51 protein-coding genes and 1 pseudogene (2 of these 52 only partly in view) are annotated in these 56,898 nt (G+C 61.2%); 24 read left to right on the forward strand and 28 right to left on the reverse strand.

Annotation, left to right across the window (positions count from 1 at the left end; all coding sequences use genetic code 11):
• On the forward strand, window positions 1-115 hold the final stretch of the coding sequence (locus J5Y06_RS06390; protein WP_209334184.1) for a response regulator. Its footprint begins 545 nt before the window's first position; the window shows 115 of its 660 coding nt (coding positions 546-660); the start codon falls outside the window, past its left edge; it ends in the stop codon at window positions 113-115.
• Between the two features lie 2 nt (window positions 116-117).
• Here J5Y06_RS06390 and J5Y06_RS06395 read toward each other — a convergent pair whose 3' ends face one another.
• Complete coding sequence (locus J5Y06_RS06395; protein WP_245247581.1) at window positions 118-702, reverse strand: hypothetical protein; 585 nt, start codon at window positions 700-702, stop codon at window positions 118-120.
• 320 nt (window positions 703-1,022) lie between these two features.
• Here J5Y06_RS06395 and J5Y06_RS06400 point away from each other — a divergent pair, with 320 nt between their 5' ends.
• The 6 genes from J5Y06_RS06400 (at window position 1,023) to J5Y06_RS06425 (ending at window position 5,905) form a co-directional block, all read left to right on the forward strand.
• Complete coding sequence (locus tag J5Y06_RS06400) at window positions 1,023-1,328, forward strand: DUF1236 domain-containing protein (protein WP_209334185.1); 306 nt, start codon at window positions 1,023-1,025, stop codon at window positions 1,326-1,328.
• Between the two features lie 96 nt (window positions 1,329-1,424).
• Window positions 1,425-2,042, forward strand: a complete 618-nt coding sequence (locus J5Y06_RS06405) for a hypothetical protein (RefSeq protein WP_209334186.1) — start codon at window positions 1,425-1,427, stop codon at window positions 2,040-2,042.
• Window positions 2,043-2,092: 50 nt separating this feature from the next.
• The gene (locus J5Y06_RS06410; protein WP_209334187.1) at window positions 2,093-2,503 is read left to right on the forward strand and encodes a hypothetical protein; all 411 of its coding nucleotides are present in this window, start codon (window positions 2,093-2,095) and stop codon (window positions 2,501-2,503) included.
• A 9-nt stretch (window positions 2,504-2,512) separates the two neighbouring features.
• Entirely contained in the window at window positions 2,513-2,947 is a 435-nt protein-coding gene (locus J5Y06_RS06415; RefSeq protein ID WP_209334188.1) for a hypothetical protein, read from the forward strand.
• Window positions 2,948-3,071: 124 nt separating this feature from the next.
• Window positions 3,072-3,545, forward strand: coding sequence for a BA14K family protein (locus J5Y06_RS06420; RefSeq protein ID WP_245247582.1), 474 nt, complete (start codon window positions 3,072-3,074; stop codon window positions 3,543-3,545).
• Between the two features lie 137 nt (window positions 3,546-3,682).
• Window positions 3,683-5,905 carry a bifunctional diguanylate cyclase/phosphodiesterase gene (locus tag J5Y06_RS06425; protein ID WP_209334189.1) on the forward strand — a complete coding sequence of 741 codons (2,223 nt, stop codon included), beginning with the start codon at window positions 3,683-3,685 and terminating at the stop codon, window positions 5,903-5,905.
• Window positions 5,906-6,437: 532 nt separating this feature from the next.
• On the opposite strand, the gene J5Y06_RS06430 is transcribed toward J5Y06_RS06425, so the two are convergent.
• From J5Y06_RS06430 to J5Y06_RS06455, 6 genes are all read right to left on the reverse strand, one after another.
• Window positions 6,438-7,397 (reverse strand): ABC transporter permease, encoded by a 960-nt coding sequence (locus J5Y06_RS06430; RefSeq protein WP_209334190.1) that lies wholly within the window; start codon window positions 7,395-7,397, stop codon window positions 6,438-6,440.
• On the reverse strand, window positions 7,390-9,846 hold the full coding sequence (locus J5Y06_RS06435) for an ATP-binding cassette domain-containing protein (RefSeq protein ID WP_209334191.1): 2,457 nt from the start codon (window positions 9,844-9,846) through the stop codon (window positions 7,390-7,392). Before J5Y06_RS06435 ends, J5Y06_RS06430 begins: the two co-directional genes overlap by 8 nt.
• A 73-nt stretch (window positions 9,847-9,919) precedes the next feature.
• Window positions 9,920-10,954, reverse strand: a complete 1,035-nt coding sequence (locus J5Y06_RS06440; RefSeq protein ID WP_209334192.1) for an ABC transporter substrate-binding protein — start codon at window positions 10,952-10,954, stop codon at window positions 9,920-9,922.
• Window positions 10,955-11,066: 112 nt separating this feature from the next.
• A complete protein-coding gene (locus J5Y06_RS06445) occupies window positions 11,067-12,371 on the reverse strand; it encodes a four-carbon acid sugar kinase family protein (RefSeq protein WP_209334193.1) in 1,305 nt (434 codons plus the stop codon).
• The gene (gene apnL, locus J5Y06_RS06450; RefSeq protein WP_209334194.1) at window positions 12,368-14,272 is read right to left on the reverse strand and encodes a D-apionate lactonase; all 1,905 of its coding nucleotides are present in this window, start codon (window positions 14,270-14,272) and stop codon (window positions 12,368-12,370) included. Before apnL ends, J5Y06_RS06445 begins: the two co-directional genes overlap by 4 nt.
• Window positions 14,273-14,356: 84 nt before the next feature.
• Entirely contained in the window at window positions 14,357-15,184 is an 828-nt protein-coding gene (locus J5Y06_RS06455; RefSeq protein ID WP_209334195.1) for a phosphogluconate dehydrogenase C-terminal domain-containing protein, read from the reverse strand.
• A gap of 211 nt (window positions 15,185-15,395) precedes the next feature.
• Here J5Y06_RS06455 and nanR point away from each other — a divergent pair, with 211 nt between their 5' ends.
• Both nanR and J5Y06_RS06465 read left to right on the forward strand, forming a co-directional pair.
• Window positions 15,396-16,118, forward strand: a complete 723-nt coding sequence (gene nanR / locus J5Y06_RS06460; protein WP_209334196.1) for a transcriptional regulator NanR — start codon at window positions 15,396-15,398, stop codon at window positions 16,116-16,118.
• A 62-nt stretch (window positions 16,119-16,180) separates the two neighbouring features.
• A complete protein-coding gene (locus J5Y06_RS06465; protein WP_209334197.1) occupies window positions 16,181-17,440 on the forward strand; it encodes a ribulose-bisphosphate carboxylase large subunit family protein in 1,260 nt (419 codons plus the stop codon).
• 48 nt (window positions 17,441-17,488) lie between these two features.
• Here the strand turns inward: J5Y06_RS06465 and J5Y06_RS06470 are convergent, their stop codons facing one another.
• The 3 genes from J5Y06_RS06470 to J5Y06_RS06480 all read right to left on the reverse strand — a co-directional run bounded on the left by J5Y06_RS06470 (window position 17,489) and on the right by J5Y06_RS06480 (window position 20,273).
• A complete protein-coding gene (locus tag J5Y06_RS06470) occupies window positions 17,489-18,757 on the reverse strand; it encodes a TRAP transporter large permease (RefSeq protein WP_209334198.1) in 1,269 nt (422 codons plus the stop codon).
• Between the two features lie 3 nt (window positions 18,758-18,760).
• Window positions 18,761-19,180 (reverse strand): TRAP transporter small permease, encoded by a 420-nt coding sequence (locus J5Y06_RS06475; RefSeq protein WP_245247583.1) that lies wholly within the window; start codon window positions 19,178-19,180, stop codon window positions 18,761-18,763.
• 130 nt (window positions 19,181-19,310) lie between these two features.
• A complete protein-coding gene (locus J5Y06_RS06480) occupies window positions 19,311-20,273 on the reverse strand; it encodes a TRAP transporter substrate-binding protein (protein WP_209334200.1) in 963 nt (320 codons plus the stop codon).
• A gap of 210 nt (window positions 20,274-20,483) precedes the next feature.
• Between J5Y06_RS06480 and J5Y06_RS06485 the strand changes: the two genes are divergently transcribed.
• Complete coding sequence (locus J5Y06_RS06485; protein WP_209334201.1) at window positions 20,484-21,329, forward strand: phosphogluconate dehydrogenase C-terminal domain-containing protein; 846 nt, start codon at window positions 20,484-20,486, stop codon at window positions 21,327-21,329.
• Complete coding sequence (locus tag J5Y06_RS06490) at window positions 21,313-22,155, forward strand: sugar phosphate isomerase/epimerase family protein (RefSeq protein WP_245247584.1); 843 nt, start codon at window positions 21,313-21,315, stop codon at window positions 22,153-22,155. Before J5Y06_RS06485 ends, J5Y06_RS06490 begins: the two co-directional genes overlap by 17 nt.
• 90 nt (window positions 22,156-22,245) lie before the next feature.
• Here J5Y06_RS06490 and J5Y06_RS06495 read toward each other — a convergent pair whose 3' ends face one another.
• The gene (locus J5Y06_RS06495) at window positions 22,246-23,199 is read right to left on the reverse strand and encodes a LysR family transcriptional regulator (protein ID WP_209334202.1); all 954 of its coding nucleotides are present in this window, start codon (window positions 23,197-23,199) and stop codon (window positions 22,246-22,248) included.
• 134 nt (window positions 23,200-23,333) lie between these two features.
• Here J5Y06_RS06495 and J5Y06_RS06500 point away from each other — a divergent pair, with 134 nt between their 5' ends.
• The 5 genes from J5Y06_RS06500 (at window position 23,334) to J5Y06_RS06520 (ending at window position 31,819) form a co-directional block, all read left to right on the forward strand.
• A complete protein-coding gene (locus J5Y06_RS06500) occupies window positions 23,334-24,122 on the forward strand; it encodes an alpha/beta hydrolase fold domain-containing protein (protein ID WP_209334203.1) in 789 nt (262 codons plus the stop codon).
• A 191-nt stretch (window positions 24,123-24,313) separates the two neighbouring features.
• The gene (locus tag J5Y06_RS06505; protein ID WP_209334204.1) at window positions 24,314-25,495 is read left to right on the forward strand and encodes an efflux RND transporter periplasmic adaptor subunit; all 1,182 of its coding nucleotides are present in this window, start codon (window positions 24,314-24,316) and stop codon (window positions 25,493-25,495) included.
• 108 nt (window positions 25,496-25,603) lie between these two features.
• Complete coding sequence (locus tag J5Y06_RS06510) at window positions 25,604-28,786, forward strand: efflux RND transporter permease subunit (RefSeq protein WP_209334205.1); 3,183 nt, start codon at window positions 25,604-25,606, stop codon at window positions 28,784-28,786.
• A 185-nt stretch (window positions 28,787-28,971) separates the two neighbouring features.
• Window positions 28,972-29,430, forward strand: coding sequence for a putative pterin-binding protein (locus J5Y06_RS06515; protein WP_209334425.1), 459 nt, complete (start codon window positions 28,972-28,974; stop codon window positions 29,428-29,430).
• Window positions 29,431-29,455: 25 nt separating this feature from the next.
• On the forward strand, window positions 29,456-31,819 hold the full coding sequence (locus J5Y06_RS06520; RefSeq protein ID WP_209334206.1) for a putative bifunctional diguanylate cyclase/phosphodiesterase: 2,364 nt from the start codon (window positions 29,456-29,458) through the stop codon (window positions 31,817-31,819).
• Here J5Y06_RS06520 and J5Y06_RS06525 read toward each other — a convergent pair.
• From J5Y06_RS06525 to J5Y06_RS06535, 3 genes are read right to left on the reverse strand one after another with little or no spacing between them, the layout of a single operon-like run.
• Complete coding sequence (locus tag J5Y06_RS06525) at window positions 31,816-32,292, reverse strand: GFA family protein (protein WP_209334207.1); 477 nt, start codon at window positions 32,290-32,292, stop codon at window positions 31,816-31,818. The genes J5Y06_RS06520 and J5Y06_RS06525 overlap by 4 nt on opposite strands.
• A complete protein-coding gene (locus tag J5Y06_RS06530) occupies window positions 32,292-32,765 on the reverse strand; it encodes a VOC family protein (RefSeq protein WP_209334426.1) in 474 nt (157 codons plus the stop codon). The genes J5Y06_RS06525 and J5Y06_RS06530 overlap by 1 nt, the downstream gene beginning before the upstream one ends.
• 40 nt (window positions 32,766-32,805) lie before the next feature.
• Window positions 32,806-33,582: a VOC family protein gene (locus tag J5Y06_RS06535; RefSeq protein WP_209334208.1), complete on the reverse strand. Its 777-nt coding sequence runs from the start codon at window positions 33,580-33,582 to the stop codon at window positions 32,806-32,808.
• A 167-nt stretch (window positions 33,583-33,749) separates the two neighbouring features.
• Between J5Y06_RS06535 and J5Y06_RS06540 the strand changes: the two genes are divergently transcribed.
• Entirely contained in the window at window positions 33,750-34,205 is a 456-nt protein-coding gene (locus tag J5Y06_RS06540) for a MarR family winged helix-turn-helix transcriptional regulator (protein WP_245247586.1), read from the forward strand.
• A 177-nt stretch (window positions 34,206-34,382) separates the two neighbouring features.
• Here J5Y06_RS06540 and J5Y06_RS06545 read toward each other — a convergent pair whose 3' ends face one another.
• The 13 genes and pseudogenes from J5Y06_RS06545 to J5Y06_RS06605 all read right to left on the reverse strand — a co-directional run bounded on the left by J5Y06_RS06545 (window position 34,383) and on the right by J5Y06_RS06605 (window position 48,769).
• A complete protein-coding gene (locus J5Y06_RS06545) occupies window positions 34,383-35,090 on the reverse strand; it encodes a TetR/AcrR family transcriptional regulator (RefSeq protein ID WP_209334209.1) in 708 nt (235 codons plus the stop codon).
• Window positions 35,091-35,169: 79 nt separating this feature from the next.
• Complete coding sequence (locus J5Y06_RS06550; RefSeq protein ID WP_209334210.1) at window positions 35,170-36,819, reverse strand: AMP-binding protein; 1,650 nt, start codon at window positions 36,817-36,819, stop codon at window positions 35,170-35,172.
• 23 nt (window positions 36,820-36,842) lie between these two features.
• Window positions 36,843-37,547: an ABC transporter ATP-binding protein gene (locus J5Y06_RS06555; protein ID WP_209334211.1), complete on the reverse strand. Its 705-nt coding sequence runs from the start codon at window positions 37,545-37,547 to the stop codon at window positions 36,843-36,845.
• A pseudogene (locus J5Y06_RS06560) lies at window positions 37,540-38,238 on the reverse strand (ABC transporter ATP-binding protein); the annotation flags it as partial. The gene J5Y06_RS06555 and the pseudogene J5Y06_RS06560, both read right to left, overlap by 8 nt.
• Before the next feature lie 125 nt (window positions 38,239-38,363).
• Complete coding sequence (locus J5Y06_RS06565) at window positions 38,364-39,380, reverse strand: branched-chain amino acid ABC transporter permease (RefSeq protein ID WP_209334213.1); 1,017 nt, start codon at window positions 39,378-39,380, stop codon at window positions 38,364-38,366.
• Window positions 39,377-40,264: a branched-chain amino acid ABC transporter permease gene (locus J5Y06_RS06570; protein WP_209334214.1), complete on the reverse strand. Its 888-nt coding sequence runs from the start codon at window positions 40,262-40,264 to the stop codon at window positions 39,377-39,379. Before J5Y06_RS06570 ends, J5Y06_RS06565 begins: the two co-directional genes overlap by 4 nt.
• Before the next feature lie 80 nt (window positions 40,265-40,344).
• Window positions 40,345-41,610 carry an ABC transporter substrate-binding protein gene (locus J5Y06_RS06575; protein WP_209334215.1) on the reverse strand — a complete coding sequence of 422 codons (1,266 nt, stop codon included), beginning with the start codon at window positions 41,608-41,610 and terminating at the stop codon, window positions 40,345-40,347.
• An 81-nt stretch (window positions 41,611-41,691) separates the two neighbouring features.
• Window positions 41,692-42,489 (reverse strand): enoyl-CoA hydratase/isomerase family protein, encoded by a 798-nt coding sequence (locus J5Y06_RS06580; RefSeq protein ID WP_209334216.1) that lies wholly within the window; start codon window positions 42,487-42,489, stop codon window positions 41,692-41,694.
• A gap of 43 nt (window positions 42,490-42,532) precedes the next feature.
• Window positions 42,533-43,639: an acyl-CoA dehydrogenase family protein gene (locus J5Y06_RS06585; RefSeq protein ID WP_209334217.1), complete on the reverse strand. Its 1,107-nt coding sequence runs from the start codon at window positions 43,637-43,639 to the stop codon at window positions 42,533-42,535.
• Window positions 43,639-44,832 (reverse strand): acyl-CoA dehydrogenase family protein, encoded by a 1,194-nt coding sequence (locus J5Y06_RS06590; RefSeq protein WP_209334218.1) that lies wholly within the window; start codon window positions 44,830-44,832, stop codon window positions 43,639-43,641. The genes J5Y06_RS06585 and J5Y06_RS06590 overlap by 1 nt, the downstream gene beginning before the upstream one ends.
• A 391-nt stretch (window positions 44,833-45,223) precedes the next feature.
• Entirely contained in the window at window positions 45,224-46,084 is an 861-nt protein-coding gene (locus tag J5Y06_RS06595) for an alpha/beta hydrolase (RefSeq protein WP_209334219.1), read from the reverse strand.
• 2 nt (window positions 46,085-46,086) lie between these two features.
• Window positions 46,087-47,550 carry an NAD-dependent succinate-semialdehyde dehydrogenase gene (locus J5Y06_RS06600; RefSeq protein WP_209334220.1) on the reverse strand — a complete coding sequence of 488 codons (1,464 nt, stop codon included), beginning with the start codon at window positions 47,548-47,550 and terminating at the stop codon, window positions 46,087-46,089.
• A 19-nt stretch (window positions 47,551-47,569) separates the two neighbouring features.
• Window positions 47,570-48,769: an iron-containing alcohol dehydrogenase gene (locus tag J5Y06_RS06605; protein WP_209334221.1), complete on the reverse strand. Its 1,200-nt coding sequence runs from the start codon at window positions 48,767-48,769 to the stop codon at window positions 47,570-47,572.
• Window positions 48,770-49,025: 256 nt separating this feature from the next.
• On the opposite strand from J5Y06_RS06605, the gene J5Y06_RS06610 reads away from it, so the two are divergent.
• The 5 genes from J5Y06_RS06610 (at window position 49,026) to J5Y06_RS06630 (ending at window position 53,816) form a co-directional block, all read left to right on the forward strand.
• Window positions 49,026-49,619, forward strand: coding sequence for a GntR family transcriptional regulator (locus J5Y06_RS06610; RefSeq protein WP_245247687.1), 594 nt, complete (start codon window positions 49,026-49,028; stop codon window positions 49,617-49,619).
• Entirely contained in the window at window positions 49,616-51,166 is a 1,551-nt protein-coding gene (locus J5Y06_RS06615; protein WP_209334222.1) for a sugar ABC transporter ATP-binding protein, read from the forward strand. The genes J5Y06_RS06610 and J5Y06_RS06615 overlap by 4 nt, the downstream gene beginning before the upstream one ends.
• A complete protein-coding gene (locus J5Y06_RS06620; RefSeq protein ID WP_209334223.1) occupies window positions 51,166-52,161 on the forward strand; it encodes an ABC transporter permease in 996 nt (331 codons plus the stop codon). The genes J5Y06_RS06615 and J5Y06_RS06620 overlap by 1 nt, the downstream gene beginning before the upstream one ends.
• Before the next feature lie 36 nt (window positions 52,162-52,197).
• Entirely contained in the window at window positions 52,198-53,166 is a 969-nt protein-coding gene (locus J5Y06_RS06625) for a substrate-binding domain-containing protein (RefSeq protein WP_209334224.1), read from the forward strand.
• Between the two features lie 62 nt (window positions 53,167-53,228).
• On the forward strand, window positions 53,229-53,816 hold the full coding sequence (locus J5Y06_RS06630; protein ID WP_209334225.1) for a DJ-1/PfpI family protein: 588 nt from the start codon (window positions 53,229-53,231) through the stop codon (window positions 53,814-53,816).
• Between the two features lie 520 nt (window positions 53,817-54,336).
• On the opposite strand, the gene J5Y06_RS06635 is transcribed toward J5Y06_RS06630, so the two are convergent.
• Window positions 54,337-54,645 (reverse strand): hypothetical protein, encoded by a 309-nt coding sequence (locus J5Y06_RS06635; RefSeq protein ID WP_209334226.1) that lies wholly within the window; start codon window positions 54,643-54,645, stop codon window positions 54,337-54,339.
• Between the two features lie 99 nt (window positions 54,646-54,744).
• On the opposite strand from J5Y06_RS06635, the gene J5Y06_RS06640 reads away from it, so the two are divergent.
• Both J5Y06_RS06640 and J5Y06_RS06645 read left to right on the forward strand, forming a co-directional pair.
• Window positions 54,745-55,635 carry an MBL fold metallo-hydrolase gene (locus tag J5Y06_RS06640; protein WP_209334227.1) on the forward strand — a complete coding sequence of 297 codons (891 nt, stop codon included), beginning with the start codon at window positions 54,745-54,747 and terminating at the stop codon, window positions 55,633-55,635.
• Between the two features lie 56 nt (window positions 55,636-55,691).
• A protein-coding gene (locus J5Y06_RS06645) for a 3-isopropylmalate dehydratase large subunit (RefSeq protein WP_209334228.1) crosses the window boundary here: on the forward strand, window positions 55,692-56,898 show its 5' portion. It continues 50 nt past the right edge of the window; the window shows 1,207 of its 1,257 coding nt (coding positions 1-1,207); the start codon lies at window positions 55,692-55,694; its stop codon lies beyond the right edge, outside the window.

The raw sequence follows: 56,898 nt of genomic DNA on the forward strand, positions 1-56,898 counted from the left end.
CAAGCATCACATGACCCGGATCCTGGCAAAGCTCGGGGTTGGCAATCGCACTGAAGCGGCCCTGGCGTTTCGCGATGCGCTTGATCGCCAGAACAGCGGATCACCACGCACGTAGGTTCAGCGGGCGTAGGATCGCATCCGCGCATTGTCGGAAGGCGTGGCAGCACGATCGACAATCGTACGGCCTTGCCTGTCGCGCATCGTGAAGCGACCATTGGCAAGTCGTTCAACCAGGCCATGGCGATGCGTGACCTGAACCGATCGGTCGTTCACCTGAACATCAACGACCCCACGCGTCCTTGAAGGTCCGGTTTGTCCGACGGCCTCGCTGCTCGAGCGTCCGAAGGGAGAGCCGCCTACTGCCGGTGCCGCAGAGCGCCCGCCACTGTTGCCAGCCCCGCCGGCGTTGCCATTGCCACCACCGGCGCCGCTGTTTCCGCCGCCGTTCCCAGCATCGTTTCCGTTGCCGTTTCCGCCCCCGCTGCCGTTGCCGCCCCCGCTGCCGTTGCCGCCACCATTGCCGCCGCCGCCACCGTTGCCGCCGCCGCCACCACCGTTGCCGCCCCCGTTTCCATTCCCGCCGCCGTTGCCTTGCGCAAACCCGTCTTTCACCAATGCAAGACTGCCCGCCTCAAGCGAGGTTTGCAGCGCCCAGGCGGCGAGAAAAGCAAGAATGACAAGTCGTTTGCGGTGGTGGGCCATGCTTACACCCGAGGATGCGTTTCTGTGTCCGAGCCATCGTGGCGGCGAAGCTTTTCTGTCTCCCCTATGACAAGGCATTGCCCCTGAACAGCTGAAATCCAACGCAACGCATGTTGGAGCGGTTCCTGACACGGGATGGACGACTCACCATTGCCGCAGCGCGTCAGACCAAAGTCCGAACATCAAGCAGACCAACGACTTAGCGTCGTTGCGACCGAAGCCCCGGACAGGAACGAAGCTCACGAGGCGCCGTTGGTTGCCAAGCTTCCACACAGCCAAAAGGCAGCGGGGAGTACGACGACCAACCCAAGGAGACCATAATGAAGAACCAGCTGTCCAGCGCGCTTGCAGTCCTTCTTCTGATCGGAGGAACGGCAGCCGCAACGGCACAAACCGTCGTGATTGCTCCGGAACAGGAAACGGTGATCCGCGAATACGTCCGCAAGGAACCGCTCGCTTCGATCAAGCTGCCTGGCGTGGAGCTGAACGTCGGTTCGACCGTCCCTGAGACCGTCGAACTTCATGAAATCAACTCGCCCGACATCAGCTACCGCTACGTGGTTGTCGATGATCGGACCGTACTGGTCGATCCCGGCACGCGCCAGATCGTACGGGTGCTCGACTAAGCTTTTTTCCACATCGACGCAGCGGTCCCACAGAAGGAGCGCGCGTTTCCCGGAGCCAAAGGCTCCAAGAGAGAAAACACCCAAGGAGAGTTCAACATGAAACTCATCAAGCAAAGCTCGCTCGCGTTGATGCTGCTCGCAGGCACCACGCTTTCAGCCTACGCACAGTCCAGCAGCACCGTCGGAACCGGCGGCACCTCGGCTGGTGGAGGGACCTCGTCCTCGACCGTCGGCACCGGTGGCTCGTCAGCCGGCAGCTGTGACGCTTCTTCCGGAAACTGCGGCTCCGGCTCGGCTTCGACGCTGGGCACCGGCGGTACGTCGGCTGGCGGCGGCACGTCCTCGTCGTCGGTTGGCACCGGTGGTTCGGCTGCCGGTTCCGGCGACAGTGGTTCGGGTTCGGCTTCGACGCTGGGCACCGGCGGTACGTCGGCTGGCGGCGGCACGTCCTCGTCCTCGGTTGGCACGGGTGGTTCGGCTGCCGGTTCCGGCGACAGCGGCTCGGGTTCGGCTTCCACGCTGGGCACCGGCGGTACGTCGGCTGGCGGCGGCACGTCCTCGTCGTCGGTTGGCACCGGCGGTACGTCGGCTGGCGGCGGCACGTCCTCGTCATCGGTCGGCACCGCCGGCTCTTCGGCCGCTGCCCAGGACGACGCTTCCAACAAGAAGTGCCCTCCCGGACAGGCGAAAAAGAACGGCGGCAAGTGCGACTAAAACAACCGGCACCGGCCTTCCTGGCCGGTGCCACTTTTCGGAGAAGCCTCATGCGTATTCGGCGCCACTCACGCCTTCTCGGCGCGATGCTTGTTTTCACGGCCTTTGCAGCGGAGCCTGCCGTCGCAGAAACGGTGAAATCCGGCACCTGCGTCGAACAGGAACAGTCGCAGCCACAGGGCTCCGGAAGCCGCCTGTCCGCCCGATCATCAGCCGGATCGGTGTCAACCCATGTTGAAGCGGGGAATGGCAGAGTTTCCGCGGGAACAAGCCTCGGTGCGACGCAGGATCATGAGCAACAGGTGGGCGGTGCGGGTACGCAAAACCAGCAGTCGCGTCGGAGCGTCACCGTGACGTCTTCGAGCGGAAGCAGCGCCAGCAGCGCCGTGAGCTCCTCCAGCGGAAACGCAGGAACGGCAGCGGTTTCGGGAAGCGGCGACTGCGTGATCATTTCGGACTAGGAGCACAACATGTACACGAAATTGTTCGGTATCCTGCTTTTGGGGGCAACCCTCACGAGCACCGCCTTGGCCGAGGACCTGCCGAGTTCGGCGACGGTTGGCAGCGGCGGTTCGGCTGCGGCTGGAGGGACATCCGCTTCGACCGTTGGCACTGGTGGCATTTCGGAAGGTGTGGATGGGAGCCAAAGCTCATCCATCGCTTCTGGCGGCAGTGCGGCAACGGCGGATGGCAAAGCGCGAAGCGACACGAAAACCGTCGAGAACCCCAATCAGTTGAAGTCGCAGTCCAAGGCCATGGCGCAGGACAAGGGGACTTTCTCACGGTCGCAAACAAAAACACGCGTTCGCGACGATGCACTGACCAGCACAACCCGATCCATGTCGCATGTGCCGGGTGAAAAGCCCGTGAAAAGCACCACCACGACCGAGGTGCAGCCTCAATAAGGCTGAGCCTTCTGCCAATCGGTAGCCCTTCAACGCTGGCGGGCGATCATCCGTCCAGCCCGGGCCCGGCCGCATCCCTGATCCCATCGGTGGCCGGGCCCCCAACCAAGAGGCGGGCAAGACATTGAAAGCAGTTCTGCTGATCCTGAGCGGATTTCTCGTCACCAGCGGTGCTTTTGCAGGCGGGGTTGTCTACGCGGTTTCCCTTCTCACGGTGAAAACGGGACCCGTCACGACGCTGAACATGGACTGGGAGAGTGCCTGGACCACGGAACCGGTGCGCATTGTTGCCGCCGAGACTTCTGGGAGGGAGGAACCGGAGCCCCCCACGTCCAAGAGCAGGATCAAAGTCGAGGCCCGCTTGGTAGAAGCGATTGATGAACAAGTGGCGCTCGACAACTTGGTCACGGCCTCATTCGAAGACAGCGCTCCGTCGGACGCTCCGGCAGTTCTGCCAGTCACCCAAGCGCATCTGGACTGGTGTGCCGATCGCTACCGCTCCTATGACGCGGCAACCGACAGTTACACAAGCTACAGTGGGAAAACGCGGCCTTGCCGCTCGCCTTATGGGACCGAGAATGGAACGGCTCCGCGATAACCCACGACTTGTTTAGGCTCACTTTAGCGACCCAGTCAGCCAAAGGTCTCACAAACCTCGGCAAAACCTCCATCGGCCGCAGCAGGAATTAACCGATCCATGTTAGCTTGGGTTCAATACCCACGTGGATTCCAGGCATGCCATCGGCTGACCCATTCTCCATCAGGCGCTTTGTCTTTACCACGGCTTTGCCGATCGTCGTGTCGGCACTGCTCGCCGCGCTTCTCGTAAGCGGCGTTCTTTATTGGTCGAGCTTGCGCGCTGACGACATCGCTGCGTCCCGGCAAGAAAGCCTGATGCGCCTGGTGATCTCGCAGCTTCGAGATCAGATCGCCCATGACCAGGAAAGCGCAACCGTCTGGGATGACGCCGTCCAGAACGTTCGAGAAGGCGACCTGAAATGGATCGATGCGAATCTCGGCTCCTGGATGCACTCCTACTTCGGTCATGACGGGGCGATTGTTCTCGATGCCGCCGACCGGCCGATCTATGCTTTTATCAACGATCAGGTCGCGCCGGCGGGGCCGACCTTTGATGCGCTTTCGGCACAGATGAAGCCGCTTGTCGGACGCATGAGAAGCGTCATGGATTCGTGGGATGGCACCGGGCCAAGCGATCGAAGCTTGAGCCCGAGCGTGGCAGATCTCGCAGTGGTGAAGGGCCGGCCCACGGTGATCAGCGTGAAGCCGATCGTTTCCGATACAGGCGAAATCGAGCAAGCACCCGGCACGGAGCATCTGCACATCGCGCTTCGTTACCTTGACACGACGTTCCTCGCGGATCTGCGGGAAAGCTACCTGTTCGAAGAACTTCGCTTTGCTTGGGCGCTGGACACGAAGGCTGGGGAGGTTGCCGTTCCGCTCCGATCAGTTGCCGGCAAGACCCTCGGCTATCTGATCTGGACGCCGTATCGACCGGGCTCTGCCGTGATGTCGTTCATGGCGCCGGTCCTGGCGGTTCTTTTCCTTGTCACGGCTGCAGTGCTCGCCTTCCTGATCAACCGCCTTTACAGGCGCTCCGTGAGCTTGAAGCGGCGCGAAGCGGAAGTGGAGCATCTTGCGTTGCGGGATACTCTCACAGGCCTCGGCAATCGTCTCACCTTCAACGCAGGTCTCGACGACCTTCTGAAAAAGCGCGCAGGCCGCGACAACAGCAAGGTGGCCGTTCTTTACCTCGATCTCGATCGCTTCAAAAACGTCAACGACACACTCGGGCATCCCACGGGTGATCAACTGATCTGCCAGTTCGCCGAACGGCTGGTGCGGGTGACCCGAAGCCGAGACGTGATCGGCCGCATCGGCGGGGATGAATTCACCGTTGCGCTCGCCGATGTGGACGATCAACTCGTTGCTGACGTCTGCCAACGCATCATCGAAGCCGTAGAACAGCCTTTCGACATCGACGGAAATCACATCAGCGTCGGCGTGAGCATCGGTGTGTCGCTTGCCCCGACCCATGGTTCCACCAGAACAGACCTCCTGAGAAAAGCCGACATCGCCCTTTACCATGCGAAGAGCGCCGGGCGCGGGCGATATGCTGTTTTCGGGCAGGACATGGATGCCATCGTTCAGGAACGGCGCTCGATCGAACAGGACTTTCGCCGCGCGCTTGACAGCGAGGACCAGATCACGGTGCTGTTCCAGCCACTGTTTTCTGCCGCAAGCGGGCAGATCACCGGGGTGGAAGCGCTTGCGCGCTGGGATCATCCCACCAAGGGGCGCATCACACCCAGCGTCTTCATTCCGGTGGCAGAAGATACCGGATTGATCGAGCGGCTGGGTGAAAAGGTGCTGACCATCGCCTGCCGGGCGGCACGAGGCTGGGGTTCGCTCAAGGTGGCCGTCAATGTTTCGGTGGTTGAGCTTCGAAACCCGAACTACTGCATGAAGGTTGCCAACATCATCATGGCCACCGGCATCAACCCCCGCCAGCTCGAGCTTGAGGTGACCGAAAGCACCCTGGCGGACAAGAACGGAACCTGTGAAGCCAATATCGCGGCGCTTCGCGACTTCGGCATCCGCATCGCGCTGGATGACTTCGGTACGGGTTTCTCATCGCTCAGCCGGTTGAAGCAGCTTACGGTGGACAGCATCAAGGTCGATCGGTCTTTTGTTCGCGGCATCGGAAGCTCATCGGGCAGCGATGCTTCCATCGTGCAGGCCATCATCGACCTCGCAAAGGCCACCGGGCTGAAAACCACTGCAGAAGGCGTCGAAACTGCGGAACAGGAAAAGCATCTGCAACTCGCCGGTTGTGACGACCTGCAGGGCTTCCTGATGTCGGAGCCGGTTTCGGAAGCTGCCATCACCGAACTGTTGAGCGGCAAGCACGAGAGATCGACCGCGCAACCCGTTCGCTAGCCACTCTTCATGGCCTGCCAGAGCGATCATCAGCGTCGGGTCACCCGATCTTTGTCGCAAGAAGGCCATGTTGACTTGGCTCGTCGCTCTTCAGTTCTCCGGAATGTTTCCTTCAAGATGACCTGAAGCCGCGGCAGGTTGACCTCGTAAGGCAGGTCGCGGATGCTTTGCGTCAGGATGTTCAGTGCTCTGCGCGCTTCCACCGGGGTTCTGATTGATCACGGCATCTGTAGGTTCGAGCGCATCTGTGGCTGGCTCACAAGCTCGCCAACGGCTACTTGGACGCGGTGGGACTTTTCCAATCGCTGAAGCGCCAATTGGAAGGCCAGGCAGTGCTTTTCATCCGGTGGAAATGTCGTCGATCGCTATGTTTGACGGCTCTTACTCCCAGAAGCACTAAGCGTCGGCAAAATCGCCATGCGCTTCGGTCCGCATCGGCGGTTCGACAGCGACCGGGCGGGAAGGCCGCTTTAAGTGTGGACTTCTAAACTGATGGCCGACCGAGCATTGAGACTTCCGCTCGGGTGATCCTCTAGGACGCTTGTCGTCCGATCCGTGTCCCGGCTACCGACAAGACGGCGATGATCACCACGCCCTGGAGGATGTCCTGCGCGCCGGGCGGCAGGCCCGCGATCTGCATCGTGGTAACGATCATCACGAGAAGCATGCCCCCGAGCAGCGTGCCGAAGGCGGTGGCGCTGCCACCCGCGATCAGCGTCCCTCCCAACACCACGGCGCCGACCGACTGCAGGAGATAGGGCGTGCCCATCTCCAGAAAGGCTCCGCCGGCATAGCCTGACAAAAGCATTCCCGTGAGCGAAGAAAGGGCCGCACTGATCACGAATGTGGACGCGATCGTGCTTTTGACCCGCACCCCGGCGAGGCGCGCCGCTTCCAGGCTTTGGCCGACCGCGAACAGCTGGCGGCCGTAGGCGCTGCGGGCAAGCATGAAGCCGATGACCACCGCAACAAGGATCGCGACGATCACCATCACCGGCAACTCGCCGACCCGACCCGTGGCTACCCAGGCAAGAAGGGGAGGTCGACTGAACGTGTTGATCTGTGCATTCACGATCATCACGCCGGTGGCAAGAATATAGCCGCTGGCCAAGGTGGCGATCATGGCTGGAATGCGTAGCCCCAGCACCAGAAGGGCGTTGAACAAGCCGATGGCTATTCCGCCGGAAAGCACGATCGCGAGGCTCAGGAGAAAGCCCGCATCTGTGCCGTTCGCGGTCATGACGCTGAGATAAGCGGCGAGCGTCACGGTGCTGGGGATAGAAAGGTCGATGTTGCCGCGGCCGGTGGTGATCACCAGCATCTGCCCCAAGGCCGGCAGGAGGAGGAAGGATGCTGAAACCGCAACGCCGGTCAGCGAATAGATGCTGAAGCGGGCGGTGAGGACTGTGAGAGCTCCCCAAAGGATCAGGATGCCGAGAAGCGGCCAGATCCAGCGGCGGCGGCGAAGAAAGGCAAGGGTGCTTTCAGCCATGTTTGCGCCTCCGTAGCGCAAGAGCCTGCAGTCCGAGGATCACGATCAACAAGCCGCCTTGAACGGCCGCGTTGAAGTCGGTGCTCACGCCAAGCGAGGCAAGCAGAGCGCCGATCAGCGACAGCGTTACCGCACCTGCCACGACACCGAGTGGCGCGATGATGCCGCCAAGCAGCTGGCAGCCTCCGATTACCACGGCTGCGATCGACAGCAGTGTAAAGGAAGCGCCGGCATTGATGTCGCTCGCATTGTTCGTGGCGGTGACATAAAGGCCGGCGGTGGTGGCAAACAGCGCAGCCAGCACATAGCGCAGCATGGCGTAACGGACGGACGACCAGCCGGCCCGCTCCAGTGCCCGCGTGCCGGATCCAAAAGCGCGCAGGATTGTGCCGGTTGGCGAGCGATCAAACGCAACGGCGACCAGACCGGCAAGGACAATCAGGACGAGAGGCGTCGGCAGGCCCGGGATGGTCCAGGTGAAAAGCGATGCCAGCCAAGGCGGCGCCGAGCCTCCTGGCGAGGACTGGATGGTTTGGCCGAGGCCCACCCAGATAAAGGACGCGCCCAAGGTGACAACAATGGCAGGTATCGCGCGCGCCTGGATGATGAAGCCGATCAGCGCGTATCCAAGCAAACCGCCCAAAAGAGCCCCGATCCCGAGAAGCGGCGTGGACACGAGCAAGGTCGCACTCACCACGTTGATGAAGCCCGTAAAGCCACCGACGCCAAGATCGATCTCGCTGCCTCCCACCACGAACATCTGGGCCAGTGCGATCAGAACAAGGGTGACGGCGGGAGCCAGAAGCAGTTCGAGCCCGAAGCTGGAAGCAACCAGCGGGTTCATGGAAGCCATGATGGCGAAAACGGCAAACAGGCTGACGAAAGGAATGGCACGCAGTGCCACGGCGATCGCCTTGGCGCGACGTTCCGACGGCGCTTCCACCGGCTGTCTGGGCTGCAAAAAGGAAGCCGCAACCACGGCTTCTTCCGATATCTCGCTGCCGGCTAATTCCGCTACAACTTCATTCCCTGCGAACACGAGGACGCGATCGCATTGCAGGAATTCGAGATCTTCGGTGGAGTGCCAGATCACCAAGCGGCCAGCATCGGCGATCTCGCGTACCAGCCGATAAAAGTCGCCCTTCGCGGCAATGTCGACGCCGCGGGTCGGATCATCGAGGAGGATGATGTCCGCATCGTCGTCCAGCGCCCGCGCCACGAGCGCCTTTTGTTGATTGCCCCCCGAAAGGTCCAGAATGTTGGAGTCGAGCCGGCTCTCGTCCAAGGCCAAACGGCCGGCCCTCTCGCGTGCAACCGGCCGTTCCTGTCCGTCCTTGACGAGAGCAAGGGGAGAGCGACGCGCAAGACGGCCAATGGAGATGTTGTCCAAGACACTCCACAAGGGGAAAACACCTTCGCGCCCGCGATCGCCCGACACATAGCGGGTACGTCCGTCGCGCGTGATGCCTCGTGGCGCCTTGTCTGCAAACAGGGCCGCCAGAAGATCGCGCTGACCGCTGCCTTCCAAACCTGCAATGCCGATGATTTCGCCGGCTTTCAGCGCAAGGGGCTGGGCTCCAAAGCGGTCGCCTTCCAGCCTCACGCGGACGTGCCCAGTATTTGCTACCTCCTTGGTTGTGCGTTCCTTGGCTGTGCCCGCGCCGCCCATGGCGTCAACAAGGTCGGAAATGCTTGTTTGGTCCGCTGCCTTCACCCAAGCGAGTTGTCCATTGCGCATGGCGACAACGCGGTCGGAAATGTCGATCACTTCCGCCAGCTTGTGGCTGATGAAGATCACGCCGATGCCGCGGGCCGTAAGATCGCGGACGAAGCTGCGCAACTGCTTGCTACGTTCGGCACCGAGCGAGGACGTCGGTTCGTCGAGGATCAGGAGCTTGAGATCCGGATCGCTGGCGGCGCGCGCAATCTCAATCATCTGGCGCTCGGCAATCGACAGGTCGTCCACCAGCCGGCTCGTCGAAACGCGAGCGCCAGGAAAGATCCGCGTCAGCGTTTGATCCGCCAGCCGATGGTAATCACGCAGCCAGCCTGGACTGAAGCGCGCAAACTGCGGCTGCTCGACATAAAAATTTTCAGCCACGCTGAGGTTGGGCGAAAGCGACAGCTCCTGCCACGCGATGCGGATGCCGCGATTGCGCGCTTCGGCCGGCGAAAAGGCGGAGAGGTCGAGTGGCTCGCCGGCCCACGTCATCGTGCCTTCGCTCGGCTCCGTGACGCCGCACAGGATGCGCATCAGTGTGGACTTGCCGGCGCCGTTGGCACCAACGAGCCCGAGCACTTCGCCCGTACAAACCTCGAGATTGATGTTCTGGTTGGCGCGCGTGCTGCCATAGCTCTTGCCGATCGCGGCAAGGCGGAAAAGGACCTGCTTGTCGGCAGGGTGTGCAACAGCCGCCATGGGCGCGGGCTCGAGCATCGCGTTCAGCATCGGCGGCGGTTGTCCCTAGTCAGATGAACGGCCGCCGGCCTTACCAGACCAGCGGCCGTGCATGCTTGCTGTTTTACTGCGTCTTGTTGATCAGGTTCTCCTTCACCCAAGCTTCGTCGAAGCTCGGGCTGATGATCATGCCTGGTTTCAGGTCCTTTGCCATTTCAGCAAGGTTGCTTTCGTCGACGGTTGCCACCGGCATCGTCATCTCCTTCGGAGGATTGGCGCCCTTGACGATGTCATGCGCAAGCCAGAAGGCAGCACCGCCGATGCCTGGCGTGGTGTTCATGGACGTCGTCTTGTAGCCCTTGTCGGCCTGCTTGGCCCACCAGATCACGAAGTCGGACGAACCGCCGCCCTCGATCACGGGCAGCTTCTCGGCATAAGGGCCGCCAGCCTGCTCAAAGGCTTGCGCGATCCCGTAATCATCGCTGCCGCCCTGTCCAAGCACGGCATCGACCTGTGGCAGGCTCGGCAAAACGTTGGCGATGGCGGATTGCGCAACCGAAGCGGTCGCCTGACCGTAAACTTCGGCCACAACCTTCACGTCCGGATGCGCATCAAGCACTTCCTTTTGCGCCGAATACATCAGGTTGTCGGGGCCGGAACCCTTCACACCGCGCACAACAATGACGTTGCCCTTGTTGCCGATCAGATCCAGCGTTTTCTCGGCCTGCTCGGTCTTGTAGCCGGTGAAGTCAAAGGAAAGCTTCCACGCGCAATCCGCCGTCAACAGGCTGTCGAAGGCGATGACCTTGATTCCGGCAGCGCAGGCTTTCTCAGCGAGGCTGTTCAGGGCCGTTTCGGACGCCGCGTTGATTGCGATGGCGTCGACGCCGCGCAAGATCAGTTCGGCCATCTGGCTGTTCTGCTGGGCTACCGAGCCATCGCCGTTCAGCACCACGAAATCGGCGATCTTGCCTTCGGCCTTGGCCTTTTCGGCTTCTTCGGTGAACGCGTCCACCATCTGCCGGCGCCAGGTATTGCCGTAGAAGGAATTCGAGAGCGCGATCACCGGCTTTTCCGGATCAAGCGCCAAAGCGGATCCCGCCGAGCCAGCGAAAGCGGCGGCGAGAACGGTGGAACACAACAACAGTCTGCGAAGCATCGTTGACCTCCCTGTCAAACAACTACGGCTGAAACCGAAGGCTCCTCCCGGAGGCCTCTGGCATACTGATTATACCATCTCCTCGAGATGCTCAAGCAGGCGCTTGCGTCTCCTAGATGTCGCGTGCCAGCACGAAGTAATCGTCCTGGCCGACCTGCCCACCCTTGAAGGCCATCTCCAAGGGCGGCGCCTCTGCGGCAGTGCGATGGGCGCGACACAGGGGCGAACCGGGCGAGTTGGGCAAAGGCATCAAACATTCCAATGCGTAGATGCCGAGCTCGGCGATGGCATGGCTCGATGTGTCGCCACCCGCAACAATCGCACGCCGCAACCCGTGCCGGGCGACGAGTTGCGCCAGTGCCTGTCCAAGCGCCCGGCCGATGCGGTGCCCCTGACCTCCCGTTGTTGCAAGCGTCGTGGTCTGCTCCCCGAGAGCCGTAAACAGGATCGGGCTGCGCCCCGCCGACAAGGCGCGGCTTGCTTCTGCAACGGCGCGGCTGATTTCGGCTGCCGGATCTGCCTCGATAAGCCCCGCAGCCGAAACGGAAACAGCCTCGAAGCCGCGTTCCGTCGCGTAGCGGATCTGGCGTTCAGTTGTTGGCGACATCGACCCTGAGACAACAGCGATCGGGCCAGGGGAGCCTGGCGCCTCGAAAGCGCGGCTTTTCCCCGTAAGCGGCGTGCCCGAACCGGCTGCTGCAAGGGCGTATTCCACGCCGGACGAGCCAACCACAAAGGGCGAAGCCACGCGGCGACGCCAAAGATGGCGTCCGACGATGCGTTGCGTTTCCTCGTCCAGCACATCGAGAAGCACCACAGGTGCCGCGAACCGGGCGTCGATGTCCTCGTCTGCGGGATTCCGTTTCAAGGAAATCAGGTCCAGGAGGCCGATTTCCTTGTCGGTTTGTCGGCCGAGATGAAGCCGTAGGTCCGCTTCATCCATCGGTGTCACGGGATGCCGGCTCATCACCGGGTGCCGGTCGATACGAAAGACCGTTTCCCGGAAACCCGCAAAAAGGTTACCGAACGCCGTGTAGCGGCGCAACTCGGGAGCGCCCACGACAACTGGTGTTGAGGCTTGGCCAAACACGCGCGCACCGATGTCGAGCGCGCGCCCGATCGAACCGACATGGGGTGCGGAATCGAAGGTCGAGCAGACCTTGTAGTGGCAGAGCTGCGCCCCGGTGGCGCGCAGCGCCGCGAAGGCAGCAGGCAGGTGCGCGTCCATCCATTCTGGCGTTTCGCTACGGCTGGTGCCCGCGATCCCGATCGCTTTCCTTTCGGCGAAGCGCGCCCGTTGCTCCGCATCTGGAATGCCGGTGAAAAGTACAGCCGAAACGCCGCGCAGTTCCAGCGCCTCCATCACATCGGTGGAGCCGGTAAGATCGTCGCCATACCAGGCGAGCAGCGGTGTCATGCGTCACCTGCAAGGTGACAGAACGCAATGCCGTAAGCGCCGAGCCGCAGCTCATTTCCTTTTATCGGTCGCGCTGGCAGTGTGTCGCTGTGTTGTGCCACCTCAGCGTTGTTTTCGTCGAGGACCTGCACATTGTTTGCGGGCGGCAGGGACAAGGACACCTGCTCGTCCGTCAAGTTCGCCAGAACCAGCATGTTTCCGGCGGCGAGCCCAATCACCGACGTTGGATCAGAGGACGCCACAGGTCGCCGCGGCTTGCCCGACAGCGACGCAAGAGCGCGAGCGGCATGGAAGGCGGGTCGATGCGCGTGGTCGCTGTTCAACACGCCAAATGGGCCGGTGAGTGCGCCGAGCGTGAGCGCCTCAAGATCTGCATCCGCAACCGCGGCGGCATATCCGACCATCCAGGCGGCTGCAAAAAGGCTGCGCTGGCGCGGATCTCCCGCAACCATGGTGCGCCGGGTGCGCCCATCGCTCAGGGCGAGCCCAGAACCGTAGGGATTGTGCCGCATGCCGATGCTTGACGGTCCGATCCGGTAAGGCTTGTCGCCATAGACCTCGCGCACAGACGCGGTGATGAAGGGCAATGCTTCCAGTGTTTGCATGACGCTGAGGTCGTCTGCGGCATGCACGAGTGGCGCGGTGGTATGCGTCACGAAATCCAATTGATCGGCTGGAACACGCTTGCGGTTGAGTTCGGTGAAATAGGTCAGCATGCCGCCACCCAGCCGCAGCTCCGGAAAGGCGCTGCGCGCCGCACTGTAGACCTCCGAAAGGGGCGGGCACGGTGGCCATGCGCTGCCCGGTGGGGTGGACTTGAGGTCCGGTGCCGGCACAACCACAAGGGCATCCAGGACGAGCCCAGCCTTGGCGACCTGCCGGGCAAGCAGATCCAGTTCGGCGGCAGGCTCGGCTTTGCACGGCAGCGTGAGTTCCAGGGTCACCGGAACAGGATGGGCCTCTTGCAAGCGGCGGAAGCGTTCCAGTGCTTGCTCGTCGTGGCCTTGAAGCGGATCGAAGGAAAAGATGAGGTGGCGCGGCGCGATGCTTCGAAGCGGCTCCAAAGCGGCTAAGGTGGCGTCCGCTTCTTCAGGCGTGATGTTCAGCCCGAACAAGGGTGCGGATTTCCCCGAACTCGGGTCGACCTTGATGACGCTCGCTTCGGAAGAAGCGGACGCGGACGGCTTGTTGGAAGGGATTCCGGCGAACGACACGGTGATGGTCTGCACCACGGCTTCATTGGCCGGCAGCACGTATGGCCAGGGAAGCGCAAGCGGACGGACATAGGTCTTGAATGACGCGTCAGACCAGTTGCGCTGGTCTTCCATTTCGAACGTGTCGCCTTCCATTCGCACGGTTGCTTCAACACTGGGCATCACCTCATGGGTGATTGCGCGCATGGTCAGAAAAGGCTGCGCCGGATCGATGCTTCGCGGAAAAGGAGCCTTTTGTGTTCGACCGTCGACATGTTCGATCGTTGCGGGTGCACCGGCCACGCCCACGATGGGGTGGAGGATGTTGAAGCCGGCGCGGTTGGTGGAAAAGTCTTGGTCCGGCACGGCAGTAACGGCGAAAACGAGCTTGCCCGCGGCTTCGGCTGCAATCCGCGCTTTGAAGTGCAGGGTGGCTCCACCCCTACTCGTGCAAGTGCCGGAATAGGCCACCGAAAAGCCGTCCGCTCGCTCCTCGATGGTCGGACTTTCAAGCTTGCAGGCGTAGGTGCCCCAATTTTCGTCGCGCACGAGGTAGCTGATCCCTCGGACGGCTTCGACGCCGTGCCAGCGGATGGCGCGCAGGTTCCCTTCTTCTAAGATCACAGAAAGAGGGCCGGTCTGGAGACTGCGGCGCTCCGGCTGGGGCTCATCGGTGCCGGTTAGGAGAAGGGCGCGTTCGGGGCTCATCGATCCGATCAACGGAAGGGAAGTCTAGGGCGCAGCAAGTCGTCACAGGAAGGGGACCGCCCGGGCCCCCTTTCGCGGCACAACTCAGGTGATCCGGCGAATGGACGCTTCGAGCTCTTCGGGCTCGAAGATGCGTTTCCAGTCATCGCGCATCAGCATCGGCTTGCCGAACTCGATGGCCTTGTTGCAGGCATCGGAAAACACGCCCGGCGTTTCCTCGAAGATCACGGCGCCAAGGACATTCATGTGACCGAGAAGGAAATCGCGCGCCGCTTCGCGCGGGACACCGCGCTTGGTGACTTCATCCAACGCTTCCCGCATGACATCGAGCAGACTGGCGCAAAGCGTTTCCGACAAGCCGGGTTCCAGCAACGCGAGTTGCTCGACCGTGATCCTGTGCGAGCGCATGACGGGAGCCCAGATGATCTTCGCGATCTCTTCGCCCAAGGCATAAGCTTCTTCCGGTCCCTGCATCAGGGCTGACACGATGTGCTGCTTGGCGGCGACCCCCCCAAAGAAGTCGCGCTTGGCAGCTTCTTCCGTTTCATCGTTGAAGATCGGGGGATGGCATGGATGCGTCACGAAGTAGGTGAGGTCCGGACGATCAGGCAGATGGCCTGCGAACGGCGCAGCAGCATCAAGGATGACCAGCATGGTGCCGGGTTTCAGGTCTTTCTCAATGAAACCGGCGACCTTTCCAATCGCCGTATCCGGAACGGCCAGGATCACGACGTCCGCCTGGGCGATCGCCGTTGCGGTGTCGACCGCATCAAGACCAAGCCCGCTCTTCAGGCGTTCGCGCCCTCCTTCGCTGACCTCCGCATAGCGCACGGAAAATCGGCTGTCCTTGAGCTTGCCAGCCAGTCGAAAGCCCATCTTGCCGCCTGCACCGATCAGGGCAATCGTGGTCATGGTCTCACATCCTTCTCGTAAGTCGTGCCCGATGCCGCGCCGTTCGGTTCATCATCGCGAGCGGCCGCCTGCCAGCAGAGCGAGTAATCGCATCTGTCCGTCACGCTAGGTTGTCACATAAGTCATGTCAATCGCCAGGAGGTGGCGTATGGGTCCGGTTGTGCCCGGAAGCAAGCGGGACTAGAACGGAACCTTAGCGACGGAGAGCATCATGGAGCCAGTGCATAAGCGCAAGCTTTACCAGGAGGTCCTTGACCGGCTCATAACCGCCATCTCCACGTCGGAGTTCCCGCCGGGATCGCAGCTTCCCAGCGAACGTGAACTGATGAACATGATCGGCGTCGGGCGACCCTCCATCCGCGAAGCCATGCTCACGCTGCAGCAGATGGGGCTGATCAAGATCAGCCATGGCGAACGTGCGCGCGTCATCAATCCGACGCCGGAGGTGATCGTCAATCAGATTTCGGCTGCGATGATCATGCTGCTTGCCACCAGTTCGCGCGGGCTCGACGAACTCAAGGAGGCACGCTTGTGGCTGGAAACATCGATGGTGAGCCTCGCCACGCGCAATGCCACGGCCAAGGATCTGGAAGCGTTGGCTGCATCCGTGCGCGAACTTCAGGATGCCCGCGGGGATCAGTCACGATTTGTAGCGGCCGACATGGCGTTCCACGGGATCATCGCGGATATGAGCGGCAATTCGATGATCGCGGCCGTCACCAAGGGGATGCTGGACTGGCTGTCGCGGTTCAAGCGCGAGCTTGTTTCGGTTCGCGGCAAGGAAAGGCTCACAATTGAGGAGCACGAAAAGATCTACAAGGCGATCGCTGCCGGTGATGCCGAGGGCGCCAGCCAGGCGATGCGCGACCACATCACGCGCGGCAACAAGCTGTACTGGCAGACTGCTGAGCCCACGCAACTTGCGGATGCCTGAACTGGCGTGATGACATAAGAACTGGTGAGTGGTAGGCGCTACTTCAGCATCTGGAGGAGCTCATGTCCGAACGCATCGTCGCATCCTACCTCATTGAAACGCGCTACCCACCGGAACAGGCGGCGGCGGCGATGGCTGGCGAACAATCCAGCGGCACGTTCCGAACCATGCCGGGAGAAACGCCGGAACTGCTGGAGCGCTTCGGCGCGCGTGTTGAAGCGATCGAGACGCTGGAGGAGGTGGAGCAGCCCTCCTTGCCTCACGCCAGGCCGCCGAAGACTGGTGGATCGCGGCTGCCGCAGCGCGCACGGGTCACCATTTCCTGGAACTTCGAGAATGTGGGGGCGAGCCTTGCAACCTTGTGGTCGACCGTGCTCGGCAACCTGTTCGAACTCCATCATTTCTCCGGGCTAAAGCTCCTTTCCCTCGAAATTCCCGAACCTTTCGGGGCGGCCTACGCAGGCCCGCAATTTGCCGTCGAAGGCACTCGGGTGCTCACCGGCGTACGCGATCGTCCTATTGTCGGCACCATCATCAAGCCGAGCGTTGGGCTGACGCCGGATGCCACCGCCGAACTCGCCGACCGCATGATCGGCGCGGGCCTTGATTTCATCAAGGACGACGAATTGATGGGCGATCCGCCCCATTCGCCTTTTGCCGAGCGCTTCGAGAAGGTGATGGCCGTAATCGATCGTCACGCCGATCGCACCGGCCGCAAGGCGATGTACGCGGCCAACATTTCTGGCGACCTCGATGCGATGCGCCGCCAGCTTGACCTGATCGAACGCCGCGGCGGGACCTGCGCCATGCTGGTGCTGAATTCCGTCGGCTTGTCCGGCGTGATCGAGATCCGCAAGCATTCCCGCGTCGCACTGCATGGGCATCGTGCCGGCTGGGGCGTTTATGACCGCGCACCGGTTCTGGGCATGAGCTACTTGGCCTACCAGAAGTTCTGGCGCTTGGCAGGTGTGGACCATCTGCACGTCAACGGACTTCAAAACAAGTTCTGTGAGCCGGACGAAAGCGTGATGGCTTCAGCGCGTGGGTGCCTGACGCCCATGCTGACAAGCAAGCCCTGCACGGTGATGCCCGTGTTTTCCTCAGCGCAGTCGGCGGTGCAAGCCGGTGACACCTTCCGTCAGCTTGGCTCGGACGACCTGATCTATTGCGCGGGTGGCGGCATCATCGGCCATCCCGATGGCGTGGAAGCCGGGGTGCGCTCAATTCATGAAGCGTTCCAGGCCGCCAAGGAAGGCGTTTCCGCGCACGATTATGCGGCCAATCACCCGGCGTTGAAGGCGGCACTTGCGTCCTTTGGCTGAATAAAGGCCGGCGGCGGTACAGGTGCCGCCGGCTCTTCCGGACGATCCTCACATGCGTGACGGAAGCCAAGTAGCAATGCCTGGCACCAGGATCACAAGCAGGGTCACCGCTGTAAGTGCGACCACAAAGGGCAGCACGGCCTTTGACCCTTGCATCAGGTTTACCCTGGCAATGCCGCATGTCACGAACAGGCTCGCACCGACAGGCGGGGTGATCAAGCCGATCGCCAGTCCCATGACGGTAACGATGCCGAAGTGGATCGGGTCGATGCCCACCTGCTGGGTAAGCGGATAAAGCACGGGCACCAGGATGATGATCGCCGCGCCCAGGTCCAGAACGGCGCCGGCTATCAGGTAAACCATCAGGATCAACACAAGCAGCAGTTCGGGGCTGCTGGTGATTTCCAGGATCATGCGCGCGGCGGACTGCGGGATCTGCTCGCGGGTGATGATCAGGCCGTAGAGTGTAGCGCCGGCGATCAGGAGCATCACGATGCCCGTGGTGACTGCGGCGTCGAGAACGATGCGAGGAAGGTCGCGAAAGGCAATGGTGCGGTAGATCACCATGCCGACGATCAAGGCATAAACGACAGCGATGACGGAGGCTTCCGTCGGTGTCGCGATGCCGTAGCGGATCGAGCCGATGATCACTACCGGCATGATCAAACCCCAGATGCTGGAGCGCAATGCCGCCCAAAAAGAGCGCAGTGTCGGGAAGGGGCCTCTGGGATATTTGGCTCGAACCGAGATGAGCCATGCCGTTCCAATCAAGGCGGCCGCGATCAGCAGACCGGGCAAGATGCCTGCCACAAAAAGGCGGCTGACGGATGCGCCCGTGACGACGCCATAGATAATCAGCGGTACCGAAGGGGGGATCAAAACGGAGATCAAAGAGCCAGAAGCCACGGTCGCCGCTGCGAAGGAGCGGTCAAAGCCGGCGCGGATCATTTCGGGGATCATTGCGCCCCCGATGGAGGAAGCCTCCGCAACGGCGGATCCGGTCATGCCGCCCATGATGGTGCCGCCGCCGATGGAAGCGTGGGCAAGGCCGCCACGCATCCAACCAAGCAGGGCATTCGCCAGGTTCATGATGTCACGCGCGATACCGCTCCTCGACATCAAGTGACCGGCTAGCAGGAAGAATGGCACGGAAAGCAGGATGAAACTGTCGATCGCGGCGGTCATGCGCTGGCCAACCAGCATCGGCGGAATGCCCCCATACGTGATGGCAGCGAGCGACGCGATGATCAGTGCGAAGGACACCGGAACATTGATCAGCAACAGGGCGATGAAGCCGAGGCCAAGAATGAGTGCCATGGATCAGGCCTCGCCGTGTTCGGGGGAGATGGCGCGCCGACCGGTGAGCCATGTCACGAGGATGTCGCCGACGATGAGCAGCGCCATGGCGTTATACCCCGCATAAACATAGCCCATGGGAATGTTCAGGACGGGCGACGGCTGGTTCGCAGCGAGCTGGATCAAGCCGAGATTTGTCCAGAACGTGTAGGCAAAAAGGGCCAAAAGCAGCGCTTCCACCAGAAGCATCGAGGCCCGCATCAGCGCCGCGTTGCCCGTATAGGTGACGGCATCCACGGCAATGTGCCCGCGGTACTTCCAGGCGAGCCAGGCAGCAAGGTAGCTGACCCAGACGAAAACGAAGCGCGCGAGTTCCTCGGTCCAGTTGAGAGGATTGTGCAGGACATAGCGCGAAAACACCTGCGCAAGGCAGGCCAGCGTCATCACCACTATCCCAAAGATGAGCACTGCCTGCGCCAGCCGCTCAATCCATGACCAAACCTGACGAATGGTCGCCTCCCTGGTTCCTGGCAGAAAAACAGCGCGACGCGAAGCCGCGCTGTTTGAAGCGATCTTACTGCGCGGCCGCGTTGATGCGCTCGAGCATTTCCGGCTTGATGTTCTGCTGGGTGGCGGCGAGATCGCGCAGAGCATCGCGGAAGGGCGCGGTGTCGACTTCCACGACCGTCATGCCGTTCTCCTTGATCTTGGCGAGATACTCCTTCTCCAGTTCCGCAGATTTCTCGCGCTGGAAGCCGGTGGACTCCTTGGCAGCCTCGGAAATGATCGTCTGCTGTTCCGGCGTCAGGCTGTCCCACTTCATCTTGCTGAAGAGCGCCACGTGCGGCCCGTAGACGTGCCCCGTGAGCATCAGATGGCTCTGCACTTCCCACAGCGAATTCACGTAGATAACCGTGATCGGGTTTTCCTGGGCGTCGATGACCCCTTGTCCCAGGCTGGTGAAGACTTCACCCCAAACCATCGGAATGGGCGAAGCGCCGAGTTTCTCGAAGGCGGCCATGTGAACAGGGTTCTGCATGGTGCGCAGCTTCAGGCCCGACAGATCGGCCGGCTTGGAAATGTCCTTCTTTGCGGTCAAGTGGCGCCAGCCATTCTCCCACCAGGCGAGGCCGTGAATCCCGCGGCTTTCGAAGCTTTTCAGGAGTTCAGTGCCGACGTCGCCGTCCAGCACGCGGTAAACATGCTGGGAGTCCTTGAACAGGAAGGGCAGATCAACCACGGCGAGATCGGGCGCAAACGCAAGCAGCGGGCCGGTCGAAACAACCGCCATGTCGACGGAGCCGAACTGCAGGCCTTCCACCATTTCGCGCTCTTCGCCGAGCTGGCGGTCTGGATAAACCTCCACCTTGATGTCGCCGTTCGACTTTTCGGAAACGAGCTTCGCAAAATGCTCGAGCGCCAAATGCGTGGGGTGCCCGGTTGTGGTTCCGTGGCCGGCCTTGATCACGGTTTCTGCAAAGGCTGGCTGCATGAAAGCGGTCGCCAGCAAAGCGGCGGCGATCAAACGTCGCAACATGAATGTTCCTCCCTGAACTTGGACGCGACACGCGTCCTTATAAAAGCCCCCGGCGACCTCCCGCCGAAGCTTCCCCACCGTTATCAGCTCATCATACCATTGTAAATTCCGTCGGAAGGGCGCAGGCGGTCTGTCATTGGCAGCTTGCCGATATCCGGGCAGAGGTTTATAGCTGACTGATATGATGACCTTATCTCTGGAGGAGAGACGTTGACCACTTCAATCGCGATTCTAGGCTCAGGCGGGAAGATGGGTTTCCGCATCACCAAGAAGCTTGTTGATGCAGGCTATGATGTGCGTGCCGTGGAAATCGGCGACGCAGGTCGCTCCCGTTTGGCAGAAGCGGGCATCACGGCCACCGACGCAGAAACAGGCGTCAAGGGCGCTCAGGTCGTCGTTCTAGCGCTGCCCGACAACATCATCGGCAAGGTGGCTGCGGATCTGTCGCCGCAGCTCGAAAGTGGCACGATGCTTCTGATCCTTGATGCGGCGGCGCCTTATGCTGGCGACCTGCCAAAGGACCGGCCGGATCTGACCTTCTTTATCGGCCATCCCTGTCATCCGCCGCTGTTCAACGACGAAACCGAATGGGATGCACGTCGCGATTATCACGGTGGCGTGGCCAAGCAGTCGATCGTCTGCGCCCTCATGCAAGGCCCGGAAGAGCATTACGCGCTTGGTGAGGAGATCTGCAAGGCGATGTGGTCGCCGATCATCAACTCCTACCGCGTCACAACCGAACAACTCGCCATCCTGGAGCCGGGACTTTCCGAGATGGTGGCGATGCCGTTCGTGGACACGATGGTTGAAGCCGTCGAGGAATGCGAAAAGAAGTACGGAATTCCACGCGAAGCCGCACTCGATTTCCTGATCGGCCACCTGAATGTCGAAATCGCCATGTGGTTCGGCTATTCTCCGAAGGTGCCTTCGGACGCTGCCTTGCGCCTGATGCGCTTTGCCAAGGGCGTTGTGGTGCGCGACGAATGGCGCGAGGCACTGTCGCCCGCCAAGGTGAAGGAAGCGGCAGAGCTGATTGTGTATGGCAAGGGTGCCTGAACCACGCCCCATCGCCGTATCGACGGCGCTGTTTGACGGATACAGCATGGAAGCGGCGATCCACGAGATCGCCGCTTCCGGCGCTTCTCACGTCGAGCCGGCCTTCATCCGCGGCTATGTCGAGTTCGACGAAAACGCCTTTAGCGCCGCCAGCGCCAGCATCATGGCGCGCGCCCTCGCAGAAGCCGGGCTGAAAAGCGTGGCCGTGTCCGCGCATCTCGATCTGGCGCTGCCCGAAGCTGCCGACATGCTGCGCCGCCGCCTTGACTTCGCGGAGCGGATCGGGGCCGGCTATGTCATCACCAACACAGGCGCCCAGCGCTACGCTGATGCGATCTTCCGCACGATTGAAGCTGTTTTGCCTGCTTGCGAACAGGCCGATGTCGCGCTTGCCCTGGAAAATCCCGGGCATGGGGAAGGCGACCTGATCGGCAACGGTGCGGACGGAGCCGCGGTTGTCGCGAGGTTCGCATCGCCCTTCGTGCGCCTGAACTACGATGCCGGCAACATCTTCACCTACAGCCGTGAAGCGCGGCGCCCCGAGCACGACATCGCCGAGGCTTTGCCGGCCATCGCCCATCTTCACCTGAAGGACGTAGCGGGCGATGAGAATGGGTGGCGCTTCACGCCATTGGGCGAGGGCAGCATCGATTATGCCGCGCTGTGGAAGCTGGTTCCTGATGATCTCCCGGTGGGCATCGAACTGCCGCTTCGACTGGAACGGCCGAACAGGGCGGATCCTGCGCGCAGGCCGGAGCCGTTGCCCCTGCCTGAACTGCGGGATTCCTTGCTTCGCTCGCTGGCGTTCGTGCGTCAGCTCGATTGAAGGAGAGGGCAGTACTCAACGCGACTGCCGATCTGGTAAACACGAGCAAGGCCGGATGATAGACCTGGGTCGTCGCGTTAGCTCGATGGCTCAAGCCAGCACTGGTTGTGGCGTGTTTCGTTCAGGATCCCGAAGTCTATGGGGCTCCTTCAATCCTTGTACCAGCTTGGCAAGCCAATCCACAAAGACCCGCACCTTGTTGCTGAGGTGGCGGGTCTGCGGATACACAATATAGAGCGGGAGGGTTTCGCATTCCCACTCTGGGAGGATCTCCTCCAGCGTGCCACGCTCCACAAGGTCGTCCGCCATAAAGCCGGGGACCTGGCCGATGCCGATGCCGGCAACAACCGCGTTCAGGTAAGAGCGCGCGTCATTGACAGACAGAGCATAGCGCGGCGCGATCTCGACAACTTCTTCGCCACGACAGAACTCCATGGTGAGCACCCGTCCGGCCGTGGCGTTGAGGTAGCCGACGGAGATGTGGTTCTTGGCGAGATCGTCGGGATGTTTGGGATAGCCAAACCTCTGAAGATAGGCAGGCGATGCATAGGTGCGCAGCTTCAGTTCCCCGACCTTGCGGGCAACCAGAGACTGATCGGTCGGCGTGCCGCCGCGCAAAGCGCAATCCACATTCTCGGCAATGTAATCCACCAGCCTGTCGCCGACGCCGATGTCCAGTTGGATTTGCGGGTAACGTTGGTGGAAGTCACAGAGATGGGGTATGACCAGGAGATCGGCGAAGGCCCCGGCCATCTCGACGCGCAGACGTCCGGATGGCTGTGTTTGGGAGTTCGACATCGAGCCATCGAGTTCCTCGATCTCTGACAGGATCTGGAGGGCGCGTTCGTAGTAGAGCGCGCCATCGGTCGTCACCATGACCCGCCGCGTGGTGCGGTTGAGCAGCGTTGTGCGCAGATGCGTTTCGAGCGCCTGCACCATGTTGGTCACTGTTGTCTTCGGCATTTTGAGTGCGGAGGCTGCGCGGGTGAAATTGCCGGTTTCCACCACCCGCACGAAGACACGCATCGCAGATAACTGATCCATCTTTGCCTCTATTGTTCATCTAAGCCGAATAGTGAAGCCCGAAATCGTGCACTTGCCGATCACGCCGGAACAATAATATCTTTCCTTCAACAGGCAAGCACCCATAGAAGCAAGCGGTGGAGCCTGGAGGAACCATGTCGGCGCATTGGAAAAAAACAGGATCATGCAGCGAGGCGGCGCCAATGGCCCCACTGCGCCTTTACGAAGGAGCAAGAACAAGCAAGGTCCCGCCCATTGTGCTGTACCTGCGCGGCCGTGCCTTTCTCGACAAGGATCGTGGCGAGGCTGAGCGGCCGATTGCCAGGGCGATGGCCGACGCCGGAGCGGTTGTTCTGGAGGCCGACTATGGCAGCGTTTCCCGCAACGTGTTTCCGAACGCGATGGATTGTGCGTTTCAGGCGCTGAACGACATCTTCAAGCGCCGCAAGCAGTTCGGCAGCGCAAAGTCGCCACTTTTCGTGGCCGGCGACGAAGCGGGAGGCAATGTTGCGGCGGGCGTGGCGCTGAAGGCGCGAGACCTTCTTCCAGGAGGTTTGAAGGGACAGATGCTCTTCTCGCCCATGATCGACCCGCAGATGGCAAGTGCGTCGTTTCGGTCGGCCGACAATCTGGGCATGCGGAGTGCCTGGTCGGATGGCTGGAGCCGCTATATCGGCTCCTTTCTTCAGCACCCCTACGCGGCGCCCTGCCTGTGTTCGCGACTGGCCAAGGTTGCACCGGCGCTGGTCATCACCTCGGAGGATGATCCTCTTCGCGACGAGGTGCACGGCTATGCACAGCGGCTGGTGGCCTGCGATGTCACGGTGGTTCAGCACGTCTTTCCAGCAGATTGCGGCTGGACGAGCCTATACAAGGAAGGCACCGGAGAGTGGCTATCCGCGTTTCGCTCGAAGTTTTTGAGTTTTGTGGAGTTAGTTCGTTGAAGTGCTAATCTGATCCACGTCAGAAGTTTTTTAGTTTCTTGAAGTTCATTTTGATGGAAACCAGGTCTGATGAGTTACTTGTTGGCTTTTCCACCCAGCGCGTAGGCAGGATCTAAGGGCCATTTCTTTTTTATTTCTGATCGCGACGTTCGATTGAACGAAGGGGCGACGCTGTCGCCCGGGAGAACAAGATGCCACCGAAGATCAAGAACTGGGCCCTGTGGGGCACCGGATTGAGCGTGGCTGCGCTGATTGCAGCCGCATCCTTTTACGTCGAGACGCCCAGCGGTGCGAATGCCGCGCCTGCCGCTGTTGCTGCAGCGCCCGCCGTTCCGGTGAAAGTCGCCGCTGTGGAAACGCGCAGCGTCACCACCTGGCAGGAATTTTCTGGCAGGCTGGAGGCCGTAGACCGCGTGGAACTGCGGCCGCGCGTTGCCGGGGCCATTCGCTCCGTCCACTTCCGCGAAGGGGGCCTCGTGAAAGCGGGCGACCTGCTTTTCAGCATCGACCCAGAGCCCTACAAAGCTGCGGTTGCCGAAGCGCAGGGCCTCGTCGCATCCGCTGAAGCAAGGCTGGAACTTGCAGCCACGGAACTGACGCGCGGCAAGGCACTTGCCGCCAAAAGCACGATCGCGCAGAGCGATCTGGCGCAACGGCAAAGCACATATAGCGATGCGGCTGCTGCCCTCCAGTCGGCGCAGGCCAGCTTGAAGGTCGCACAGCTTAATCTGGATTACACGCAAATCACGGCGCCGATTTCCGGCCGCGTTGGAAAGATCGACGTTTCCGCCGGAAACCTCGTTGCCGGTGGATCCGCTTCAACAGCACTGACGACGATCGTTTCCATCGATCCGATCTATGCGAGCTTTGACGTCAGCGAGGGTTTCGCAGCAGGTGTGCTGTCCGAACTGCCGGTGAACAATGGCGTGACAGCCATTGATCAAATTCCGGTCGAGGTTGCCACCCTGGCGGCCGATGCCGAGCCGGTCCGCGGCAAGCTGCAGTTCGTCGACAACCACATCAACCCGGCGAGTGGCACCATCCGTGTTCGGGCCGAGTTTGTGAATCCCGATGGGCGGTTGATCCCCGGTCAGTTCGTGCGGTTACGCATGGGGCAGCCGGAGGCCAAAGACCGGGTGTTGATCAGCGAACGGGCGGTGGGCACGGACCAGGACAAGAAGTTTGTTTTCGTGGTCAACGACGCCAACACCGTTGATTATCGTCCCGTCGAGCTCGGCACGACCGTTGACGGCATGCGCGTCGTCGAAAGCGGCCTGACCGCCGGCGATCGGATCGTGGTCAGCGGACTCCAGCGCATTCGCCCCGGCGTCCTTGTGGCCCCGGAAATTGAAGCACAGGTCGCCGCCAAGTAACAGGCTCTTTCCGCCGGCCAGCCCTTCCAAGATTTGTGACCGAACTTCGTGATCAGCTGACCGCGAAGAGAGACCCGGCATGCCTTTAGCCCTGCAGAAAGGGTTCCAATGAATATCTCGCGCTTCTTTGTTGACCGACCGGTTTTCGCTGCGGTCTTGTCGATCCTGATTGTGGTGGCGGGCCTGCTCGGAATGCGGGCGCTGCCGATCTCCGAATATCCTGAAGTGGTGCCGCCATCGGTAGTGGTTCGTGCGGTCTATCCAGGTGCCAACCCGACGGTTATATCCGAAACGGTGGCGACGCCGCTGGAGGAGCAGATCAACGGCGTCGAGGACATGCTCTACATGTCCAGTCAGGCGACCTCGGATGGCGTGCTGACGCTGACAGTCACCTTCAAGCTCGGCACAGATCCGGACAAGGCCCAGCAACTGGTTCAGAACCGCGTGTCTCAGGCCGAACCGCGACTGCCGTCGGAAGTGCGGGCGCTCGGCGTCACGACGGTGAAGAGCTCGCCCGACTTCATCATGGTGGTCAACCTCGTTTCCACGGGCGATCGATATGACCTGACCTATCTGCGCAACTATGCGACCTTGAACATCAAGGATCGCCTCGCGCGCCTCGAAGGAGTCGGCCAGGTTCAGGTTTTCGGCGCCGGCGATTATTCGATGCGCATCTGGATCGACCCGCAAAAGGCGGCGGAACATTCGCTGGCGGCAAGCGACATCACCAATGCCATCCGGGGCCAGAACGTGCAGGCTGCGGCTGGCACCGTTGGCGCTTCACCAAGTCTTCCTGGCGTCGGCCTGCAGCTCAACGTTAACGCGCAGGGGCGCCTGCAAACGCCCGAGGAGTTCGGCAACATCATCGTCAAGACGGGCGAGAGCGGCGAAATCACCCGCCTGCGCGATGTTGCCCGCGTCGAACTCGGTGCTGCCGATTACACGCTCCGCTCGCTGCTGGACGGCAAGCCGGCCGTCGCGATGCCGGTTCTCCAGGCTCCGGGTTCGAACTCGATCGAGATCGCCGACAGCGTTCGCGCCACCATGAACGAGTTGCAACAGGCGATGCCCGAAGGCGTGAAATACGAGATCGTCTACGACACGACCGAGTTCGTGCGCTCGTCGATCGACAAGGTCATCGACACGCTGCTGGAGGCGGTGGCGCTTGTTGTGATCGTTGTGATCGTCTTCCTGCAGACCTGGCGCGCCTCGATCATCCCGCTGCTGGCGGTGCCAGTTTCCATCATCGGCACGTTTGCGGTGATGTACATGTTCGGCTTCTCGGTGAATGCGCTCACTTTGTTCGGTCTCGTGCTGGCGATCGGCATCGTGGTCGACGATGCGATTGTTGTGGTGGAAAATGTCGAGCGCAACATCGAGAACGGGCACGCTCCGCGTGAGGCGACCTACCGCGCAATGAAGGAAGTGTCGGGGCCGATCATCGCGATCGCGCTGGTGCTTGTTGCCGTGTTTGTGCCGTTGGCCTTCATCTCCGGCCTGTCCGGACAATTCTATCGCCAGTTCGCCTTGACCATCGCCATCTCGACCGTCATTTCGGCGATCAACTCGCTGACCCTTTCCCCTGCGCTCGCTGCACTGCTCCTGAAGGATCACCATGCTCCCAAGGATCGGTTGACGCGCGCCATGGACTTTGCCTTCGGCTGGTTCTTCCGCGGCTTCAACCTCGTTTTCGGCGCCGCCTCCAACGGCTACGGCCGCACAGTGGGCGGGCTGTTGTCGCGCAAGAGCCTTGTGATGCTGATCTATCTGGCGCTGGTAAGCTTGACCTACAGCATGTTCAACGCCGTTCCGGGCGGCTTCGTGCCGAACCAGGACAAGCAGTATCTCGTCGGCTTCGCACAGTTGCCGGACGGCGCAACGCTCGACCGCACGGAAGCGGTCATCAAGCAGATGAGCGATATCGCCCTAAAGCAGCCGGGCGTGAAGCATGCGATCGCTTTTCCGGGCCTCAACATCAACGGCTTCACCAACGGCTCCAATGCCGGTGTCGTGTTTGCCGTGCTCGATGATTTCGAAAACCGCAAGTCACCCGAGCTTTCCGGCGATGGCATTGCCATGGCCCTGAATGGGCAATTCGCAGCCATCGACGACGCCTTTATCGCGATCTTCTCGCCACCGCCCGTGAACGGTCTGGGCACAACGGGTGGCTTCAAGCTGCAGATCGAGGACCGCTCGGGCTTCGGCAACCAGGTGCTCGACGAAGCCGCCAAGGCCGTGATCGGCAAGGCCTACCAGACGCCGGAACTGGCCGGCATCTTCTCGAGCTTCCAGATCAACGTGCCGCAACTTTATGCCGATCTTGATCGCGCCAAGGCCGAACAGCTGGGGGTGTCGGTGACGGACGTGTTCGAGACGCTGCAGATTTATCTGGGCTCGCTCTACGTCAACGACTTCAACGCCTTTGGCCGGACCTACAGCGTGCGTGTCCAGGCTGATGCCGCTTTCCGGGCGCAGGCCGACGACATCGGCAACCTCAAGGTCCGCTCGCAGACGGGGCAGATGATCCCCCTGTCGGCTCTCTTGAAGGTGGACGAAACGGCCGGGCCGGAACGCACGACCCGCTACAACGGCTTTCTGTCGGCCGACATCAATGGCACCCCGGCACCCGGCTATTCGTCGGGCCAGGCCCAGGCGGCGATGGAGAAGATCCTCGACGAAACCTTGCCCCTCGGCGTCGATTACGAGTGGACCGATCTGACCTACCAGCAGATCCTGGCCGGCAATTCCAGCCTTCTTGTTTTTCCGCTCGCGCTGCTGTTGGTTTATCTCGTGCTTGCCGCGCAATACGAGAGCCTGACACTGCCGCTCGCCATCATCATGATCGTGCCGATGGGAGTGCTGGCGGCGCTGACTGGCGTCTGGCTGACGGGCGGCGACAACAACATCTTCACTCAGATCGGCCTGGTGGTGCTGGTGGGACTATCGGCAAAGAACGCGATCCTGATCGTGGAATTTGCGCGTGAGCTGGAATTCGAGGGCCGAACGCCTTTGCAGGCTGCCGTCGAAGCGAGCCGGCTTCGCCTGCGCCCCATCCTGATGACGTCGATGGCCTTCATCATGGGCGTCGTGCCGCTGGTGATTTCGACCGGTGCCGGTGCAGAAATGCGCGCAGCCATGGGCGTTGCCGTCTTCTCCGGGATGATTGGGGTCACCTTCTTCGGCATCTTCATGACGCCGGTCTTCTATGTCCTGGCGCGCTTGCTGACAGGCGGCCGGCCGCTGCGCCAGCATGCAGGAGGAGCGGCCGGCGCTGCCTTGCCGGCCGAGTGACAGCGGAGTCCGCAGTGATGCTTGTGTATGCCTCTGCCGGCGATTCCTCTGCGGGCGATCGGGCCGGGTGTTCACAAACCCTTAGGGCCGAGCGGCCATGATCGGCTTTACACATGGGATCAGTGGCGCCGATGAGCCGGATAATCGCAAGAGTTGTTTGCGCGGGGTTGGGTTTCCTGTTCCTGATGGTCCCTGCCATTTCAGGCACGCTTGACGCCCCCAAGGGTGTTCCGATCCTCACGATCTCAGGCGCGATTACGAACATCAACGCCGGAGAAGCCGCTGTTTTCGACCGCGGCATGCTGGAAGCGCTTGGCTTTGAGAGTATCTCCACCAAGACGCCGTGGTTTGATGGCGTCGCCCGCTTTGACGGCGTTCGCATGGACAAGCTGATGGAGGTGGTCGGTGCCCGAGGCAAGTCTGTTACGGCCGTCGCGCTCAACGACTACGTCACCACCATCCCCATCGACGACTTTGCCCGATTTGGTGTGATCCTCGCCCTCATGCGCGACGGGGAGTACATGTCGGTCCGCAACAAAGGACCGTTGTTCATCGTCTATCCCTACGACAGCGACACTGAACTCCAGTCCCAGATCTATTTCGGTCGTTCCGCTTGGCAAGTTGCCAAGTTGACCGTTCAGTGAAGATCGCGATCAGGAACGACGTTTGATGTCCCTGAAAATCGTCCAGCGGCTCCTTGCAGTCGTGATCTGCTGCTTCGTGGTGGTCACTTGTTACATTTCGATCGTCATCTTTGATCGACAAGCCGCTCTCCAGAAGGTCTCGCGCTACAATGCGGTCTGGACGGTCAGCCAGGCATTGGCTGAGTTTGGCCGCCTTCAACTGACGCTCGCTTCCTACGCTCTCCCCGAGAGCCGGACGAGCTTCGATGAGGTGCAGTTGCGTCTCGACATCATGTTCAGCCGCCTGGATATCTTTGAAGAAGGACATGCGGCTGAATTCGGCGCAGGCCGGAGCCTTCGCCAGTTCGTGAGAAACGAGCCCAAAAACGAACAGGTGATTGCCCAGCTCCGCCAAGCTCTTGAGGCTGCCGATGCACGGATCATGGCTGAAGGAGCCGGGTTTGATGTAGCGGCAACCTTGCGCACGCTCCAGCCCATGAACGCCGAGATGGTGGCCATGGCTTCCCGTGCAGCCAACTACGGTGCTGCTCGTGCTGCAGGGGACAAGGCTGAGTTGGGGCGCCTGCACATGCTCTTTACCGGGCTTGCGTGGAGCCTGATCATCTGCGGCATCGTTCTGATTGTACTGCTTGTGCGGCAAAACAAGCTGTTGAAGGAGGCGCACACAAAACTCAGTCAAACCACGGCGCAGCTGCAGGAAAGCAATGGCGTCGTGGGCATGCAGAACCAGAGGTTCGACGCCGCCCTCAACAACATGTCCCAGGCACTGTGCACCTGCGATCATCGGGGGCAGCTCGTCGTCTTCAACAAGCGCTTCGAGGCGCTACTGGGCCCCGACAGCCGGTTGCAGCCGGGCACCAACTTATCCGAAGCCCTGGCCGTCGGGCGCCGCACGTCCGAACCCTCAGCTCTGCAGGAACTCTACGAAGAACAGATGCGGCTCATCCAGCGCCACGAGAAAGGGTCGTTCACCAAAGACCTCCGTGACGGCCGCTCGTTCTCGGTCGCTCATGAGCCCCTTTCCGACGGTGGTTGGCTCGCAACTTATGAGGATGTCAGCGTCCGGCGGCAGGCGGAAGCTCACATGCTCCACATGGCACACCATGACGCCCTCACGGACCTTCCAAACCGCGTGTTGCTGCGCAAGCAGCTGCGAGCACGCTGTTTGCGCTCCGGACGTTCAAGCGAGATCGTGGCAATCCTGCTGCTAGATCTCGATGGCTTCAAGGAGGTCAATGATACTCTGGGCCACCATTTCGGTGACGAGCTCCTGAAATGCGTCGCCGACCGTCTGCGTGCCATTCCGGAAGTTGGAAGTGTCGCAAGGCTTGGCGGCGACGAATTTGCCATACTGATGCCGCCCAGCTGCTCCGCCGAAGACACTGTCGCCATCGCCAAGCGGGTGCTGTCCGTCCTGTCCGAACCCTACATGGTCGATGGACACGAGATCGTCCTGAGCGGAAGCATTGGCATTGCGCATCAGAGGCAAGCGTCCTGCAATCCGCAGGAACTGCTGAAGCATGCCGATCTCGCCATGTATCAGGCCAAGGCTGATGGTCGAGGCCGGGTCTGCCTGTTCGCGCCGGAAATGGAAGCTCGGCTCCACGAACGAAAAGCGCTGGAAGCGGACCTGCGCGAGGCCTTGCCGCGGGGTGAGATGGAGCTCCACTACCAGCCTCTCCTTGACGCCCAAACCCTGGAGATCGCTGGCTTTGAAGCGCTGCTGCGCTGGAAGCGACAGGGTAGAGAGTATGTTTCACCCGCCGAATTCATCCCGTTTGCCGAGGAAATCGGTCTGATTGAACAGTTGGGGGAATGGGTCTTGGAGCAGGCTTGCTTCCAGGCTTCCAAGTGGCCGAACCACCTTTTCGTGGCGGTGAACCTTTCGCCGGTCCAGTTTCGACAGGGTAATGTCGTTCTGAAGGTTCTGAAGGCTTTAACGCGTTCAGGTCTTTTGCCGCAGCGGCTCGAACTCGAGATCACGGAGTCTGTTCTACTGGAAGCCAGCGATCTCAATCTGGCGGCGCTCAATCAGCTCAAGGAAATGGGAGTGCGGATCGCGCTCGACGACTTCGGAACGGGGTACTCATCCCTGAGCTATCTTTCCCGCTTCACCTTCGACAAGATCAAAATAGATCAAACCTTCATCCGCGACCTTCCTGCCGGGGGGCATGCGGCAGCGGTTGTGGAGATGATCGTGGATCTCGGCGGCAGGTTCGGCATCAAAACGACAGCCGAAGGCGTTGAGACCGATGAGCAACTGCACCTGCTTCAGCAACTCGGCTGTTCGCAAGTGCAGGGGTTCTTGTTCGCCCGAGCGCGACTGCCCGGAGACCTCCAGTTCACTTACCCGAGGCAGAAGGAGCTTCTTGCGCCAGCGCTTGGCTAGCGGCACCTGACGTCCTGACCTCCAATCACAGGTCGATCCGGCAGCGTATCGAACCGCGGCACGCCCTGCGGAATCACGACCCAAGGGTGCTTGCTTCGCACGAAATAGTGGGCGTCGGGTTCAAGTTCGCGGCCCTCATCCAAGGTGCCGACCCGAATGAACCGCGTTGCGTCCCCGAACAGGGGATGGTCCGCATAAAGCAGCACGCCGCAATCAACGCATCGCCATTGTCGATTTCCCGGTTCGATCCCAACCCGATCCGCGTCCGTCCATGTTGTTCCCAGTTCCTCGACAGCGCTCGTCGCGAACATGGCATTGACGGCAAAGGCTGACCCGGTGAGGCGCTGGCAATCGCGGCAGTGACAAGCGTTGACGGCCCGTGGCTGCCCAAAGACCCGGTAGCGAAGGCGGCCGCATTTGCAGCCGCCTTCGCGCAGGATTTCCGCCTCGGAAGCAGGGTCAGGAGCGGGCATCAACCGCGCCTCGCGGCCTCGATTGCGGCAACGTCGATCTTTTTCATCTCCATCATCGCCTCGAACGCGCGTTTCGCCTCCGCGCCGCCAGCGGCCAGTGCGTCGGTCAGCGCGCGAGGCGTGATTTGCCAGGAAACGCCCCATCGGTCCTTGCACCAGCCGCAGGCGCTTTCCTGCCCGCCGTTGCCGACTATGGCGTCCCAGTAGCGGTCCGTTTCCTCCTGATCGTCGGTGGCGATCTGAAAGGAGAAAGCTTCGCTCTGCTTGAAGGCGGCGCCACCATTGAGGCCCATGCAGGGGACGCCCACGACAGTGAAGTCCACCGTCAGCACATCGCCCGCCTTGCCGGACGGATAGTCGCTCGGAGCGCGATGAACCGCCTTCACCGCGCTGTCAGGAAAGAGATCGGCGTAGAACCGGGCGGCGGCCTCGGCGTCGTTGTCGTACCAGATGCAGATCGTGTTCTTGGCCATGGTCATTGCGCGTCCTTTTGCTGGAACCCGTTCCCGCACGTCAGCGGATGCGCGGTCCGACGAGGCCGAAGCGAGCGCCTCGATTGTCCTCGGCGATCAGCGAGAAGACGCCGCCGGGGATTTCGTCAGGTCCTTGGAGCGGCCGCCCGCCGGCTTCATTCACCCGGTCCAAGGTCGCGTCGATGTCATCGACAGAGAAATAAACCAGCCAGCCAGGGCGGCCATTCGGCACCTCGCCCATGACAGCGCCAATGCAGTCCGATCCCGCGTGGATGAAGCTGTATTCTCCAAGGTCTCCCATGGGCATCCCGCCTTCACGGCGCAGCCCGAGAAGGCTGTTGTAGAAGGACAGCGCAGCGTCTGGATCAGCCGCCGTGAGTTCGTTCCAGACGGCGTGGCCCTGCGGAACGCTGTCGCCGCACTGGAAGGCGCGGCTGCTTTCCTCGCTCGCCCCGCGCATCACGTAGAACAGCGCGCCCTGCGGATCGGCGAGGAAGGCGAAGCGCCCGACCTCGGGAATGTCGGTCGGCGGAGCATGAACCGACGCGCCGGCCTGTTCCGCGGCGCGGACACTTTGGTCGACGTCCTCGACGCCAAAATAGATCAGCCAGCGCAGGGGCATTTCCTGACCGTCAGGCTGATGCATCAATCCCGCAACGCTCGAAGTGCCGACGCTTGCAACGCGGTAATCCACGTCTGGTCCCGCAGGCATGCGCTCGAAGGACCAGCCGAGCACGCTGCCATAAAAGCGCTCGGCCGCGCCTGCATCGGCTGAGATCAGTTCGTACCAGATTGGCGTTCCTTGCCTGTTCGTCATCTGTCATCCCCCCTGTGGCTTCGCGAAGCCGGAAGGCCACGTTCATGAGCCGGCTGCTATAAGGGCACCCGGCTGAAGCGCGTCCCCGTACACGGCGCCTCTACCTTCGAGGCCATCTTGAACAACTAAGTTGATATCAACATATATGGGTCATGATGTCCAGTGAAATGCCAAGCGCTGATGCTGTTTCATTCGAAACGACGCTTTTCGTCCGCGACCATTGCTTGTGCCTGCACACGCAGCGCGCGGCCAGGATCATCGCGCGTCGCTTCGACGTAGCGCTGCGGCCGCTGGGTCTGAAGAGTGGTCAATTCTCGCTTCTGATGTCGCTCAACCGCCCGGAGCCGCCCACACTCGGATCCGTGGCCGAGCTTCTGGCGGTGGACCGCACCACCCTTACGGCGAACCTGAAGCCGCTGGAGCGCGATGGCTTGATTGAGGTGCGGTCCGACCGGGAAGATCGCCGCGCTCGCCGCCTCCTGCTGACGGAAAAGGGCCGAAGCGTCTTGGCAAGGGCCGTCCCTATCTGGACGAAAACACATCGGGATATCGAAAGCGCGCTCGCGCCTGGCTCCGCCGACCGCCTGCGGGCTGACCTCAACGCGCTTCTGAGTCAGACCTGATGAGGCGGAGATGAGATCGCGTGAGAGTGAGGGCTCCTAACCTGCGGCGGTAACCCGAAAGGGGTATCCAATGTTCGCCAAGCCCGCGACTTGGTCTCGCCCGGGGGATTGACGACAGCGAGCCTCTGAAGGCCGTTTCAACAGATATTCTCGCGCCAGACCAGCCGCTTCAGCTCTTCATCCCGTTTTTGTGCGGGCGGTTTCGAAGGCCTGATACCTTGCCTTTGCATCCACACCCAATACCTCGCTCATCCCAGCCGAAACGAAGCTGACGTAGCGATCCAGAAGATCGGGATCGAGCGGCTTCATTTCCGCGCCATTCTCGCTGAAGCGCATGTAAAGATAGGCGCGTGCCCCCACGAGAATTGCAGTGAGTTCGTCGATTTGACTTTGATCGGGTGCCTTGTCGCCAAGCAGGCGGCGAAACGAACGCGTATAGCCCTGCATGATGATCTCGTTGTGCCGCGCGAACGCTTTCGGCGCGTAATGGCTGGCCTCATACATCGCGCGATAGGCGAACGGGTTCTTCACGAGGTAATCGATGTTGGCGGTGATGCCGCGCCGCTCCATGTCTTCCAGCGTTTCGGCGCCGCGCACGGCCTGCGCGATGGCTGCAAGCATCCCGAGGCTCACCTCCGGTAGGAGAACGTCGAACAGGTCCTGCTGCGATTTGAAGTGGAGATAGAAGGCTCCATGCGCAACGCCGGCCCGCGCTGTCACCCGCGAAATCGAGCAGCCGGCATAACCATGTTCGCCCACCACATGCGCCGCCGCCTCGATCAGCTTTTGGCGCGTTTCGATATTGCGCTGGACCTGTGCCGGGGAAGGCGTACGCCGCCGGCGCTGGAGGCCCTTCGGTGTTTCAAGCTCTCGCCTTATTGCCAACCCGCTTCCCTTCGCGCGTGTTCTTCGGGGACCGAACACTGTCCGGGCAAGATCTGCAATAATGGCGTTTCCGAAGGCATCAAGTGGCGGCTGGGTTTTCCTGTGCAACAAGTTCGGCAATCATGGCCCGAAGCCGGTCTTTGCGCACTTTTCCGGACGTGGTTCGCGGCAGATCGTCCACGTACTCCACACGTTCGGGGTATTTCTGTCGGGCCATCCCCTTGTCTTCAAGAAAGACGGCCAAATCTTTCGTGGTCGGGCGAGCATCCGAAGCGGGGATGATATAAGCGCACACGGTTTCCCCCAGCCGCACATGGGGCATGGACACCACGGCTGCTTCGCGGATTGCCTCGTGCTGATGCAAGGCATCTTCGATTTCCTTGGCCGACAGGTTCTCGCCACCGCGGATAATCAGGTCTTTCTTGCGGCCCGTGACGAGGATGCCGTTCTCATTCACCCGCTTGCCGATATCGCCGGTTCGGAAGAAACCCTTCGGATCGCTTGCCGTTTCGCGGTCGCGCGGATCGGCATAGCCGAGGTAAAGTGACGGACCCCGCACGAGGATTTCACCTTCAGCGCCTTCGGGCACGTCGTCACCGGCCTCGTCCACGAAGCGCACCTCGTAGCCGACGATCTCGCCATCGGTATCAGCGGAAACCTCAGCCGTGTCGGGGCCGCGAAAGCCCAGCGTCACGACAGGAGATTCGGTGGAACCATAGACCCGGAATGCACAGGCCTGGGAGAAGGTCGTGTTGGCGCGGCGGATCAGGGCCGGTGGAACGGCCGCGCCGCCACAAGCAAACGTGGATAGGCTTCGGCACTGCGAGCCCGCCTTTTGCGCCGCAGTGACAAGCTCGGCCAAGAATGGCGTCGCACCAACAGTATAACGGACGCCGTAGCGATCGATCAGCGCCACGGCTTCGTCGGCGTTCCAGCGCTCCATGAACACAGTGCGCGTCCCCATCACCAGCGGCATTTCGATGCCGTTGCCAAACCCAGTGACATGGGTGACGGGCGAAGGCATCAAGCACCAGTCGCCCGGCTTGAGGCTCCAATGGGTAAAGCAGTTGTAGAGCGAGCGGGCCATGGTTTCGTGGCTGTGCAACACGCCTTTCGGCCGGCCAGTTGTGCCGGACGTGTACATGATGAGCTTCACCGCTTCCGGCTTTTGCTCCGGCCAGGGTACCGGGTCTCCGGTAGGCGTCATCATGTCTTCAAAGCGGTGCATGGTCGTTGATGGATCGCCCCGCGCCACGATCACATGCTTGAGATGCGGCAGCTTCGGCCACAAGCGCTCGATCATCTCGGCATGCTGCACGCTGCGGAACTCGGCGGGGATGATCAGCGCCTTTGCTTGGCAGTCGTTGAGGATCATCGCGAGTTCCGCGTCGCGATAGATGGGCACGACCGGATTGATCACGAGGCCCAGAAGCACGCATGCGACATCCACGACAACGGATTCCGTCCAGTTCGGAAGCTGGAAGCTCACCACGTCCCCTTCGCGCAGGCCAAGCGCATGGAGGTGCGATGCAAAGGCTTCGCCCTGATCGAGTGCTTGCTGGGCGGTGAGTTCGTGGGCGCCTTCGACCCAAAGGACCTGATTTGGCGTCTTCGCCACAATCTCCCGCAGGTCCTGCACGATCGTGCGGCCGTTCCAAACACCCGAAGACCGGTTCCGGGCAATCGTTTCGGCATCCGGGAGGACGCCCCAGCGGTTTGGAACAGCCATGGCTGCCTTCTCCGTTCTATCCATCACAGCGCCAGGTATCGATCCACGAGGTCTGGCCGGGCATCGAATTCCGGCCAGCTGCCGGAAAACACCACTTCACCCACATCGAGCAGGTAAAGGCGGTCGGTGGTTTCCCGCGCGAAATCAATGTTCTGCTCGGTGACGATCAGGGAAAGGCCTTCCGTTTGCCGCAGCCGGTTGATGGCGTCGGCGAGCTCGTCCACGATCACGGGTGCCAGCCCTTCGGCCGGCTCGTCGAGCATCAGCAGACGCGGCCGCGATACGATGCCGCGCGCAATCGCCACCATCTGCTGTTGTCCGCCCGACAATTGAAAGCCAAGCCGCTTCAAAAGCGGGCCACACATCGGCAGCATCGCAACCACGTCATTGATCGAGTGCGGAGTGGCACCCGTGGGTGCAGCTCGTCCGCCAATCTCGATGTTCTCTTCGACGGTAAGCTTGGGAAAGATGCGCCGGTCTTCGGGCACAAGCGCCATCCCAAGCCGGGCCCGCTGATGCAGCTGTTCACGCGTCAGGTGTTGGCCAAGGAACGATATCCTGCCGCGCGCCTGTGGACCACCATTGAGCAGTGCTTTCAGGAAGGTGCTTTTGCCAGCGCCATTGCGGCCAAGCAGCGCCACGCTCTCACCGGCCGCGACCTGGAAATCGATGCCGCGGAGGATGTGGCTTTGGCCGTAGAAGGCGTCGAGCTTCGCGACCTCAAGCATGACCGGATTTCCGTCCAAGGTAAATTTCACGAACCAGCGGATCTGCTCGAACGACGTCCGGCTCGCCGCTGACCACCACCTCACCGTAGTGGAGCACGGAAAGCCGCGTGCCCAACTGGAATACCACGCCCATGTCATGCTCGGTCAGCAGCAGGCTGAGTTGGTTGTCGCGCACAATGCGATCAATCAGGTTCACGGCCGCGGCACGATCGGTCGGCGACATGCCGGCCGTGGGTTCGTCCAGCATGAGGATTTTGGGTTTCAGGGCCAGGCTCATCGCGAGTTCCAGCCGCTTGCGGTCGCCATGTGCGAGCACGGCACCCTGCGTGTCCTTCACGGCATAAAGGCCAAGATCCGACAGAAGTCCAAGCGCTTCGTCGATGATGGCTCGTGGCGTCGACAAGGCGAGAAAGCCACCGTTGCGTCCGCAGTTCGCTTCCCGCGCCTCGATCGACACTGCAACATTGTCGAGCGCGGTCATTTCAAGGAACACGCGGGCGACCTGAAAGGAGCGACCCACGCCCTTGCGTACGCGCCGGTAGCCTTTTTGTGTCGAAACATCCTCGTTGCGCAGCGTGATCGTGCCGGATGTCGGGGGGAGTTCGCCGGAAAGAACCTTGAACAAGGTCGACTTGCCCGCGCCATTCGGGCCGATGACCACATGGCGTTCACCTTGCGCCAGATCGAGGTTGACGTTTTTCAGAACCTTGATCGGCCCATAGTTCTTGAACACATCGCGCGCCTGAAGCAGCGTGCTGCCGTGGGCAGGCAGCGCCCCAGCGGCGCGTGACGCTAAGCTGGTCTCGTTATGCAAGGTCATTGGTGGACCTCCGAAGTTGCCACCGGCGTGGCGCCATTGTTCCGTCGGCCGCCGAAACGGTTCCACAAGGTTGACAGCATGCCGAGGATGCCGCCGGGGACCGCCAGCACGACGGCAAGCAAAAGTCCGCCTACGAGAAGATCAGAAACACCGACCATGGTGCGCGTGCCGTAGTCCAGAAAGCCGAACAGGATGGCGCCAACCGCTGGTCCGAGAAAGAAGGCGGATCCGCCAAGCAGGGCGAAAAGGACCGGCATGGTCGACTGAGTCCAAAGGGCCACTTCTGGCGACACGATCTGCGCCCACGGCGCAAACAGCGCACCCGAAAGGGCGGCCATTGTGCCTGAAATCGTAAACGCCTGCAGGCGCTTGGCATCGACGTCAATGCCGAGGAAATCGGCACGGGCAGGATCGGACTTCACTGCCTGCAAGGACCGTCCAAAGCGGTTCGACCACAGCCCCCACATCAAGAGGACCGCCAGCGCGCAGGTGACAATCAGGAAGTAATAGTAATTGTCACCGACGCCGAGAGGGATCGAAACCACGCCAAGGTCGAGCGGCGGGCGCGCGATCCCGGCCAGGCCATCGTTGCGACCGAGAACGGTGGTTTTCGTAATGATGACATGGATGAGGGCGCCGAGCGCAAGCGTGATCACCGCAAAGGAAACGCCGCCGGCGCGACGGAGCGCCAGAAGCGCTGTGACAATTGCGAGCAGAGCACCGGCGGAAACGGCGACAAGCAGGATCAGCAGAAACGGCATCCAGTCTTGATTGATCGTCATGTAGCCGGTGGCATAGGCGCCTACCGCAAAGAACATGGCGTGTCCGAATGACAAAACGCCGGCCTTGGCGAAGGCAAAATTGAAGGCGATCCCGAAGACGATGTTGATCGCGACGATGCCGGCAAGAAAGATGATGCCACGATTGGCAAAGTGGGGCAGTAGCAGCGCCACAACCAACAGCGCTGCCAAGCTGAGGAAGAAAGAAAGCGGGCGAACCGTGGTGATGCTCATGCGGTTGCCTCCTTGCCAAGCAGGCCTTGCGGACGGATCACAAGCACAAGGGCGATGGTGGCGAAGAACAGCACCCCGGGATAGTTCGGCAGATAGGTCGCGCTGACGGCTTCAACAAAGCCGAGGAAGATGGAGGCCACGAAGGCTCCGCGGATCGAGCCCATGCCGCCGATGATCACGACGCCAAATGCCTGCAGGATGTAGATGTGAGCCAGTTCGGGAGACAGGCTCTGGTTGGCGACGAGCAGCCCGCCCGCCAGACCCGCAAGGGCGAAGCCGGCAACCACCGTCGCACGATACACCGCCGAAACGTCGATCCCGACTGCTCGTGCCATCCAGGGGTCGATGGCGATCGCCTGCAGGGTCCTTCCAACGGAGGTGTGGTTCAGAACGCCCTCGAGAAGAAGAAAGACAACGAGGCCGCAGCCGATCACGAACAAGGAAAAGGTTGGCAGGATCGCATCGCCCATGAAGATGGCGTCGAGCAGGCCGTTGGGCGGCGACACGCTGAGATAGTTCAGGCCCCAGACGAGCTTGACGAAGCCGTCGCACACCAGAAGCAGCGCATAGGTGGCGATCAGAACATAAACGCCTTCCACGTTCTGCAGGCGGCGAAACACCACTGCATCAACGCCTACACCCACAACTCCCATTGCGACCGCTGCGACAAGCGCGCCGCCGAGATAGGCATAAAGCGGGATCTCAAAGCCGAAATAATTCAGCACAGTGTAGGCGACATAGGCGCCGATCATGAAGAAGCCGCCATGCGAAAAGTTCAGGACATGGAGAATGCCGAACACGATCGTCAGCCCGGAGGCTACCAGGAACGTGGCCATGGACCAGGTCATCGCATTGAAAAGGATTGTAAGCAGGTCGCCAGTCATCGCCGTATTCGGTTGGTGAGCGCCATTAACTTCCGCCGGACAACAGGCATCCAGCGGAAGAGATTTGAGCAAAAGCCGGATCAGGTTGGCTTGCGCAGTTCCATCTTCTGGCCTGGCATTGCGGGTTCGATCACCGTGTTGCCGTCGACCTTGACGTAATCGGTCACCTTGTAGCCCTTGGGGTCAGATGCGTCCGGCTCGATGTAGATCATCTCGACATCCTTGATGACCTGATTGTCTTCAGCGCGCATGATGCGCTTGCCGGTTGCGGTATCCCATTCCAGCCCCTTGAGGGCGGCGATCACGTCCGCCGTTTCCGTGGATCCCGCCTTCTCGATCGCAGCCTTATAGGCATAAAGGGCCGCATGGGCTTCCGCGACCCAGCCCATCGGCTGCTCGTTGCCCGTCTTCTTGACGTAGTCGGCATAAAGCGCGTCCGAAAGCGGGTTGCCCTTGTTGGTCTCGTAATACCAGTGGATGCCGGTCCAGAAGGACGGCGTCTGCGCCTTCAGCGCTTCGGCGACAATAAACTCGTTTGCAGAGTCCATCAGGATGCGGTCCTCGAACAGCTTGAAGGGCCTCGCCTGCTGGAACAGGGTCACGGAATCCCCGCCATAAGTGGAGTTGTAGATGCCATTGGCGGGCGTACGCGCCGCCTGCGTTACGAAGGTGCGGTAATCGCCGACGCCATAAGGAACGATGATCGGATCCAGGATCTCGACCTCCTTCTTGGCGATCTCGGGGTAGAACTGCAGCAGTCCGTCCATGAACACGGCCCAGGTGGTACGGCCATATTCGTGGTCGGGTACGAGGCCGGTCCAGGTTGTGACGTCGGGATTGCGCTGCGCCAGCAACTGGGCTTCCGCGCGGTTGCGCATATACGGGCTATCGCCGGGGCGGAACACGTGATCGGAATAGTTCTCGTGGTTGAGCTTTTCCGTGCCAGCACCGCAGGTCAGCGCAATGCCGCCTTCCTGCTGCATCAGCGGCCCCATGGCCAGCGCGATGGCAGAGGAGATCGTTCCGAGCTGGAGATGGGCGCCGAGACCCACCAGTTCGCGGGCCGCGGTGGTCGCATCGGCCGGCGCGTTCCGGTCGTCGCGCACTTCAAGCTGGACCTGGCGACCGTTGATACCGCCCGCCGCGTTGATCTGGTCAGCGGCTATCTGTGCCCCGGTCAGAACGAAGTTGCCGATGAATTCTTGCGCGCCCGACAGGGCGGTGAGCACGCCGATCTTAATGGGATCGCTGCCTTGCGCAAAGCTCCGACGCGAGATGAAGGGCGTGGCGAGCGCGGATGCCCCCAGCGCGGTTAGAACTGTGCGTCTGTTGATACTGTTGATCATTGGTCTTCTCCTCCCAGGACGGAAAACGTTCGATGATAAAGGCTCGAGGGGACGGTTGTTTTCAGCGTGCACGCCAAAGCTTCAGCGGCCGGTGAACTTCGGTTGACGCTTGTTGCGGAACGCGTCGACGGCTTCGCGATGGTCTTCGCTGACATTCGACACGATTTCGAGCGCGAGACCCGCTTCAAAGGAGGCGTGCATGGCCGCCTTCAGTTGCAGCGTCGTGGCAATTTTGGTGAAATTGATGGCCTTCAGCGGGCCGGTGGCGAGGCGATCGGCCAGCCCATAGACTTCCGCGTCGAGCTGGTCTTCTGGCACCACCTTGGTGATCAGGCCGATCCGCTCTGCCTCGGTTGCGGTGATCAGGTCGCCTGTCATCAGGTAGTATTTCGCCTTGGCATAGCCGATGTGCTGCGGCCACAAAACAGCGCCGCCGTCGCCGGCAACAAGGCCCATCAGCACATGTGGGTCGCCGATCTTGGCCCGCTCCGATGCGACGATGATGTCGCAGCACAGCATGATGGTGGCGCCGAGGCCGATGGCATGACCATTGACGCGGGCGATCACCGGCTTACCGATGTCGAGCAGACCGTAAACGATGTCGCGGGCTTCCTGAGCGGTCACCTCGAAGGAGGCGGGGTCGTCGATCCCTTCCTGCATCCAGTTGATGTCGCCACCGGCAGAAAAAGCACGTCCGGCACCGGTGATGACGATGATGTCGGCATCCGCGTCATTGCGCAGTTCAGTCACGATGCGCGAAAACTCCGTGTGGAGCTTGGCGTCGGTCGCGTTCAATGCATCTGGTCGATTGAAGGTGACCGTCAGGACGCGGTTCTTGCGCTCGGTTTTCAGCGTTTCGTAGTGATCGTAGCTTTTCATTGTTCCTCCCAAAGCTCCTCCAAGCTCTTCTCGCATCCGCCGGTCAGGCTGGCGGGCGCAGAGCCTCGTAGCGCGCCGTGTAGTAGTCCTCGTCACCGAACAGGCTTTCGCACATCATCAAGCGCTTGAAGTAGCGGCTGATCTTGAGCTCATCGGTCACGCCGATGCCGCCGTGCAACTGCACCGACTGCTGGGCGACATAGCGGGCCGATCGTGCCGTGACCGTTTTGCACAAAGCTATGGCGCGAGCGCGGCGCGGCTGCTTGGCGTCTATGACCGCTTCCACGACACCGGCTGTTTCTTCCGTCGCCAGCAGCATGGAAACGATGCGATGCTGGAGAACCTGGAAGCGATCCAGCGTTTGACCGAACTGCTTGCGCGTTTTCAGGTAATCGGCCGTGACGTCCACAAGGTAGCGCATCGCGCCAAGGGCTTCGGCACAAACGAGGAAGGCGGCGGCATCGAGTGTCTCGTCCACCAGAGCGGCGATGTCGTCGCTGCCCGACAACCTTTCGGCCGACGCATCGGCCAGCGTCAGGCTTGCCGTCGTTCGGCCATCCACGGTTCTATAGATCTTAAGGGTCACGCCTTCAGCGGCCGGATCGATGCGGTAAAGACCGAGGCGGCCATTCGCATCGAGACCCGTGACAAGCAGGGTATCGGCACCCGCAAGGTCGAGCGTGTTCGCCTTTTCCCCGGAAAGCCGCACGTCGGCGCCGTCCTGGCGCGCCCCGGTCGTAACGCTGCGATCAAAGCCCCGCGCCGACTCGTAGTGAGCAAGAACAGCCGTGCTTTCGCCGGCTACAAGCTGCGCCAAAAATGCGTCCGCTTCCGGTGTTTCGAGCCGGGCCAGCAACGGCGCGGCGATGCCGCCAACGCTCAAAACGGGTTCAGCCACAATGCCGCGCCCGACTGCTTCCATGATGCCAGCCATTTCGGCCAGACCGCCACCAGTGCCACCTTTGGCTTCGGGGACCATCACGCCTAGAAAGCCCTGCGCGGCAACTTCCCTGGCGATATCGGGATCGAAGCCCTGCGGATGCGCGCGGCCGGACAGTTCATGGAGATCGTCATAGGCCTGCTCGACCCAGCGCAAAGCATGCTCGCGCAGGAGTGCGGCGTCACTCGATGTTTCGTCGGTGATGTCCATCAGAAGCCGAACCGCGCTTTGGAAACGATGTTGTGCTGGATCTCGTTGGAGCCGCCATAAATCGTCGCGGCGCGCTGAAAGAGGTATTCGGAAAGCAGGGCCGAGGCCTCCGTGGGTTCCGCCTGTTCGCCATTGCTGCCTTCGGGCAAAGGTTCCGGCGACAGCGCCAGGCCCTTGCGTGCAGCTACCCGGGAGCCGAGTTCGGTGATGCTCTGCAGAAGTTCTGAACCGCGGATCTTCATGAGCGAGGCCTCAAAGCCCAGCACCTTGCCTTGAGCGACCCCCTTGAGCTGGCGAGCGCAGAACGCTTCTAGCGTTTGCAACTGGACTTCGGCCTCTGTGAAGGCGCGACGGAAAGCGGATTGCTCAAACAGCGGCTTTCCCGCTTCGAGCGTGTTTTCGGCAACGGTGCGCACCTGGGAAAGAAGGCGGCGCGCCTTTCCGGTTTCCGCAACGATCAGGCGTTCCGTGGCGAGCAGGAACTTGGCGATCTTCCAGCCGTCGCCTTCGTCGCCGACCAGGTTCTCAACGGGCACTTCGACATTGTCGAAGAACACCTCATTGACGTGATGCTTCATGTCGAGGGTGATGATTGGTCGGATCGTGATGCCGGGCGTGTGCATGTCTGCAAGGATGAACGACACGCCCTTCTGCGGCCGGTCTTCCTGGCTGGTGCGCACCAGAAGAAAGATCATATCTGCCCAGTGGGCATAACTCGTCCAAAGCTTCTGCCCGTTCAGGACATAGTGATCGCCCTTGCGCTCGGCACGAAGCTTAAGCCCCGCAAGATCCGAGCCCGCGCTTGGCTCGGAATAACCCTGGCACCAGAATTCAGTGGAATCGATGATCTTGGGCAAGAATCGCTGCTTCTGCGCGTCGGTGCCGTACTCGATGATCACCGGACCGACATAGGCTTGGCCGAACGGCTGCAGGGGTGGGGCGCCAGCTTCGGCCATCGCCTGCTCGAACACGTATCGCTTGAGCGGCGACCAGCCGGCACCACCCGCGTGAACCGGCCAATGGCCGCAGAACCAGCCATGACCGTTGAGGATTTGTTCCCAGCGATAAAGGTCGCTTTTCTCCGGCTCTATGTTCAGCCGAACCTTTTCGGCGATGTCGGCCGGAAGATTGGCTTCCACAAAGCGGATGACGTCCAGGCGGAAGGCCGACAGCTCGGGCAGCGGGTAATCCAAGCGATGCCTCCCAACATCATAATGACTGATGAGTCATCAATCATGAGAGGCTCCGGCTTGTCAAGTGAGGGCAGGGTGCGAAAGGCGTGAGGACAACAGTGCTCTCGCCCGCGAAGGCTGCGAGATCAGCTCGGAAGTCCGCCTTGTGGGGAAACGAGAGCATCGATGATCGGGGCTGCCGCACGGATTCTGCCCGAACGGCAACGCCTGGCTGATCTAGCGCGAGGCTTTGGAGGATGGTCCGGTCGGGCGGGTGATCACTTGCAGAGAGCTGCGCGGCTCTCGGTTGTTCTGGCTGGCGTTTGGGGTGGAAAGCGGACCGCCCTTGGCAACAGCCAAGCAACAACGCTGCCGCAGTCTCACTTCTCAAGTCTTCGTGCGTTCGTCCGGGCTAGGCGCTCGTCACGAGATCGCTCAAGCGGCGTCCGAGTGGGGTGTCCCGGTCTCCGAGGTCAAGCACCACGCTCATGTGGTTGCGCTCGGCAATCGGCAGGATTTCGGCTTGGAGTGCCTGGCTCTTCAAGCGCTGCTGCAAGGCGAGGGCCTGATCGTGAAACGGTGCGGTTTCTTCCACACCATAGGCAAGAATGCGCCGGGCTACGGCGTGCTGCTTCGATGTAAGGGGTGACCAGGCCTCAGCTTCGTCCTGCGTCATCGCCGCTTCATGGCGCAGGAAGCTGTTCGGGATATCCGACAGGTCATAGATTCCGCTGAGGAGAAGGAGACCGCGCAGATCAGGCAAGGTTGGAGCCTTGTCTTCTTCTTCGAAACCGGTTGCAGCGAGATACGAAGACAGATGCGCCCCGGCCGAGTGGCCACTGACCGTCAGGCGCCCTGGGTCAGCGCCGAAGGACTGCGCATTGTTTTGCAACCAGCACAGGGCACGCCGCACCTGATCAACGAGAACGGCAAGCCGCCGGCCGGGCATGAGGTCATATTCAACCAGGGCGCAGATGCCGCCGGCCGCCAAAACCGGAGCGGCGACAAAGCGGTAATCCTCCTTGTTGCCCGACCGCCAATAACCGCCGTGAACGAAGACATGCAGCGGCGCCCCTTCGGTCACTCGATCAGGGAAGATCAGGTCCAGCGTTTCGCGCGGGCGCGGACCATAGGCCACATCCACCCGCATGGTGGCGGTGGCCGACAGGCTGCGGCTGCGCGCGGCGAACTCGGCCGCGATAGCGTCGAAGTCGGGCACAAAGTCCCTGATGCGATAGGGGTCTGTTCCTCGAGTGTCCGCTTCGCCGTTCATCGTCAAAGGTCTACCGCGTAGTATTTTGCTTCCATGAACTCGAGAATGCCGGTGACGCCGCCTTCACGTCCCAACCCGCTCTGCTTGACGCCACCAAAGGGCGCAGCGGGATCGGACATCAGGCCCCGGTTGATGCCGAGCATCCCGCTTTCCAGCGCTTTGCCGACTCGCATCGCGCGTTTCAGGTCGCGTGAATAGATATAGGCTGCAAGACCATATTCAGTGTCGTTGGCGAGCCGGATCGCTTCGTCGTCGGTTTCGAACTTGTACACGGGGGCAACGGGTCCGAAGATCTCCTCGAAGGCAATATCGGCATCGGCCGGAACATTCTCGAGCACCGTGGGCGGGTAGAAATAGCCGCTTCCCGCGAGTGGCGCGCCACCGGTGGTCGCCCGCGCGCCGCGCTGAAGCGCGTTGGTCACGAGCTGATCGATCTTCTGGACCGCTTTCTGGGTGATCATCGGACCACACTGGGTTTCCTTGTCGGTGCCGGGCCCGATCTTCAACGCGGCCATGCGCTTCGTGAGCCCCGCCACGAAGGCATCATGGATCCCGGCCTGGACATAGAAGCGGTTTGCAGCCGTACACGCTTCTCCCGCATTGCGCATCTTGGCGATCATGGCGCCGTCGAGCGCCGCCTCAAGATCGGCGTCATCGAAAACGAGAAAGGGTGCGTTGCCGCCAAGTTCCATCGAGCAGCTTACAACGGTTTTAGCGGCTTCCGCCAAGAGCGTGCGGCCCACGCCCGTAGAACCGGTGAAGGACAGTTTGCGCACCCGGGGATCGGCGAGCATTGCGTTGACCACCGGACCGGGATCGCGAGTGGTCAGGACGTTAACAACGCCGGAGGGAACGCCGGCTTCTTCGCCGAGCCGCGCCATTGCATAAGCCGTGAGCGGGGTTTCGGAAGCCGGTTTCAAGATCACGGTACAACCGGCGGCGAGGGCGGGACCGATCTTCCGGGTGGCCATGGCAGCCGGGAAATTCCAGGGCGTGATCAGCACCGCGATGCCGATGGGCTCGTGGTCCACCAGGATCTTGTGGGAGCCGGAAGGGGTGTGCCGGTATTCGCCAGGGATCCGCGTTGCTTCCTCGGCATACCAGCGGAAGAACTCCGCAGCATAGGAAACCTCGCCGCGCGCGTCGGGCAGGGCTTTGCCGTTTTCGAGCGAAATCAGCATTGCCAGTTCTTCGGCATGCTCCGTCATCAGCTGGAACCAGCGGCGCAGGATCTCCGAGCGCTGGCGCGACGAGGTCGCACGCCATTGCGCAGCGGCTGCATGCGCGGCATCCACGGCGCGCATCGCATCCTCGACGCCGGCATCGGCGACATGGGCCAGCACTTCGCCGGTTGACGGGTTGACGACGGGAATGCCTGTGCCTTCTTCCCATTGGCCATTGATGTATAGGCCCTGAGCGTGAACGGCCGGGTCGGCAAAGCTGCGAGAGTTCAAGGTCTGGAGCATGGAACGCGTCCTTTGGGGGTCAGTGAAGGGCGGCGATGTCGCCGGAATAGGCGGCGGTTACGAGCCGGGTCATGTCTTGGAGCGGGAGCGGGCGCGGATTGTTCTGGATCAGGCGGGCAATGCCGCAGCTTTGTTCGGCAACCCAAGTGATGCGGTCTTCCGCAAGCCCTAGCTCGCTGAGCGTCACCGGTATGCCAATGCGCTTGAACAAAGCGGCTATGGCCGGAACAACGGCTTCCCCGCTGGTGAGACCTGTAGCGTGAGCAATTTGATCCAGCTCCGACTCGATGGCTGGACGGTTCCAGGTCATGACATAGGGCATGAGACAGGCAACGCCCGATCCATGCGCGGTGTGGGTGAGGGCGCCGACCGGATACTGAATGGCGTGTGCAGCCGCCGTTCCGGCAACGCCGAATGCCAGGCCCGCCAATGTCGCGCCCATCATGACCTGCTCGCGTGCAGCGATGTCAGCGCCGTTGGTGCAGGCCGCTTCCAGCCCGTTCCAAAGAAGTTCAATGGCGCGCAGTGCGAAGTGGTCCGAGATCGCGTTCTTGCCCACGAAAACTCGATCCTGAGCGATGCCCGGCACCGCCTCGCGACGGATCGCGGTGAAGGCTTCAATGGCGTGGGTCAAGGCGTCCGCGCCAGCGATCGCGGTCAAGCTACGCGGGCATGTGACTGTCAGGTCTGGATCGCAGATGGAAACGGTTGGTATGAGGTGAGGGCTGGAGATCCCGACCTTCAGGCTCCTTTCGGAATCGGAAAGAACGGCAACGGGCGTCACTTCCGAGCCGGTACCAGCCGTGGTCGGTATGGCGATCAGCGGAACAACAGGACCGGGTACGTTGTACTCGCCATAATAGTCCTGGGGTCGCCCGCCATGGCGCAGGAGAACGGCGAGGCACTTCGCCATATCGAGGCAGGATCCGCCGCCAATCCCCACAACAAGATCAGGTTTGAAGGCGCTAGCGGCGGCGGCACTGGCCGCGGCAGACTCAACGGGAACATCGGGCAAGGTCGAGCTGTCAACCTGAACCTGCAAACCGGCGTCCCGCAGCTTTCCGACCATGTCCTGAAAGTCCAGATCGCCGGACAAACGGTTGTCGGTCACCACCAATGCGCGCTTGCCCAAGCCCGCCGCGACTCGTCCGAGCGAGTGCCGCTGGCCTGATCCGAAGATCAGCTCCCGGGGTGCTCTGAGCGTCCCAAACAAATCCATTTCCACCCCTTCTACCCTCATCGGACGCAGCCTCTGCTCGCCCGAGCGGACGGCACTGCTGCGGGACCCTATATCAGATCCTATACGATATTGTATTTGACATCTGATAGGGATTTTGCAACTTCTTTTCGTGGGCACTGGGGCGGGGAGGTTCGGCGCTGTGAGTTTGGCTACGGCAAAGCGAGACGCGAGGCAGGTGCTCCTGCGGCCAAGCAGTGTCGTTGAGGCTGTTTACGACAGTATCTATCACCGGCTCATGGCGCTGGAGATTGCGCCCGGTTCGCGCATCCCGATCGACGTGCTGGCTCGCGAAATCGGTGTGTCACAAACACCGGTGCGCGAAGCTCTGACCCGACTGGAGCGGGAAGGGCTGGTCCGCAAGGAGCACCTGATTGGCTACAGCGCAGCGCCGCAATGGACGCGCAAGCAGTTCGAAGATCTTTACGCGTTTCGTTTGTTGCTGGAACCGGAAGGCGCAAGGCTCGCGGCTCAGAACATGACGCCCACCGCCCTCCGTGACCTAGAAGCGGTTGCCGCCGACATGGAGCACGGGGAGGGGCCGGTTGACCGGACAACCCGCTATTCGCGTTTCGCGCGGGCCGATGCCCATTTCCACGACGAAATTCTGAAAATCGCGGGAAACGAGGTTATCCGCAGCACGCTTTCGGGCCAACATGTCCATCTGCATATCTTCCGGCTGATGTTCAACACGCGCGTCACCCAAGAAGCGCTGGAAGAGCATGAAAGCCTCCTCGATGCGTTTCGCGCCGGTGATCCTCGGGCAGCCATGGATGCCATGCGGGAACATGTCGAACGCTCGCGCGATCGACTTCTGATGGCTTTCGAATGACCGTGCAGGCTCTTGCCCATGCGCCATCCGGCGCAGCGCCGCTTGCGATGCGTGCCGAAGGTCTGTGCAAGGCTTATGGCGCCATCACAGTGCTGTCTGACATCAGCTTGGACATCGAGGCAGGCGAGGTTCACGCGGTCATAGGCGAGAACGGCGCGGGCAAGTCCACGTTGATGAAGCTTCTGTCGGGTCATGTGGCGCCAACTGATGGGCGCCTGTTCATGGAGAATGGATCGGTCGCCTTTGCAGAAGCCACGGAAGCAGAACACGCCGGCGTGGTTCTGGTTCACCAGGAGATCCTTCTGGCAGCCGATCTGACCGTAGCGCAAAATCTCTTTCTTGGGCGGGAGTTGACGCGCGGCTTCATGGTCGATGACAAGACCATGAACCGACGCACCGCGGCGTTGCTCGCCCGTGTCGGATCAGTTGCCCGGCCCACGGACCGCGTGGGGGACTTGCCGTTGGCGCAGCGCCAGCTTGTCCAGATCGCGCGAGCGCTGCTTGAAGATCGCAAGATCATCATCCTGGACGAGCCGACGGCGGTTCTAGCCAATGACGAAGTTGCGGCCCTCCTCGAAATCGTCCGAAGCCTGCGCGAGCAGGGCGTTGGCATCCTTTACATCTCGCATCGCCTGAACGAGGTGCAGGCGCTCGCCGACCGCATCACCGTTCTGCGCGACGGGCGCATGGTGGGAACTTGGCCGGCAAGTGAACTCAGCCAGCGCCGCATGGCGGAACTGATGGTGGGTCGCGAACTGAGCATGCTTTATCCTGAGAAGCGCCCGGTGGTTGCTGGTGAGCCGGTGCTTTCGGTGACGGACCTCGTGGTTGATGACGGTGTGTCGCAGGGATCTTTCAGTCTCAGGGCGGGTGAGGTTCTGGGGATCGGGGGGATGATCGGCTCCGGCCGCACCGAACTGATCGAGGGCCTCCTTGGCTTGCGGCCTTCGCACGCCAGGCGCGTTGAGGTGAATGGGCGCGAAATCGTCCACCGGTCGGTCAGGAGCCTGATGGCGGCAGGCTTGGCCTACCTTACCGAAGATCGCAAAGGGAAGGGCCTGCTTGTTGATGCTTCGCTGGCCCCGAACCTGACCCTGCAGGCGCTGGATGGGGTCAACCCCGGCGTTGTCCTGCAACAGCGCCGCGAAGTGGCTGAGCTGAAGAAGGCCGTGTCAGACTACGACATCCGGGTGCGCTCCCTCACCTTGGATGCCGGCAAGCTTTCGGGCGGCAACCAGCAGAAGCTGCTTTTGGCCAAGATCATGATGTCCAGCCCGTCGATCATCATCATCGACGAGCCGACGCGCGGGATCGACATCGGCAACAAGAGCCAGATCTACGGCTTCATTGACGCAATGGTTCGTGCCGGCAAAGCCTGCATCATCATCTCGTCGGAAATGCCCGAACTGGTGGGACTTTCAGATCGCGTGCTGGTGATGCGCGAAGGGCGGTTCGTGGCCGAACTCACCGGAGCCGAGATCAACGAAGAGAATGTCGCCTATGCCGCCACAACTGGCCGGCACACAGCGGCGGCAGGAGAAGCCTGATGACAATGACAGCTGTCGCGCCGGCAACGCCTGCTACCGGAAGCCGTATTCGCTGGGCGGATTTTGCCCCCTTCATCGCGCTTGCCTTGATCATCCTTATCGGAACGCTGATCAATTCGAACTTCGCTTCCCATGCGAACCTGATGAATGTGATCACCCGCAGCGCGTTTGTCGCCATCATTGCCATTGGCGCGACCTTTGTGATCGCCGCTGGAGGCCTGGACCTTTCGGTTGGCTCAATGATGGCTTTCGTCACGGGCATCATGATCATGGCCATGAACGGCTTGGCGCCTGCTTATGGCGATTGGGCCATCGCCATGGGGGCGGGCGTCGCGCTTGTGGTGGGCGGATTGTGCGGCCTGTTCAATGGCCTCATCGTCACTGTTGGTCGGATCGAACCGTTCATCGTGACGCTCGGAACCATGGGCATCTTCCGCGCCTTCATCACCTTCATGACCGATGGTGGATCGCTGCCGCTCGACCGCAGTTTGCGCGATGCCTACCGACCCGTTTATTTCGGCAGCTTTTTCGGGATCCCTTATCCCGTACTGATCACGCTCGTGGTCGTGCTGCTCGGCGCTTTCCTTCTTTACAAGACGAAATACGGTCGCCGCGTGACGTCGGTGGGTTCGAACGCCGAGGTGGCCCGGTTTTCGGGTGTCAGCGTGGGTCGGGTAAGGACGCTGACCTACGTCATCCAGGGGCTTTGCGTCGCCGTTGCCGCCATCTGCTACGTGCCGCGGCTGGGTGCAGCCACGCCGACCACCGGCCAGCTTTGGGAACTGCAGGTCATCACCGCAGTCGTGATCGGCGGCACGTTGCTGCGCGGCGGCAAGGGCCGGATCTGGGGCACCGTGGCCGGCGCGCTGATCCTGGAAATCATCGCCAACGTGATGGTGCTGTCGGACCTCGTTTCGGAATACCTCGTGGCTGCCGTCCAGGGCGCGATCATCATCATCGCCATGCTTGCGCATCGCTTTACCAGCAGCCGCTGAGAGGGCGGCTGTTTTTCATAACGGAGGAGAAGAACCATGACACTGAACTGCCTGAAAAAACGCATGCTCCTGTCGGCTGCGGCAATTGCCGTTGCCATGCCCTTGAGCGCTGGACATGCTCAGGAACGCGACGTGAAGATCGCAGTTTCCATCCCTGCTGCCACCCACGGTTGGACTGGTGGCGTGGTTTACCATGCCGAGCAGGCGGAGAAGGAAGTCGAAGCCGCATTCCCGAACATCGACGTCATCGTTTCCACGGCCTCTTCGGCCTCGGCACAGGTGTCTTCGCTTGAAGATCTTTCGGCAACGCAGGACCTCGACGCACTGGTGATCCTGCCGTTCACGTCGGAAGAACTCACCGGGCCCGTGGAGCAGGTGAAGGCCAAGGGCACCTTCGTCGCCGTGGTGGACCGCGGCCTCACCGATCCGTCGGTGCAGGACCTTTATGTCGCCGGCGACAACATCGCCGTTGGCGCTAACACCGCCACCTGGCTTTCGGAGAAACTGGGCGGCGAGGGCGAGATCGTGGTTCTTCGCGGCATCCCCACCGTGATCGACGACGAACGCATCAAGGGCTTCTCGGATGTGATCGCCAAGTCCAACATCAAGATTCTCGACATCCAGTATGCGAACTGGAATCAGGACGAAGCCTTTCAGTTGATGCAGGATTACCTTGCGAAGTATCCGAAGATCGACGCTGTTTGGGCCAACGACGACGACATGCTGCTCGGGGTGATCGAAGCCGTGGAGCAGGCTGGCCGCAGCGACATCAAGTACATGCTCGGCGGCAATGGCATGAAGCAGGTCATCGAGATGGTGAAGGAAGGCGACGAGCGCACGCCGATCTCCACCCCTTATCCGCCGTCCATGATCAAGTCGGCCGTTTACATGGTTGCGGGCCAGTTTAACGGACAGGCCCCGATGCGCGGTTCGTTCCTTCTGGATGCACCGCTGATCACACCGGAAAACGCCGACCAGTTCTATTTCCCAGACTCGCCATTCTGATCAACGAGAAGGTGTCCCTTTAACGGGGCACCTTTCATCGCAGCACACAACAGGAGACCACCATGAGCGGCAAGAAGATCCTCATGCTGACCGGTGAATTCACCGAGGAATACGAAATCTTTGTTTTCCAGCAGGGGATGGAGGCAGTCGGTCATACCGTTCACGTCGTTTGCCCTGACAAGAACGCGGGCGATCGCATCAAGACGTCCCTGCACGATTTCGAGGGCGACCAGACCTACACGGAAAAGCTCGGCCACTACGCTGACATCAACAAGACCTTTTCCGAGATCAACATCGAGGAATATGACGCGATCTATGCGGCTGGCGGCCGCGGGCCTGAATACATCCGCACGGACAAGCGGATCCAGGGCTTCGTTCGCTATTTCCATGAGAGCGGCAAGCCCATCTTCACGATCTGCCACGGCGTGCAGATCCTGATGGCAGTTCCCGGCGTGTTGAAGGGTCGCAAGGTTGCAGGACTTGGCGCCTGCGAGCCGGAAGTCACCGCGGTGGGCGGCATCTATGTCGATGTGAGCCCGACCGAAGCCTATGTGGACGGCAACATGGTTTCCGCAAAAGGCTGGACTGCGCTTGCTGCCTTCATGCGCGAATGCATGAATGTACTCGGCACGAAGATCACCCACAGCTGATCTATGTCGGCAGGAGGCGCAGCAATCGAGCCGCGCTTCCGGCCGCACTCTCGCGGAGCGGCCGGTTTAGATACCTGAGCAGGCTACATCAGGGTCGACGTAGTCTCCCCGGCGGGCCGCTCAGGACTGCGCCAAACACCTATAAGTATCTCGGCCGCGCAGATGGCGCTTGGCAGGTCAGGAAGAACGAGGACCTCGACAAGCCGCGGCGTCGGCGCATGGGTCTGGCCGAAGCAGAAATCTTTAGCTTTTGACACGCTGAATCAGGGACGTCTGCAAACCGGCTGCAGACTCAGGTGCCGCAGAAGAAGCGAAGAGCAAATCCCACAAAGACAAAAGTCTAAATGGCGCGTCCGAAGAGATTCTAATACCTGACCCCCAGATTCGTAGTCTGAAGTAAGGTGCCCAAGTTTAGCATGTCGAGCGGCAGCTTTGCGCCCTTATCGGACGTGCAGCCGCGCTCGATTCTGCCTGAAAGCGGGCGTTTGAGTTAGCGCTGATGTCGGTCAGCTTCGCGTCCTCATTTCAGCTGTTTAGGCAGCATTGGCAGGTTGTTCTTCAGTTCGGCCGCTGATTTCACCTCGTGCGTCCAACGACCCGCCAAGGATTCCCCAGGTCCAAACCACCGCACGAGATAGATGCGCTGTTGTGAGGCATCAGGATGACTTCTGTAGCGCTCGTGCAGTTGCGCGGATGCTGCTGTGAAGAGTTCACGATGCGATTGGCCTTTGACCTCGACAACAGCAGGCGTCGCGCTCCATCGATCATCGCTGTGGCGGTAATGCGCCCGCCTTTTGCTAGCGGTCGCGTCCAAAACCTGCAACTGCATCTACCGTGTCATCTGGTAAAACGCATTTTATTCGTTGGCAGGACCTGCCACGGGTGCTAGCATCACCCCGTTCAACGCTGTTCGGGGAGGAGCACGGTGGTGCGGTTTCGAATTGGCGAGATTACGGTTACGCGTATCGAGGAAGTGCTGGAGAAAGGTTTCCGTCCGGAGAACCTGTTCCCGGGTTTCGATTCCGCAATCTTCGATCAGCATCCCATCCTGCGTGACTTCTTTGACGAAGAAAGCGGTCAGGTTTGGTCAAGCATCCATTCCTGGCTGGTGCAGGTCGATGGCCTGAACATCCTCGTTGATACGTGCTCGGGCAACGGCAAGGTGCGCGCGCTGCCGCGCTTCCAGCGCTTCCACATGCTCGACTTCCCCTTCATCGACACTCTGGCGGCAGCTGGCATTACGCCGGAAGAGGTCGACATCGTCTTCTGCACGCATTTGCACATCGATCATGTCGGGTGGAACACCCGGCTTGAGAACGGTCGCTGGGTACCAGCGTTTCCAAATGCTCGTTATATCTTCGGTCGCGCCGAGTTCGACCATTGGACGAACGGCGACGGGCCACGGCTCTTCCCTGATAACGTGGCGGTGATTGAGGACAGCGTGCTGCCGGTGGTTGAGGCAGGCTTGGTGGAATTCGTAGAGGACGGCGACGAGATTGTGCCCGGGTTGCGCGTCGAGCTGGCGCCTGGCCATACCGCCACGCAGCTCATCCTAAAGCACGAGGCGCCGGGTGGTGGCTTCGTGATCTCGGCCGACGTCATCCACCAGCCGATCCAGGTGTACGCGCCGCATCTCAACTCCTGCTTCTGCGAGATACAGGATGCCGCGCGCACCACGCGGCGCAAGCTTCTCGATCATTGTGCAGGCACCGGCGCGATTCTTTTGCCTATGCATTTCGGCCCACCGCATGCCGGCAAAATCCATCGTGCCGGCATGGGCTTTGCCTTCGAACCCGCAGAGGCCGCCGTTCCGGCCTGACGCTCAGACCTGCCAAGCGGCGCAGACTCCCGCGCCAAGCTAAATTCGAGGAAACAATGGGCTACACGATTACCGAAAAGATCCTCGCCCGCGTCTCGGGACGCGTTGCCGTAAAAGCCGGCGACGAAGTCATGGCCAAGCCCGACTACGTCATCGCCTACGATTTCCCCGGCTATACTGATGTGTATTTCCGTCAAATGAAGGAGGATTTCGGCATCGAGCGGGTGGCTGAGCCCGACCGCTATGCGATCTTCATCGACCATATGGTGCCGGCGACCTCGCCAAAGGAAGAGGAACTGCATATCGGCACCCGCACATGGTGTGCCGAAAACAACGTCGCCCTTTATGAGCGCAAGGGCATCGGCCACCAGGTCGCTTCCGAGGTCGGCTATGCCGTGCCCGGCGCTTTTGTCGTGCACTTCGATGGCCATATCAGCCAGCTTGGGACTTTCGGCACACTTGCCATGGGCATCCGCCGCAACCTGCTCGAGGCGTTCGTACGCGAGCGCATCTCGATCAAGGTACCCCAGACAGTGCGGGTGAACTTAACCGGTACGTTGCGGAAGGGAGTGATGGCCCGCGACGTGTTCCACCATCTCGTGCGCGTTATGGGTCCGGCCTCATGTCGTTTCCAGGTGCTGGAGATAGGCGGGCCGGCTTTGTCGCAGATTTCTACCGAGGGCCTCCAGACCATCACCGGGCTGGCGATGTTTACCGGCGCGGTAACGGCGATCGTCAACCCGGACAAGGAGAGGCTTGATTATGCGCTTGCCCGCGCGAAAAAGCAGCTTGAGCCGGTTTATAGCGACCCAGAGGCCAGCTATTCGGCGGTTTACGAGATCGACCTCGACAATTTAGAGCCGCTGGTGGTGATCCCGCCCACGCCGGCCAACTCGCGCAATCTCTCGGAGTTCCTGGGCTTGGAGATCCACGCCGGCTATCTGGGTTCCTGCGCCTCTGGCCGCCTCGACGACCTGCGCATCGCTGCGAAAATCCTCGAAGGTCGTCAGGTGAAGTCAGGCTTCCAGCTTAACGTGGTGCCGACCAGTCAAGAGATCATGGCGGCAGCTGGCCGTGAGGGGCTGATCTCGACGTTGGCTGAGGCCGGCGCTTTCATCTCTTCGCCGAGCTGCGACTACTGCTTCGGCCGCATCGCTACAATGACCGAGAAGCAGCGCGCCGTTTCCACCGGTACCCTCAACGTACGCGGCCGAATGGGTAGCCCGGACTCGGAAATCTATCTCTGCAACGCGGCAACGGTCG

Origin of the sequence: Tianweitania sediminis (genome assembly GCF_017813335.1) — a bacterium.
GTDB lineage: Bacteria > Pseudomonadota > Alphaproteobacteria > Rhizobiales > Rhizobiaceae > Tianweitania > Tianweitania sediminis.

Coding starts and splice junctions, on each gene's coding strand:
- J5Y06_RS06395 (WP_245247581.1), bottom strand. CDS start 702: ATGGCCCACCACCGCAAACGACTTGTCATTCTTGCTTTTCTCGCCGCC.
- J5Y06_RS06400 (WP_209334185.1), top strand. CDS start 1,023: ATGAAGAACCAGCTGTCCAGCGCGCTTGCAGTCCTTCTTCTGATCGGA.
- J5Y06_RS06405 (WP_209334186.1), top strand. CDS start 1,425: ATGAAACTCATCAAGCAAAGCTCGCTCGCGTTGATGCTGCTCGCAGGC.
- J5Y06_RS06410 (WP_209334187.1), top strand. CDS start 2,093: ATGCGTATTCGGCGCCACTCACGCCTTCTCGGCGCGATGCTTGTTTTC.
- J5Y06_RS06415 (WP_209334188.1), top strand. CDS start 2,513: ATGTACACGAAATTGTTCGGTATCCTGCTTTTGGGGGCAACCCTCACG.
- J5Y06_RS06425 (WP_209334189.1), top strand. CDS start 3,683: ATGCCATCGGCTGACCCATTCTCCATCAGGCGCTTTGTCTTTACCACG.
- J5Y06_RS06430 (WP_209334190.1), bottom strand. CDS start 7,397: ATGGCTGAAAGCACCCTTGCCTTTCTTCGCCGCCGCCGCTGGATCTGG.
- J5Y06_RS06435 (WP_209334191.1), bottom strand. CDS start 9,846: ATGCTGAACGCGATGCTCGAGCCCGCGCCCATGGCGGCTGTTGCACAC.
- J5Y06_RS06440 (WP_209334192.1), bottom strand. CDS start 10,954: ATGCTTCGCAGACTGTTGTTGTGTTCCACCGTTCTCGCCGCCGCTTTC.
- J5Y06_RS06445 (WP_209334193.1), bottom strand. CDS start 12,371: ATGACACCGCTGCTCGCCTGGTATGGCGACGATCTTACCGGCTCCACC.
- apnL (WP_209334194.1), bottom strand. CDS start 14,272: ATGAGCCCCGAACGCGCCCTTCTCCTAACCGGCACCGATGAGCCCCAG.
- J5Y06_RS06455 (WP_209334195.1), bottom strand. CDS start 15,184: ATGACCACGATTGCCCTGATCGGTGCAGGCGGCAAGATGGGCTTTCGA.
- nanR (WP_209334196.1), top strand. CDS start 15,396: ATGGAGCCAGTGCATAAGCGCAAGCTTTACCAGGAGGTCCTTGACCGG.
- J5Y06_RS06465 (WP_209334197.1), top strand. CDS start 16,181: ATGTCCGAACGCATCGTCGCATCCTACCTCATTGAAACGCGCTACCCA.
- J5Y06_RS06470 (WP_209334198.1), bottom strand. CDS start 18,757: ATGGCACTCATTCTTGGCCTCGGCTTCATCGCCCTGTTGCTGATCAAT.
- J5Y06_RS06475 (WP_245247583.1), bottom strand. CDS start 19,180: ATGACGCTGGCCTGCCTTGCGCAGGTGTTTTCGCGCTATGTCCTGCAC.
- J5Y06_RS06480 (WP_209334200.1), bottom strand. CDS start 20,273: ATGTTGCGACGTTTGATCGCCGCCGCTTTGCTGGCGACCGCTTTCATG.
- J5Y06_RS06490 (WP_245247584.1), top strand. CDS start 21,313: ATGGCAAGGGTGCCTGAACCACGCCCCATCGCCGTATCGACGGCGCTG.
- J5Y06_RS06495 (WP_209334202.1), bottom strand. CDS start 23,199: ATGGATCAGTTATCTGCGATGCGTGTCTTCGTGCGGGTGGTGGAAACC.
- J5Y06_RS06500 (WP_209334203.1), top strand. CDS start 23,334: ATGTCGGCGCATTGGAAAAAAACAGGATCATGCAGCGAGGCGGCGCCA.
- J5Y06_RS06505 (WP_209334204.1), top strand. CDS start 24,314: ATGCCACCGAAGATCAAGAACTGGGCCCTGTGGGGCACCGGATTGAGC.
- J5Y06_RS06510 (WP_209334205.1), top strand. CDS start 25,604: ATGAATATCTCGCGCTTCTTTGTTGACCGACCGGTTTTCGCTGCGGTC.
- J5Y06_RS06515 (WP_209334425.1), top strand. CDS start 28,972: ATGGTCCCTGCCATTTCAGGCACGCTTGACGCCCCCAAGGGTGTTCCG.
- J5Y06_RS06520 (WP_209334206.1), top strand. CDS start 29,456: ATGTCCCTGAAAATCGTCCAGCGGCTCCTTGCAGTCGTGATCTGCTGC.
- J5Y06_RS06525 (WP_209334207.1), bottom strand. CDS start 32,292: ATGCCCGCTCCTGACCCTGCTTCCGAGGCGGAAATCCTGCGCGAAGGC.
- J5Y06_RS06530 (WP_209334426.1), bottom strand. CDS start 32,765: ATGGCCAAGAACACGATCTGCATCTGGTACGACAACGACGCCGAGGCC.
- J5Y06_RS06535 (WP_209334208.1), bottom strand. CDS start 33,582: ATGACGAACAGGCAAGGAACGCCAATCTGGTACGAACTGATCTCAGCC.
- J5Y06_RS06540 (WP_245247586.1), top strand. CDS start 33,750: ATGCCAAGCGCTGATGCTGTTTCATTCGAAACGACGCTTTTCGTCCGC.
- J5Y06_RS06550 (WP_209334210.1), bottom strand. CDS start 36,819: ATGGCTGTTCCAAACCGCTGGGGCGTCCTCCCGGATGCCGAAACGATT.
- J5Y06_RS06555 (WP_209334211.1), bottom strand. CDS start 37,547: ATGCTTGAGGTCGCGAAGCTCGACGCCTTCTACGGCCAAAGCCACATC.
- J5Y06_RS06565 (WP_209334213.1), bottom strand. CDS start 39,380: ATGAGCATCACCACGGTTCGCCCGCTTTCTTTCTTCCTCAGCTTGGCA.
- J5Y06_RS06570 (WP_209334214.1), bottom strand. CDS start 40,264: ATGACTGGCGACCTGCTTACAATCCTTTTCAATGCGATGACCTGGTCC.
- J5Y06_RS06575 (WP_209334215.1), bottom strand. CDS start 41,610: ATGATCAACAGTATCAACAGACGCACAGTTCTAACCGCGCTGGGGGCA.
- J5Y06_RS06580 (WP_209334216.1), bottom strand. CDS start 42,489: ATGAAAAGCTACGATCACTACGAAACGCTGAAAACCGAGCGCAAGAAC.
- J5Y06_RS06585 (WP_209334217.1), bottom strand. CDS start 43,639: ATGGACATCACCGACGAAACATCGAGTGACGCCGCACTCCTGCGCGAG.
- J5Y06_RS06595 (WP_209334219.1), bottom strand. CDS start 46,084: ATGAACGGCGAAGCGGACACTCGAGGAACAGACCCCTATCGCATCAGG.
- J5Y06_RS06600 (WP_209334220.1), bottom strand. CDS start 47,550: ATGCTCCAGACCTTGAACTCTCGCAGCTTTGCCGACCCGGCCGTTCAC.
- J5Y06_RS06605 (WP_209334221.1), bottom strand. CDS start 48,769: ATGGATTTGTTTGGGACGCTCAGAGCACCCCGGGAGCTGATCTTCGGA.
- J5Y06_RS06610 (WP_245247687.1), top strand. CDS start 49,026: ATGGCGCTGGAGATTGCGCCCGGTTCGCGCATCCCGATCGACGTGCTG.
- J5Y06_RS06615 (WP_209334222.1), top strand. CDS start 49,616: ATGACCGTGCAGGCTCTTGCCCATGCGCCATCCGGCGCAGCGCCGCTT.
- J5Y06_RS06620 (WP_209334223.1), top strand. CDS start 51,166: ATGACAATGACAGCTGTCGCGCCGGCAACGCCTGCTACCGGAAGCCGT.
- J5Y06_RS06625 (WP_209334224.1), top strand. CDS start 52,198: ATGACACTGAACTGCCTGAAAAAACGCATGCTCCTGTCGGCTGCGGCA.
- J5Y06_RS06630 (WP_209334225.1), top strand. CDS start 53,229: ATGAGCGGCAAGAAGATCCTCATGCTGACCGGTGAATTCACCGAGGAA.
- J5Y06_RS06635 (WP_209334226.1), bottom strand. CDS start 54,645: ATGCAGTTGCAGGTTTTGGACGCGACCGCTAGCAAAAGGCGGGCGCAT.